Annotated in this window: 66 protein-coding genes and 1 pseudogene (2 of these 67 only partly in view); 16 read left to right on the plus strand and 51 right to left on the minus strand. The window is 39.6% G+C overall.

The window, feature by feature from the left end:
• Window positions 1–105, plus strand: partial view of a hypothetical protein gene (locus CZ382_RS12025; RefSeq protein ID WP_088051468.1) — the 3' portion only. Its footprint begins 87 nt before the window's first position; only the last 105 of its 192 coding nucleotides appear in the window; its start codon lies beyond the left edge, outside the window; the stop codon is at window positions 103–105.
• A gap of 136 nt (window positions 106–241) precedes the next feature.
• Here the strand turns inward: CZ382_RS12025 and CZ382_RS12030 are convergent, their stop codons facing one another.
• The 14 genes from CZ382_RS12030 to CZ382_RS12095 all read right to left on the minus strand — a co-directional run bounded on the left by CZ382_RS12030 (window position 242) and on the right by CZ382_RS12095 (window position 10,551).
• Complete coding sequence (locus tag CZ382_RS12030) at window positions 242–484, minus strand: ATP-binding protein (protein ID WP_200809525.1); 243 nt, start codon at window positions 482–484, stop codon at window positions 242–244.
• Between the two features lie 396 nt (window positions 485–880).
• The gene (locus CZ382_RS12035) at window positions 881–1,387 is read right to left on the minus strand and encodes a GNAT family N-acetyltransferase (RefSeq protein ID WP_407701322.1); all 507 of its coding nucleotides are present in this window, start codon (window positions 1,385–1,387) and stop codon (window positions 881–883) included.
• Window positions 1,388–1,762: 375 nt separating this feature from the next.
• Entirely contained in the window at window positions 1,763–2,221 is a 459-nt protein-coding gene (locus CZ382_RS12040) for an ASCH domain-containing protein (protein WP_088051471.1), read from the minus strand.
• Between the two features lie 146 nt (window positions 2,222–2,367).
• Window positions 2,368–2,574, minus strand: a complete 207-nt coding sequence (locus tag CZ382_RS12045; RefSeq protein WP_088053461.1) for a hypothetical protein — start codon at window positions 2,572–2,574, stop codon at window positions 2,368–2,370.
• Window positions 2,575–2,768: 194 nt separating this feature from the next.
• Complete coding sequence (locus CZ382_RS12050; protein WP_088051472.1) at window positions 2,769–3,062, minus strand: type II toxin-antitoxin system RelE family toxin; 294 nt, start codon at window positions 3,060–3,062, stop codon at window positions 2,769–2,771.
• Window positions 3,046–3,324, minus strand: a complete 279-nt coding sequence (locus CZ382_RS12055; protein ID WP_088053462.1) for a hypothetical protein — start codon at window positions 3,322–3,324, stop codon at window positions 3,046–3,048. Before CZ382_RS12055 ends, CZ382_RS12050 begins: the two co-directional genes overlap by 17 nt.
• Window positions 3,325–3,545: 221 nt before the next feature.
• The gene (locus tag CZ382_RS12060) at window positions 3,546–3,971 is read right to left on the minus strand and encodes a putative toxin-antitoxin system toxin component, PIN family (RefSeq protein WP_088051473.1); all 426 of its coding nucleotides are present in this window, start codon (window positions 3,969–3,971) and stop codon (window positions 3,546–3,548) included.
• Window positions 3,955–4,218 (minus strand): AbrB/MazE/SpoVT family DNA-binding domain-containing protein, encoded by a 264-nt coding sequence (locus tag CZ382_RS12065; protein ID WP_088051474.1) that lies wholly within the window; start codon window positions 4,216–4,218, stop codon window positions 3,955–3,957. Before CZ382_RS12065 ends, CZ382_RS12060 begins: the two co-directional genes overlap by 17 nt.
• A gap of 176 nt (window positions 4,219–4,394) precedes the next feature.
• On the minus strand, window positions 4,395–4,607 hold the full coding sequence (locus CZ382_RS12070) for a hypothetical protein (protein WP_088051475.1): 213 nt from the start codon (window positions 4,605–4,607) through the stop codon (window positions 4,395–4,397).
• 40 nt (window positions 4,608–4,647) lie between these two features.
• Window positions 4,648–5,409, minus strand: a complete 762-nt coding sequence (locus tag CZ382_RS12075) for an HAAS domain-containing protein (RefSeq protein ID WP_088051476.1) — start codon at window positions 5,407–5,409, stop codon at window positions 4,648–4,650.
• A 4-nt stretch (window positions 5,410–5,413) separates the two neighbouring features.
• On the minus strand, window positions 5,414–5,758 hold the full coding sequence (locus CZ382_RS12080; RefSeq protein ID WP_188724864.1) for a PadR family transcriptional regulator: 345 nt from the start codon (window positions 5,756–5,758) through the stop codon (window positions 5,414–5,416).
• 315 nt (window positions 5,759–6,073) lie between these two features.
• Window positions 6,074–7,267 (minus strand): MFS transporter, encoded by a 1,194-nt coding sequence (locus CZ382_RS12085; RefSeq protein WP_088051478.1) that lies wholly within the window; start codon window positions 7,265–7,267, stop codon window positions 6,074–6,076.
• A gap of 204 nt (window positions 7,268–7,471) precedes the next feature.
• Window positions 7,472–9,151 carry a dihydroxy-acid dehydratase gene (gene ilvD, locus CZ382_RS12090; protein ID WP_268811325.1) on the minus strand — a complete coding sequence of 560 codons (1,680 nt, stop codon included), beginning with the start codon at window positions 9,149–9,151 and terminating at the stop codon, window positions 7,472–7,474.
• Between the two features lie 545 nt (window positions 9,152–9,696).
• Complete coding sequence (locus CZ382_RS12095) at window positions 9,697–10,551, minus strand: MurR/RpiR family transcriptional regulator (protein WP_088051479.1); 855 nt, start codon at window positions 10,549–10,551, stop codon at window positions 9,697–9,699.
• A 133-nt stretch (window positions 10,552–10,684) separates the two neighbouring features.
• Here CZ382_RS12095 and gnd point away from each other — a divergent pair, with 133 nt between their 5' ends.
• The 3 genes from gnd (at window position 10,685) to CZ382_RS12110 (ending at window position 13,485) form a co-directional block, all read left to right on the plus strand.
• Entirely contained in the window at window positions 10,685–11,581 is an 897-nt protein-coding gene (gene gnd, locus CZ382_RS12100; RefSeq protein WP_088051480.1) for a phosphogluconate dehydrogenase (NAD(+)-dependent, decarboxylating), read from the plus strand.
• An 86-nt stretch (window positions 11,582–11,667) separates the two neighbouring features.
• Complete coding sequence (locus CZ382_RS12105) at window positions 11,668–13,011, plus strand: GntP family permease (protein WP_088051481.1); 1,344 nt, start codon at window positions 11,668–11,670, stop codon at window positions 13,009–13,011.
• 87 nt (window positions 13,012–13,098) lie between these two features.
• A complete protein-coding gene (locus CZ382_RS12110) occupies window positions 13,099–13,485 on the plus strand; it encodes an FGGY family carbohydrate kinase (RefSeq protein ID WP_088051482.1) in 387 nt (128 codons plus the stop codon).
• A gap of 9 nt (window positions 13,486–13,494) precedes the next feature.
• Here CZ382_RS12110 and CZ382_RS12115 read toward each other — a convergent pair whose 3' ends face one another.
• Both CZ382_RS12115 and CZ382_RS12120 read right to left on the minus strand, forming a co-directional pair.
• A complete protein-coding gene (locus CZ382_RS12115; RefSeq protein WP_088051483.1) occupies window positions 13,495–14,007 on the minus strand; it encodes a DoxX family protein in 513 nt (170 codons plus the stop codon).
• 202 nt (window positions 14,008–14,209) lie between these two features.
• Entirely contained in the window at window positions 14,210–15,640 is a 1,431-nt protein-coding gene (locus tag CZ382_RS12120; protein WP_088051484.1) for an amidase, read from the minus strand.
• Window positions 15,641–16,101: 461 nt separating this feature from the next.
• On the opposite strand from CZ382_RS12120, the gene gdhA reads away from it, so the two are divergent.
• From gdhA to CZ382_RS12160, 7 genes are all read left to right on the plus strand, one after another.
• Entirely contained in the window at window positions 16,102–17,484 is a 1,383-nt protein-coding gene (gene gdhA / locus CZ382_RS12125; protein ID WP_088051485.1) for an NADP-specific glutamate dehydrogenase, read from the plus strand.
• Window positions 17,485–17,874: 390 nt separating this feature from the next.
• Window positions 17,875–18,597 carry a hypothetical protein gene (locus tag CZ382_RS12135; RefSeq protein WP_088051487.1) on the plus strand — a complete coding sequence of 241 codons (723 nt, stop codon included), beginning with the start codon at window positions 17,875–17,877 and terminating at the stop codon, window positions 18,595–18,597.
• Between the two features lie 14 nt (window positions 18,598–18,611).
• A complete protein-coding gene (locus tag CZ382_RS12140; RefSeq protein WP_088051488.1) occupies window positions 18,612–19,340 on the plus strand; it encodes a hypothetical protein in 729 nt (242 codons plus the stop codon).
• Between the two features lie 16 nt (window positions 19,341–19,356).
• Window positions 19,357–19,752 carry a GntR family transcriptional regulator gene (locus CZ382_RS12145; protein WP_088051489.1) on the plus strand — a complete coding sequence of 132 codons (396 nt, stop codon included), beginning with the start codon at window positions 19,357–19,359 and terminating at the stop codon, window positions 19,750–19,752.
• 3 nt (window positions 19,753–19,755) lie between these two features.
• Window positions 19,756–20,652 carry an ATP-binding cassette domain-containing protein gene (locus tag CZ382_RS12150; protein WP_088051490.1) on the plus strand — a complete coding sequence of 299 codons (897 nt, stop codon included), beginning with the start codon at window positions 19,756–19,758 and terminating at the stop codon, window positions 20,650–20,652.
• Window positions 20,627–21,553, plus strand: coding sequence for an ABC transporter ATP-binding protein (locus CZ382_RS12155; RefSeq protein WP_088053464.1), 927 nt, complete (start codon window positions 20,627–20,629; stop codon window positions 21,551–21,553). The genes CZ382_RS12150 and CZ382_RS12155 overlap by 26 nt, the downstream gene beginning before the upstream one ends.
• A complete protein-coding gene (locus tag CZ382_RS12160; RefSeq protein ID WP_088051491.1) occupies window positions 21,546–22,775 on the plus strand; it encodes an ABC transporter permease in 1,230 nt (409 codons plus the stop codon). Before CZ382_RS12155 ends, CZ382_RS12160 begins: the two co-directional genes overlap by 8 nt.
• Before the next feature lie 219 nt (window positions 22,776–22,994).
• On the opposite strand, the gene lpdA is transcribed toward CZ382_RS12160, so the two are convergent.
• From lpdA to CZ382_RS24240, 9 genes are all read right to left on the minus strand, one after another.
• The gene (lpdA, locus tag CZ382_RS12165) at window positions 22,995–24,398 is read right to left on the minus strand and encodes a dihydrolipoyl dehydrogenase (protein ID WP_088051492.1); all 1,404 of its coding nucleotides are present in this window, start codon (window positions 24,396–24,398) and stop codon (window positions 22,995–22,997) included.
• A gap of 48 nt (window positions 24,399–24,446) precedes the next feature.
• A complete protein-coding gene (locus tag CZ382_RS12170) occupies window positions 24,447–25,682 on the minus strand; it encodes a dihydrolipoamide acetyltransferase family protein (RefSeq protein ID WP_088051493.1) in 1,236 nt (411 codons plus the stop codon).
• Between the two features lie 12 nt (window positions 25,683–25,694).
• The gene (locus tag CZ382_RS12175; RefSeq protein ID WP_088051494.1) at window positions 25,695–26,729 is read right to left on the minus strand and encodes an alpha-ketoacid dehydrogenase subunit beta; all 1,035 of its coding nucleotides are present in this window, start codon (window positions 26,727–26,729) and stop codon (window positions 25,695–25,697) included.
• A gap of 20 nt (window positions 26,730–26,749) precedes the next feature.
• The gene (locus CZ382_RS12180) at window positions 26,750–27,715 is read right to left on the minus strand and encodes a thiamine pyrophosphate-dependent dehydrogenase E1 component subunit alpha (RefSeq protein ID WP_088051495.1); all 966 of its coding nucleotides are present in this window, start codon (window positions 27,713–27,715) and stop codon (window positions 26,750–26,752) included.
• 183 nt (window positions 27,716–27,898) lie between these two features.
• On the minus strand, window positions 27,899–29,704 hold the full coding sequence (locus CZ382_RS12185) for a sigma-54-dependent Fis family transcriptional regulator (protein WP_088051496.1): 1,806 nt from the start codon (window positions 29,702–29,704) through the stop codon (window positions 27,899–27,901).
• A gap of 185 nt (window positions 29,705–29,889) precedes the next feature.
• Window positions 29,890–30,390: a YjdJ family protein gene (locus CZ382_RS12190; protein ID WP_230856125.1), complete on the minus strand. Its 501-nt coding sequence runs from the start codon at window positions 30,388–30,390 to the stop codon at window positions 29,890–29,892.
• Between the two features lie 42 nt (window positions 30,391–30,432).
• Window positions 30,433–30,675, minus strand: coding sequence for a hypothetical protein (locus CZ382_RS12195; RefSeq protein WP_088051498.1), 243 nt, complete (start codon window positions 30,673–30,675; stop codon window positions 30,433–30,435).
• 213 nt (window positions 30,676–30,888) lie between these two features.
• Entirely contained in the window at window positions 30,889–31,062 is a 174-nt protein-coding gene (locus CZ382_RS24235) for a hypothetical protein (protein ID WP_230856126.1), read from the minus strand.
• 41 nt (window positions 31,063–31,103) lie between these two features.
• Window positions 31,104–31,322: a hypothetical protein gene (locus CZ382_RS24240; RefSeq protein WP_235000423.1), complete on the minus strand. Its 219-nt coding sequence runs from the start codon at window positions 31,320–31,322 to the stop codon at window positions 31,104–31,106.
• Between the two features lie 195 nt (window positions 31,323–31,517).
• Here CZ382_RS24240 and CZ382_RS12205 point away from each other — a divergent pair, with 195 nt between their 5' ends.
• Window positions 31,518–32,624: an N-acetylmuramoyl-L-alanine amidase gene (locus tag CZ382_RS12205; protein ID WP_088051499.1), complete on the plus strand. Its 1,107-nt coding sequence runs from the start codon at window positions 31,518–31,520 to the stop codon at window positions 32,622–32,624.
• Window positions 32,625–32,692: 68 nt separating this feature from the next.
• On the opposite strand, the gene CZ382_RS12210 is transcribed toward CZ382_RS12205, so the two are convergent.
• From CZ382_RS12210 to CZ382_RS12250, 9 genes are all read right to left on the minus strand, one after another.
• Window positions 32,693–32,911 carry a hypothetical protein gene (locus CZ382_RS12210; RefSeq protein WP_088051500.1) on the minus strand — a complete coding sequence of 73 codons (219 nt, stop codon included), beginning with the start codon at window positions 32,909–32,911 and terminating at the stop codon, window positions 32,693–32,695.
• Between the two features lie 270 nt (window positions 32,912–33,181).
• On the minus strand, window positions 33,182–33,667 hold the full coding sequence (locus CZ382_RS12215; protein WP_088051501.1) for a DinB family protein: 486 nt from the start codon (window positions 33,665–33,667) through the stop codon (window positions 33,182–33,184).
• 196 nt (window positions 33,668–33,863) lie between these two features.
• Window positions 33,864–34,457, minus strand: a complete 594-nt coding sequence (locus tag CZ382_RS12220) for a GNAT family N-acetyltransferase (protein ID WP_088051502.1) — start codon at window positions 34,455–34,457, stop codon at window positions 33,864–33,866.
• A 52-nt stretch (window positions 34,458–34,509) separates the two neighbouring features.
• Window positions 34,510–34,986 carry a GNAT family N-acetyltransferase gene (locus CZ382_RS12225; protein WP_230856129.1) on the minus strand — a complete coding sequence of 159 codons (477 nt, stop codon included), beginning with the start codon at window positions 34,984–34,986 and terminating at the stop codon, window positions 34,510–34,512.
• The gene (locus CZ382_RS12230) at window positions 34,979–36,022 is read right to left on the minus strand and encodes a MerR family transcriptional regulator (RefSeq protein WP_088051504.1); all 1,044 of its coding nucleotides are present in this window, start codon (window positions 36,020–36,022) and stop codon (window positions 34,979–34,981) included. Before CZ382_RS12230 ends, CZ382_RS12225 begins: the two co-directional genes overlap by 8 nt.
• Before the next feature lie 304 nt (window positions 36,023–36,326).
• Complete coding sequence (locus CZ382_RS12235; protein ID WP_088051505.1) at window positions 36,327–36,800, minus strand: thioesterase family protein; 474 nt, start codon at window positions 36,798–36,800, stop codon at window positions 36,327–36,329.
• A gap of 13 nt (window positions 36,801–36,813) precedes the next feature.
• Entirely contained in the window at window positions 36,814–37,788 is a 975-nt protein-coding gene (locus CZ382_RS12240) for a 3-hydroxyacyl-CoA dehydrogenase NAD-binding domain-containing protein (protein ID WP_088051506.1), read from the minus strand.
• A gap of 1 nt (window position 37,789) precedes the next feature.
• Window positions 37,790–38,683, minus strand: coding sequence for a BKACE family enzyme (locus CZ382_RS12245; RefSeq protein WP_088051507.1), 894 nt, complete (start codon window positions 38,681–38,683; stop codon window positions 37,790–37,792).
• Window positions 38,673–39,233, minus strand: coding sequence for a GbsR/MarR family transcriptional regulator (locus tag CZ382_RS12250; protein WP_088051508.1), 561 nt, complete (start codon window positions 39,231–39,233; stop codon window positions 38,673–38,675). The genes CZ382_RS12245 and CZ382_RS12250 overlap by 11 nt, the downstream gene beginning before the upstream one ends.
• A 252-nt stretch (window positions 39,234–39,485) precedes the next feature.
• Here CZ382_RS12250 and CZ382_RS12255 point away from each other — a divergent pair, with 252 nt between their 5' ends.
• Together CZ382_RS12255 and CZ382_RS12260 are read left to right on the plus strand one after the other, a co-directional pair.
• Window positions 39,486–41,126 (plus strand): BCCT family transporter, encoded by a 1,641-nt coding sequence (locus tag CZ382_RS12255; protein WP_088051509.1) that lies wholly within the window; start codon window positions 39,486–39,488, stop codon window positions 41,124–41,126.
• Between the two features lie 34 nt (window positions 41,127–41,160).
• On the plus strand, window positions 41,161–42,582 hold the full coding sequence (locus tag CZ382_RS12260; protein WP_088051510.1) for a Na+/H+ antiporter NhaC family protein: 1,422 nt from the start codon (window positions 41,161–41,163) through the stop codon (window positions 42,580–42,582).
• Window positions 42,583–42,637: 55 nt separating this feature from the next.
• Here CZ382_RS12260 and CZ382_RS12265 read toward each other — a convergent pair whose 3' ends face one another.
• The 11 genes and pseudogenes from CZ382_RS12265 to rlmN all read right to left on the minus strand — a co-directional run bounded on the left by CZ382_RS12265 (window position 42,638) and on the right by rlmN (window position 52,225).
• Window positions 42,638–43,216: a hypothetical protein gene (locus CZ382_RS12265; RefSeq protein ID WP_088051511.1), complete on the minus strand. Its 579-nt coding sequence runs from the start codon at window positions 43,214–43,216 to the stop codon at window positions 42,638–42,640.
• Between the two features lie 9 nt (window positions 43,217–43,225).
• Complete coding sequence (locus tag CZ382_RS12270) at window positions 43,226–44,398, minus strand: ParM/StbA family protein (protein WP_088051512.1); 1,173 nt, start codon at window positions 44,396–44,398, stop codon at window positions 43,226–43,228.
• A gap of 361 nt (window positions 44,399–44,759) precedes the next feature.
• The gene (locus CZ382_RS12275; RefSeq protein ID WP_088051513.1) at window positions 44,760–45,281 is read right to left on the minus strand and encodes a GNAT family N-acetyltransferase; all 522 of its coding nucleotides are present in this window, start codon (window positions 45,279–45,281) and stop codon (window positions 44,760–44,762) included.
• Between the two features lie 278 nt (window positions 45,282–45,559).
• Entirely contained in the window at window positions 45,560–47,614 is a 2,055-nt protein-coding gene (locus tag CZ382_RS12280) for a catalase (protein WP_088051514.1), read from the minus strand.
• Between the two features lie 432 nt (window positions 47,615–48,046).
• Window positions 48,047–48,340, minus strand: coding sequence for a YrhK family protein (locus CZ382_RS12285; RefSeq protein WP_088051515.1), 294 nt, complete (start codon window positions 48,338–48,340; stop codon window positions 48,047–48,049).
• An 87-nt stretch (window positions 48,341–48,427) separates the two neighbouring features.
• Window positions 48,428–48,607 carry a YjzC family protein gene (locus CZ382_RS12290; RefSeq protein ID WP_088051516.1) on the minus strand — a complete coding sequence of 60 codons (180 nt, stop codon included), beginning with the start codon at window positions 48,605–48,607 and terminating at the stop codon, window positions 48,428–48,430.
• A 44-nt stretch (window positions 48,608–48,651) separates the two neighbouring features.
• Window positions 48,652–48,948 carry a KGG domain-containing protein gene (locus CZ382_RS12295; protein ID WP_088051517.1) on the minus strand — a complete coding sequence of 99 codons (297 nt, stop codon included), beginning with the start codon at window positions 48,946–48,948 and terminating at the stop codon, window positions 48,652–48,654.
• Window positions 48,949–49,073: 125 nt separating this feature from the next.
• A pseudogene (locus CZ382_RS12300) lies at window positions 49,074–49,265 on the minus strand (glucose starvation-inducible protein B); the annotation flags it as partial.
• 144 nt (window positions 49,266–49,409) lie between these two features.
• The gene (locus tag CZ382_RS23760) at window positions 49,410–49,565 is read right to left on the minus strand and encodes a hypothetical protein (protein ID WP_155554812.1); all 156 of its coding nucleotides are present in this window, start codon (window positions 49,563–49,565) and stop codon (window positions 49,410–49,412) included.
• Between the two features lie 26 nt (window positions 49,566–49,591).
• Window positions 49,592–50,875 (minus strand): hypothetical protein, encoded by a 1,284-nt coding sequence (locus tag CZ382_RS12305; RefSeq protein ID WP_230856094.1) that lies wholly within the window; start codon window positions 50,873–50,875, stop codon window positions 49,592–49,594.
• Window positions 50,876–51,160: 285 nt separating this feature from the next.
• Complete coding sequence (gene rlmN / locus CZ382_RS12310) at window positions 51,161–52,225, minus strand: 23S rRNA (adenine(2503)-C(2))-methyltransferase RlmN (RefSeq protein WP_088051519.1); 1,065 nt, start codon at window positions 52,223–52,225, stop codon at window positions 51,161–51,163.
• 185 nt (window positions 52,226–52,410) lie between these two features.
• Between rlmN and CZ382_RS12315 the strand changes: the two genes are divergently transcribed.
• Window positions 52,411–53,418 carry an LLM class flavin-dependent oxidoreductase gene (locus tag CZ382_RS12315; RefSeq protein ID WP_407701307.1) on the plus strand — a complete coding sequence of 336 codons (1,008 nt, stop codon included), beginning with the start codon at window positions 52,411–52,413 and terminating at the stop codon, window positions 53,416–53,418.
• A gap of 85 nt (window positions 53,419–53,503) precedes the next feature.
• Here CZ382_RS12315 and CZ382_RS12320 read toward each other — a convergent pair whose 3' ends face one another.
• From CZ382_RS12320 to CZ382_RS12330, 3 genes are read right to left on the minus strand one after another with little or no spacing between them, the layout of a single operon-like run.
• Window positions 53,504–53,818: a DMT family transporter gene (locus CZ382_RS12320; protein ID WP_088051521.1), complete on the minus strand. Its 315-nt coding sequence runs from the start codon at window positions 53,816–53,818 to the stop codon at window positions 53,504–53,506.
• 2 nt (window positions 53,819–53,820) lie between these two features.
• The gene (locus tag CZ382_RS12325; protein WP_200809558.1) at window positions 53,821–54,159 is read right to left on the minus strand and encodes a DMT family transporter; all 339 of its coding nucleotides are present in this window, start codon (window positions 54,157–54,159) and stop codon (window positions 53,821–53,823) included.
• A 53-nt stretch (window positions 54,160–54,212) separates the two neighbouring features.
• Entirely contained in the window at window positions 54,213–54,791 is a 579-nt protein-coding gene (locus tag CZ382_RS12330; RefSeq protein ID WP_088051523.1) for a TetR family transcriptional regulator, read from the minus strand.
• 166 nt (window positions 54,792–54,957) lie between these two features.
• Between CZ382_RS12330 and CZ382_RS12335 the strand changes: the two genes are divergently transcribed.
• Window positions 54,958–55,413, plus strand: coding sequence for a YndM family protein (locus CZ382_RS12335; RefSeq protein ID WP_088051524.1), 456 nt, complete (start codon window positions 54,958–54,960; stop codon window positions 55,411–55,413).
• Window positions 55,414–55,519: 106 nt separating this feature from the next.
• On the opposite strand, the gene wrbA is transcribed toward CZ382_RS12335, so the two are convergent.
• The 3 genes from wrbA to CZ382_RS12350 form a co-directional block, all read right to left on the minus strand.
• A complete protein-coding gene (gene wrbA, locus CZ382_RS12340; RefSeq protein ID WP_235000424.1) occupies window positions 55,520–56,128 on the minus strand; it encodes an NAD(P)H:quinone oxidoreductase in 609 nt (202 codons plus the stop codon).
• Window positions 56,129–56,435: 307 nt separating this feature from the next.
• Entirely contained in the window at window positions 56,436–57,035 is a 600-nt protein-coding gene (locus tag CZ382_RS12345; RefSeq protein WP_088051526.1) for a response regulator transcription factor, read from the minus strand.
• Between the two features lie 14 nt (window positions 57,036–57,049).
• Window positions 57,050–57,671 carry the 3' portion of a sensor histidine kinase gene (locus CZ382_RS12350; RefSeq protein WP_088051527.1) on the minus strand. 518 nt of this gene lie beyond the right edge of the window, so only the last 622 of its 1,140 coding nucleotides appear in the window; its start codon lies off the right edge, out of view — the gene reads right to left on this strand; it ends in the stop codon at window positions 57,050–57,052.

The following is a 57,671-nucleotide window of genomic DNA, read 5'->3' on the forward strand; positions in this document are numbered from 1 at the left end:
GGCAAAGCATTTAATACAAAAAGTAAATCATCAAAAGTAATGTTCATTTGTTTCCTGGTCTATGTGATAAGTTTTGTTTTTTATATTTTTATCGGCAATAATTAGCACTAGAGAAACAAGTGCAATGGTATTTAGTTAAACCATTGCACTTGTTTTGTCTCGGCTTAGTTTCGCTCTAAGTTCCCCCTTTGTTCTGTGAGCGCTTCTTTCGTTCCAAGCTCCCTTCCTTCGTTCCGCAATATTATTTTTCAACGTCAAATTTGGGGTTTCTTGAATAACGTGTTTCCTTAATGTTTTTAACATTAATGACACTTGGCAGCTTACCAGGACTATGAACTTCCAGACGATCATTGAACATTTTTATCTTAATATCATCTCCATGGATATTATAGGCACGATGTGTTAAAGCATTAATTTCGCCTTCTTGCCAAGCAAATGGCGGGTACTCAGGGACCTCGACAAACCTGCCTGACTCTCCATCCAACGCTGTAAATTCTCGCTCGTCGGTAGTCTTCGGTGGGAAAGTTCCCGGGGAGGGAGGTGTAGCCAATGGACATTGTTAGTGCACTAACGCTTAAGATTTCCTTCGGGATGTTAATAGCATTTATCGTTTCTGATAAAAACCATAAAAAATAATCCCTCATGCACTCTAGCAGGTATGTGAGGGATTATTTTTATCTCGCTGCCTACCCCTCTTGACGGGGTTTTCAGTCTATTGCGACCGCTCCATGTAGCAGCATGGGCGGTCTTTATTAGTGTATGCACTTATTATCTTTCTATGTTAATTAGACCACTACATCAATGTTTGTACACATTTTATTTATTTTTACCTTTTTGTTATCAAAAAATCTTTCTTTTAGCGCGTTCGTTTGCGAAATAATCATATTTGTCGAGAATATCTCAATGAAATGAAATTCTCTCCTTCTTCATTTCCATACCCTTCTTTTTCATATTGAAATTCAAAGCCTTTAGCTTCATAGAAAGGAATTCCTTTTTGATTTCCTTTCTGAACAGATACCCACTGTTCAGTAGCTCCAAATCCTTTTTGCTGATTTGTAATTGCATCCAATATTTTTGTGCCTATACCTTCATTTCTTCTTTCAGGGTCCAAATATAATACAAATATTTCACCTTTATCTTCTTCAATCATACCGCCACCACCAGCACCAAGTACCTTTTTATTCTCCACAGCCACAAAGTAACCACCCCAATATTTGTTTGAGACAGTCACTTCCTTTGAAATTCGATAGGTGTTATAAAACTCTTTAATGATCCTATTTATATATTCTTGCGGATGTGAAACACCATATGTTGCCCAATATCCATCCGTACACACTTTTACTATTCCGTCTATGTGTCGTTCGTCTGCTTTTATAACCCGTATCACTGACTGCATAATTTTACCTCCAACCCGCGGAGTGTTTATTTTTTTAAACTTGTGGTATTCAGCAATTTAGTCCGTTAATGGAATGCTTATTGTAAATGAAACTAATTTATTGTGACGAAACAACTTATGTTATAACCCAACAGTTGCACCTATTTCAGGTTAAATTTGCCCTGGATGTTTATAAGCTACTTGTCCCGTAAACCTTATTCACCTATCCACAACCTCTTCACATGATCTAAAAGCTTTTCTATGTCTAAGATAATCCACCATGAAGAGTCCAGCCCCCATGACAAAGGATTTCTTAAGTGGATCATTTTTGGCATTGCCCACGGAGCACTATTCCGGAAAGATACCCAACACCTGAGAAAGAGCTTTTCACATATTCTTCACATCCACTAGTTCAAAACGTTCACAAACCAAGAGCATATCTTCCGTAAATTCACGTCCAATTGCATTTAATTCACTTCTAAAAAATGTTTCATGTGCTTTCCACCAGTATTGGTAAGTTCTATCTCCTTCACCTTCTGCAATAGCGAACTCTTCCGTAACTTCATTCATAGGAGTTAGCGTAACCTCTACCGTCTTAATAATTGCTACAGGTTTGTTGTAGCTGTTTAAAATAATACCGTAATCCTCTGTTGTTGGCAGCGATTCATTCTCCAGTTTGTAAAAAATATATCCTGAACATGTTGCAGTTTTAATGCCATCTATCACCAACTGTGCAAGATAATCAGGATCCTCTCCGAATTGCCATGCACTAACAGACTGGGGATGATCATGATGATCATGATCCTTCCAAAATTCATTCCAGTACACCTGAGCCGCTTGATTCATAGTCTTTCATACACATCCTTTATTTTAGTAACATATATCAGATTTAGTTTAAGCAATCTAAAATCTTATTAAAGTGAATGTACTAATAATACATTTATAGGCTCCGTCCCTTATTCCCTTTTTGTGCTCATTTGGGAAGATACATGCTAATAATTTCTATTTTCAATGTCCATTTGAACTTTTTGAACCCAAGCGTGCAGCATTAGACCTATTGCACTCCAAATATTAAAAACTGCGGCAATGATTAACAAAACCCAATGTAATAGCTCTGGTAACGGTGTAGTCAGGCTTATTATTAAGGCACTATTCCCAATTAATAACATTGATAACAGTAAAGGAAAGTTCTTTACCATTATTTTACTCCCTTGTCGTTTTCCGCAATATATTTCCATAATCTGGACCAAAAAACCAAGAAAGTACACAATCTTATTCCATTCTTGCACTCGTTTACAGATTTTAACAACATAAAAAGGGCGCATTAAGAATCTGTCCTCGGATTTTTATCCCGCTTACCCATTCTAATGGAGGTTCAATTTCTACTATCTTATTATTTTCTTTTCCAATAAACATTTTCTCTCTTATGTTTAATGCCATCAATCCTAACAACAGATTCTTCTTCATTAACCTCAAATACTAGAATTACTTGATATAAACCAAGTCTTACCCAATAACCCTTTAAAGTCCCATTAGGTATTTGTTTTGCAGTCAAAGTGGGCACATATGATAATCGTTTATAAGCATCCGAATATATCCGTTCCTTAACTTCTGGAGGATAAGCAAGTATATTACTCAATTCATCGAGGGCGGTTTGTGACCAATAGACATTATAAGTTTTGTTCACTTTCAAACTCCTTGATTTTGTTTTTGAGATACTTCAGTCCCTTTTCTTGATCATAGATGCGTCCATTAGCACGATCTTCCCGACTTTTCTGTACTTGACGAATAAGTTCTTTGTCCTTAGAAAAAAGTTCTAAATCCATTTGATCAATGGCTTCTCTTTCCCGTTTCATATTCAGATAACCGATAAAATCATATACCTCAGCCGTATCTTCTTCGTGAATAAAGTCAATTAGCCGTTTTAGTTCTTCACGATTAACACTCATTTTAAACACCGCCTTGTTATTTGCTAAAACCATTATACCACCTGAATTAATTATTTCTAGAACCCGTCCTTACGTCAAACCCGTTTATGGAAAATCTTTGTTATAACTAAGCATTTGAAATTAATAAATACTGCTGTTTTCTATGTATTGCTCTTCTTATTTTCAGGCATAGGGATCCTTATTAAAATAATTTGCCTTTCTGGAGAAAATAAATTCTTTGTTTATGTAAAATCACGAAGAAAGTCAGATGGTGAATAGAGGGTGAAATATTCCTTAATTTCATCAGTATGGAAGTCTTTATCTCCAGTTATCAAAATATCAGGTTCAGCAATTACAAGTGAAACAAGAATAGGAATATCCTTTTCATCACGAATATCAGGAATTGAATATGGCCTATGATCAGAAGGAGTATAAGTTAATTCAAATTCAAGTGTTGTTAAAAATTGATCCCATATATTCACCTTATTTGGAAACTTTTTATTAATCACCCTCGATACTTCAGTAATGGAATAACTACAAATAACTAATTGATGATACTCAATTATATATTCAAGTAACTGGCTTGATATAGATTTTTCGGAAAGGACAGCGGAAATGAGAATATTTGAATAAACAAATACTCTCATGGTTTCATTTTTTACGCTCATTCCACATGTCCTCCCTGACCTTTTCCAATTCAGCTTGTAAATCTTCTTCTGTAATGCCTTGATTCTCAGCTTCTTGACCAATTTCTTTTTGTAATTCACGCAAAGCCAAAATACTGGCCTTTGTAATAACGATCCTACCATTATCCTCAATAAAAGCTACACGATCTCCTACATCCAGCTTTAATTTTTGTCTAATCGTTTTTGGTACTGTTACCTGCCCTTTAGAACTAATTCTTGATACTTCCACAATTATCACCTCTTTATATTCCTTACATTCTTTACTTCTTTACATTCATTATATCACAAATAGACGTTTCAAAACATATTTGTCACATTCTTAAGGCTTTCCTAAGGATATTCCCTATCATAGGAGAATCCATATAATGTCCACCGATTTTGTAATTTAGTTTTTTCCTCTCAGAATTATGATACTAATACAGTTACTACAAAAACCAATACCCATCCAAAAATATATTGCCGTTTGATTTGTTCCATACTTGGCGCAGCAAAATGTATATAAAACAATTGAAAGATAAAACCGATTAATATAAAAATGAATGCAATCTGGCTTGATTTCCCAATTTTTGCTTGCCCTCTTTCATCTTTTCCTTCCATCACTACAAAACTAAAGATCATTGGTTGGTCTTTCTAAACAAAAAAACCAAGCCTTCTTTCATTATCCTGATGTTTTATTCATCTTGCCTACAATGAACAGATAAATACCGATACCGCCAAAGCTGACAACTGTACTTAAAACTAGAGCCAGCTCCTTGTCCATCGAGGTCTGACTAAACAGATAATCCGGCAGTAGTAATAATAAAAGAAAAATCGGCAGCACCCATGTTTTTGCCCACCAAGACACGGCGATCAAAAAAATAGCGGTAACAACAGCTGTCAAAATCGTACCTGTTGTGTCGAAGTGAATTATCGGAGTTTCAACGGACCGATCTAAATGAATCAATCCGACAAACAAGGCTATTGGAACGAACCCTAACACAGACAGCACAGCAATCTCTTTCCACCTTGAAAGCTGATTTCCAGCGATATACTTAAACGCAGTATAGAGACCAACTATAAGAAGGCCAGCTATAATAACATGACCTATCAATTCAAGTAATGAATAGGAAAGTGTACCCTCCAACAAATCTTTAGCTAGTGTAAAGGAAAATGCTCCAAAAATGATAATTACCGCATACATTATCCACGATTTGTAATCAACGGGCATTTCATCTGATAGCTGTTCCATATATTCCTTTGGCGAATGTCCGACTATTTTTTCAGTCGATTTTCCGTTTTTCTCCGCTTCCATCAAGTGGACTTCCAATTCCTCCACAATTTCTGCAATTTCATCTGAATCCTTTCCACTGGAAAATAAATATACCCGTAAGTCTTCCAAGAATTTTCTGCTCTTAGAGGACAGTTGTGGTTTTTTATTCACCCCATCACTCCCTTTCCTGATTGGTTACTGTTTCATGTTTCAGTACTCGATTAACGTTCGTCTGTAAATAATTCCACCGTTCAAGGAACTTTTCCAGCTCCTGTTCTCCTTTTTTTGTAAGTGAATAATATTTTCGCTTTGGACCGGCTGTTGATTTTTTCCGAGTGGATGTCACAAATTCTTCTTTCTGCATCCGCAACAAGAGAGGATAGATTGTTCCTTCACTAAGTGAGTCAAAACCGTACAGTTCAAGCTGTTCTGCCAGCTCATAGCCATATACCTCTCTATCCTTAATAATTGCCAACAGACAACCATCCAAAATTCCTTTCATCATTTGCGTTGTTGACAAAGATTTTCTCACCTCACATATACCTTGCATTACAAGTTATATATGTATTATATATCTGCATAACTTGTAATGCAAGGTATTTTTTATAATAATTTACAGACCCGTGTTAAGCCCCTTTTATCACCCACTTTTGCAGGGATTTTGAATAAATTGGAGGTCACCGGTGCATTAGGGCTGTCCGTTCTGGAATTATTTTCGTCTTTATCATCGACCTCCATTTTCTGCATGCCGTTATCCTGCAGTCAATTATACTTAATTTAGTATAATAAAAAACCCGGTAACCGTAATTAAACCTGTCCCCGGGCTATTGCAAGATCATTTGATCGCTCGTTTCCGCGATTTAATTAATAAGAACATATACAGTAACATCGACAGCATAACCGATCCTGCTGCGGTTGCGTAAATTGTTCCATATCCAAACATAAATGCTAACTGTCCAAATACCATTGCACCAAGCCCGACTCCCAGGTCAAAAAAGGAGAAGAACGTTGCATTGGCCATCCCTTTACGGTTATCAGGTGCTTTGTCCACAGACCATGCTTGAAGTGCCGGCTGAACACTGCCAAAGCCAAGTCCATATATTGCACCAGCAATGAGCATAACCGTTAGATTTGGTAGCCAGCATAACAAAATCATGGCAATAAAAATGAGAACAGTACCTGGCAGAAATACAAATTGATGACCTTTTGTATCATAAATCTTGCCAGCAAATGTTCGAGAAATCATCAGGAAAAGTGCATACATCAGGAAGTACAATTCAATTCCCTCGATACCCTTTTGTGCTGCATATAACGGAAGAAATGAGGCAATCCCGCCAAATGTTACCGTAATGAAGAATAACAGTACCGATGGCTGTAAGGCTGTTTTTTCAAAAATGTCAAACTTGACCGTTGTCGATTTATCTGGTGATTGTTCCACTTTTTTGTAGCGGATCCTTGATGATAATAAAAACGCTACTAACCCTAACGAGGAACAGATCAGGAACAATTCTTTAAACGACATGACACCGACAAGCGTCAAACCAAGTGATGGGCCAAAAGCAAGTGCCAGATTTCCGGATAACCCGAAATAGCCCATCCCCTCCCCACGGCGCTTCGGTGGAATAATGTCAGTGGCAATTGTACCTGTCGCCGTTGTGGAAAATCCCCAGCCGATTCCCTGTACCATTCGCATGATAAATAAAAATACAATACTGCCAATAAAAGCAAAGGAACCAACAGATAGTACAAAAATAGCCAGCCCCAGCATATATACAAATTGTCTGCCTTTTGATTCCAATGCATGCCCGGCGTACGGCCGAAGCAGCAGTGCCGAAAATGTAAAAATACCGGTAATAATACCAATTAATTGATCACTGCCCCCCAATTCCTTTACAAATAACGGGATCGTAGGCAGTGTCATTTGAAATCCTAAAAATATAAAAAAATTAGCCAGACAAACAAGGACAAAGTCGCGCGTCCAAATTTTATCTGGAATAGTAGCTGTTTGCGTATTTGCTTGTGTACTCATGTAAGCCGTCCTTTCTTCGATACTCGAAGTATATTATACATGAGCAGATGGACAAATGGAATGGTTAATGCTTAAAATAATGCTTTTTCACGAGGAGTTCGAATTAAGGCTAGCGGCATCAAGTAAATGCCGCTACACTACACTAATGAAAAACAGAATAAGCACACTAGCCGCTAAACGGGCGCTTGCGCCTTTGTTCTTTCATTATATTTTCATAACCCCACCTGTATTTGCGGAAGTTACAAGTTTGGAATAACGGCCAAGCCATCCTTTTTTCACTTTTGGCTCGAATCCTTTCCAATTTACTTTACGTTTTTCAAACTCTTCATCAGAAATTTCTAGATTAATAGTACGATTATTTAAATCAAGTTCGATAATATCGCCATCTTCTACAAATGCAATTGGTCCACCTTCTGCCGCTTCTGGTGAGATATGACCAATGGAAATACCTCTTGATGCACCAGAGAAACGTCCATCGGTAATTAAACCAACTTTCGCACCTAAACCACGACCAACGATCTGTGAAGTTGGAGCAAGCATCTCTGGCATTCCAGGCCCACCTTTAGGACCTTCATAGCGGATGACAACAACATGTCCTTCTTTTACTTTACCAGATTCAATTCCCTCTAGCGCTTCCTCTTGGGAATCAAAGCAGATTGCTGGACCACGGTGATATCCACCAACTTCCGGATCTACTGCACCTACTTTAATGATAGCACCATCTGGAGCAAGATTTCCAAACAATACGGAAAGTCCTCCACGTTCAGAGTGTGGATTATCTAAGGCATGGATAACATCTGTATCCAAAATTTCTGCCCCCGCAACCGTTTCACGAATTGTTTTGCCAGAAACACTTAGACAATCCCCATTAAATGCATATGGTTTTTTAAGTAGTTCATTCACAATGGCACTGATTCCACCTGCCCGATGAACATCTTCTATATGGTAATCGGATGCTGGAGCAACCTTAGCTAGATGTGGAACACGATTAGCTACCTCATTGATTCGTTCAATTGGATAGTCCACTTCTGCTTCCTGAGCTAAAGCTAGTGTATGTAATACCGTATTCGTTGAACCACCCATTGCCATATCTAACGCGAAAGCATTATCGATTGCCTCTTTTGTAATGATATCACGTGGTTTAATATCCTTTTTAATTAATTCCACCAGTTGTTTTGCAGATTTTTTAACAAATTCTTTACGTTCTTCAGCAACAGCCAGGATCGTACCATTTCCAGGAAGTGCAAGCCCAATTCCTTCTGCCAAACAGTTCATAGAATTCGCAGTAAACATTCCAGAACAAGACCCACATGTTGGGCAAGCATTTTGCTCTAATTCTAGCAATCTAGCTTCATCAATTTTACCAGCTTGATAGGCTCCAACACCTTCAAATACAGATGATAGAGAAAGTGGGTTACCTGCACTGTCAGTACCCGCCTTCATTGGCCCGCCACTAACAAAAATGGACGGTATATTTACTCGTAAAGCTCCCATTAACATTCCTGGTGTAATTTTGTCACAGTTAGGTATACAAACCATACCATCAAACCAATGTGCATTTGCCACGGTTTCGACCGAATCGGCAATAATTTCACGGCTCGGTAAAGAGTATCTCATTCCGATATGTCCCATTGCGATCCCATCATCAACACCAATCGTGTTCATTTCAAATGGAATACCACCGGCTTCGCGAATTGCTTCCTTCACAATTTTACCGAATTCTTGTAAATGTACATGTCCAGGTACAATATCTATATACGAATTTACCACTAAAATAAACGGCTTATCCAAATCTCTCGTTTTTACCCCTGCGGCATGTAGCAGGCTGCGATGTGGTGCACGCTCGACTCCTTTTTTGATCATATCACTACGTAATTGTACCAATTTGAATCCTTCTTTCTAAAACCTTTATTTCTATTCATAAAGGTTTTTAAACTTTTTCTTATTTTAACACTTTTATTAGCACCAGTGTAGACCAAGTGCAAAATTTTCGGTAGATTTGCGAATTTTGTCGAAAAGCAGTTAATAGGGCGGGGCAATGAGGACAGGTACCTTGGCTCATTTAAAAAGACAAGATTAGGCCAGTGCGTCTGTCTCTTTGTCCCCTTAATTATATAAGGCTAAAATTCAGGTAATTTCTCACTAACCTCTACCAGTGTTTTAATTATGAATTCCAATTAGGTTACTTTACATTTTTTTAACACGGAGGGACGGGTAGCGGGGATTCTGAGCTATTAAAATGAGGCTTTTTCAATCGCTTTTTCGAAACAACGTCCAACTTTTTAAATGACTTTTGAAATTGTTTCGATGTATCAATCAGGTACATTATTCATCCTCATTTAGCCACTTCAATGGGATTCTTGGGGGTTCCCTGGTGATTGCTATTGCAAAACCCTTTTTAGGTTTTGTTTGCAGCATTTAACTTCCACCTACAACCGCTTCAACGAAATCGCCTTCCGCATATTTTGCAATGCTTCCTTCCCCTTTTCCTTTGTTGCAATCATTACATTCGTATAAAGCGCATCAATAATACTGAGCTGGGCAATTCGTGACGATAACGCTTCCGAACGGAAATCTGTTTCCTCAGCGACCGTGTATAGTGAAATATCCGCTTCTTTCGTTAACGGTGATTTCGCGAAGTTGGTAATACTGACTGTTTTAACTCCCTTTTCTTTTAAAACCTGCAAAACATCAAGCATATCCTTTGTGGAGCCCGAGTGGGAAACTAGTACAGCAACATCTCTATCCGTTAATTGCGACGCCGACATAAGCTGCATGTGGGAATCAAGGTTTGCATTTACCTGAAGACCACTGCGGATAAATTTATGATAGGCATCAAGTGCTACTAGTGCCGACCCCCCATTTCCAAAAAACTCCACCTTCTCCGCTGCCAAGATCAGGCCAACAGCCTGTTCGATAGCATGACCATCCAATATGTACAATGTATCTTCCAGTGTTTTGATATTGGAACGAAAAACCTTTTCAGAAACCGTTGCAATACTATCTCCGTTGTTAATTTTTTCATGAATATCCTTCATTGGTGTTACAATTTCCGCTGCCAGAGCAATCTTTAGTGCCTGATATCCCTTAAAACCGATTCGCTGACAAAAGCGAAATACCGTTGATTCCGCTACATCTAATTCATCTGAAACCTGATTGATCGTATGATGAATAATATTTTGGGGATTATCTAAGATGTAGTCAGCGATTTTCTTTTCCTTATCTGTAAATTTGGCATAGTTGCTTCTAATACTTGCTAAACCGTGCTGATGTGCGTTATCCATTAACCGTTCCCCTTACTTTTATAATCTAGGTCTATTATAAGGGAAATAAACATTTTTTAAAGTATTGCTTACGGAAAAATATTTGATATAATTGATCTAATACGAAAAAATATTCTTCCAAGAGGAGGACATCATGAAATTAGGAATGGTTGGCCTTGGCAAGATGGGCCTTAACTTAGCATTAAATTTAGCCGACCATGGCCATGAAATTGTTGGCTATGATACCAATTCAACTGCAGCAGATAATATCGAACAAAAGAACTTTCAATTTCAAGGATCACTAGAAAAGCTTGTGAAAGTGCTTCCGTCACCTAAAAAGATTTGGCTGATGGTTCCTGCTGGTGATATCACAGAGTCAGTAATTAATCAACTTACGCCACTGCTAAATGCTGGTGACATATTGATTGATGGTGGAAACTCAAACTATAAAGACACGCTCCGTCGCGGAAAACTGCTTCAGGAAAAAGGAATTTTTTTCTTTGATTGTGGTACGAGTGGTGGTACAGATGGTGCAAGGCAAGGGGCATGTACGATGATTGGTGGTGATGCTGAAAAGTTTCCTGAAATCGAGCAGCTCTTTAAGGACGTATCTATTGAGAATGGTTACCTTTATACGGGGAAATCTGGAAGCGGCCACTTTTTGAAAATGGTTCATAACGGTATCGAGTATGGGATGATGCAATCGATTGCCGAGGGATTTGAAGTTTTGAACAAAAGCGATTTCGATTATGATTATCAAAAGATCGCAAATGTCTGGAATCATGGATCCGTTATTCGTTCGTGGCTGATGGAATTAATGGAACATGCTTTTTCCAAAGATGCAAAACTTGCTGATTTACGTGGTGTGATGAATTCATCCGGGGAAGGAAAATGGACGGTCGAATCCGCACTTGATTTCCAAGTTGCAGCTCCAGTTATTGCATTATCCTTAATGATGCGTTATCGGTCTCAAGAGGATGATACATTTTCCGGTAAAGTCGTTGCAGCGCTCCGGAATGAATTCGGCGGTCATGAGGTAGTGAAGAAGTAGCAACTAGCCGGATAACTATTTATACATACATCCGGCTTCCTATAAAAAGCTAAATGAAAGCGTTTAAGACAGAGGGGGAAAATGAAATGTCAGGTCCAACATTAATTATTGTGGCACTTGCAAGTATATTCTTGTTATTATTCTTGGTTATCCGTACAAAGTTGCACGCATTTGTTGCTTTACTGCTTGTAAGCTTATTAGTCGGCATTGCTGCTGGAATGCCACTAAGCGGCGTTATTGAGTCAATTGAAAGCGGGATGGGCGGAACACTTGGATTCGTGGCCGTTGTTGTCGGTCTTGGTGCAATGTTTGGTAAAATGCTTGAAATTTCCGGGGGAGCCGAACGATTAGCGCAAACGTTAATCAACAAATTTGGGGAAGATAAATCACAATGGGCTTTAGGTATTACTGGATTTATTGTTGCCATTCCTGTGTTTTTCGATGTCGGTTTTATTATTTTAGTACCAATTATTTATGGTTTGGCTAAAAAAACGGGGAAATCCTTACTTTATTATGGGATTCCTTTATTGGCAGGGCTAGCCGTAACCCATAGCTTTATTCCGCCAACGCCGGGGCCGATAGCTGTAGCCAAATTAATTCATGCAGATTTGGGTTGGGTTATTTTATTCGGAGCTATTGCAGGGATTCCCTCAATGATCATTGCCGGGCCAATTTTCGGTAAATATATTGCAAAAAAGATTCATGCTGATATCCCTGACTATCAAAAAATTGAAGAACAGGAATTTGATCAGGAATTACCGAGCTTCGCAATGATTGCATCTTTAATTTTTATTCCACTAGTTTTAATCTTGGCAAATACATTATCAGGCGTTATCCTTGACGAAGGAAATACAATCAGAAGCATTTTTACCTTTTTGGGACATCCGTTTGTCGCTCTAACCATTGCAACACTATTAACATTCTACTTCCTGGGAGTAAAACGCGGTTATTCAAGAGAATCCGTTCAGGATATCGCAACAAAAGCATTGGAGCCAGCTGGTATTATCATTTTAGTAACCGGTGCTGGTGGTGTATTTAAACAAGTATTAATTGATTCAGGTGTTGGTGATGTGATTGGCGATATGATGGTAGGTTCTGCATTACCGCCAATCCTGCTAGCATTCCTGATTACCGCATTTGTACGGATTGCTCAAGGTTCCGCAACCGTGGCGATGGTAACCGGAGCCGGCTTAATGTCGCCATTATTCGATACACTTGGCTTATCAGGGCCTGTCCTTGGCTTAATGGTAATTGCAATTGCAGCAGGGGCAACGATTGCTTCCCATGTGAATGATTCCGGATTCTGGCTTGTTAACCGGTACTTTGGACTAGATGTAAAAGACACATTAAAGTCATGGACGATAATGGAAACGTTAATTGCTTTAGTAGGCTTTGCGGTAGTATTTATATTAAGTTTATTTATTGGCTAATATAAGGAGAAGAAGGAGCCGCTTTATTGTTCCTTTTTTTTCTGTTACAAATTAGGAGGCACATCAATGAAACAATAATCTCTCTATTTGGGAGTAGACATTGGTACGACGAGTACGAAAACTGTTTTATACACGAAACAAGGGGAGGTTGTATCAACTAACACGATAAATTACCCATTACACACACCAAACCCATTAGTTGCCGAGCAAAATTCGGATGAGATAGTTAATGCCGTTGCGGGAACGATAAGGGAAACAATTAAAAGTATTTCAAAAGATGAATTGGCATTTGTTTCCTTTAGCGCTGTCATGCATTGTCTAATCGCGGTTGACCGGACCGGAGAACTATTTACAAACAGAAAGTTAAGAGGAACCACGTTAGCATTTTACTTGTTTATTTATTCGGTGAGCTTAATTGTTCAAGTGATATTTGCAAAAAAAAGCCGGGTCAGGACTATATCCCGAACCAGCTAATTTAAAGCTTCAAACAGGTAAAACATGTTTTTTGCCTTTATCCTTTTTTACTCTGTTGTGGTTTTTCAGGAAAGGAATGACCCATCGATCCAGCCCGTATCTTCCTGCATTATGCCCGGCAACGAGGATGAAGATGGTCAGGAGAATCATTAATCCATTGGTGCTCACTGTACCACTGAAGAGAAACGCGAAATTCATTGTAATGCCCATCAATGCTGCAAAGTTCGTAAATATTCCAAGGATTAACGCAATCCCTACTAAGAGTTCTCCCCACATAACCAAAAAACTAAAGAATCCGGCATTTGGCAGTGCAACACCTTCCAGAAATGCTGCCCACCATCCTTGCACAGCTGGGTGTTCCCCACCAGCACTGGCAATTGCGCCTTGGAGAAAGCCGCTTGCATCAAACCCGCCAGTAATTTTTTCCAACCCTCCGATTATCCAATGATACCCCAGATATACCCGAAGAAATACCAACACTCCTGCAACAACTTTATTATGACGAATGAAGTCCATAAACATGATACCATCTCCTTTATACTTGTTCAATGATTCACATGAATAATTAAACTATATCTTTACTACGTCTATATCATAACATAAAATTTAAATATGATAATTATTTTGTTCAATACTTCACAAATTGGCAATAAAGTTGTGACAAATAATCGAATAATGAAAAGACACCCTTGTAAAGGCGTCTTTTCATTCCCCTTAACATGTTTTAAGCCTTTACCTCACTCAGATCCGGTACACGAAATCCGCCGACAATCTCTTCATATCCGCGACTTGCCCTTAGTACCAGCCCGTCCGCAAACCGGTTTGCAGCAATCTGCATACCGACTGGCAAGCCATCTTTCGTAAATCCTGCCGGTATCGATGCTGCTGGCAATCCCGTCATATTATAAATATGCGTCATCATCCAATCTGAATCTGCTTCGATTTGTTTCCCTTGAATCGTTTCAGGCCCAAGCAACTGATAATCAAAAGCAGGTGTTGCAAGTGTCGGTGACATAATCAGGTCATAATCGTTAAAATAGCTTTGCAATACGTTCCAAACGGTTGACCGTTTCGTCTGATAATGAATGTAATCACTCGTTGTTACAGAAAATCCGCGTTCAATCATTGTCTGATAGGACGGGGTGATTAATTCCGGTGTTTTCTCAAGGATTTCCTTTCCACCAGCTGCTGCGGCGGCATACCACATATTTTTGAAAAAGCCGAGAAATTCATGTAGCGTCATACCAAAGTCCAGTGAAACCTCTTCTACCTCACAACCTAATGCACGCCATTTCGCCAGCTGCTCGTCCATTATCTCCAAAACTTCCGGTTCAACTGTATACATCCCAAAATCTTTTGTATACGCTATTTTCATCCCATCTAAAGGGCCTTTCATCTGCTCAAGGAGATTTTCATCGAATACAGGCAACGAGAATGGATCAGTGGTTGATGGCCCCTGTGTTACGTCAACAAACAATGCTGCATCCTTAACCGACCTAGTCAATGGTCCATGATTAACGAATGGATTAGTTGAACCAAACACATTAGTTAAGTTGTTGTCCATGGGAATCCGTCCATACGTTGGTTTAAATCCATATATACCGCAAAAGCTAGCCGGAATCCGGATCGAACCGCCACCATCACTGCCTTCCGCGAGCGGTACCATGGCAGCTGCAACCGCTGCTGCGGAACCGCCACTTGACCCGCCAGCAGTTTTCGTTATGTTCCAGGGGTTTTTCGTTGCCCCAAATAAGGTGTTATCCGTCGTACCTTTGTGGCCAAAGTCAGGCGTATTTGTTTTACCAACAATGATTGCACCTGCAGCTTTTAGACGACTGACAATAGTTGCATCCCGTTCTGGAATATTTTTTGCATAAAGCTTTGTACCAAAAGATGTTCGAATACCTTTTGTCGGTGTTAAATCCTTAATTGCCACTGGAACGCCGTGGAGCGGCCCTAATTCTCTCTGATTAAAAACCGCTTTTTCCTTCCTGACCGCCTCCTCCCGTGCCTCTTGGTTCAGAGTGACAATTGCATTTATGTCGAGGTTGTATGTATCTATTCGTTGCAGATAATAATCCATCACTTCGACTGGGGAAAGGCTTTTATCCCTGATTTGTTTAGCTAACGAATAAGCTGTTGTGTTTTTTAACACGTCGATCCCTCCATTGTTCGTACATATTTCTATTGTTAGCTTAGCACTTTTATCAATTTTTCTCTAACTATTCAAAGCTATAACAACCATATTTCCTAAATTGTGTAACTATTTGATCTATTATTCTTGCAATTATTATAAAAATGCTGTAAAATGTATACTTATAATAAAAATATTCCATTGATTTCTCAATTATAGCTCCGTAAAAGCCATTGCTGAGCTATGATCCCGCTACTATACCAAGTCATACCAGCGAAAAGTTTTATAAGAAAATGTCAGAAAGTCTTCAAATGAGCACGGCAGACTTTTTGCACACCATTTTCAGCATTACTCATTGACACACCATCTTTTACGATTAGTTTAGACTTATCTTCACATGTATGTTCAGCTTTGAACGTGTTCCATCATTTGTACGGATGGATACACTATTTTTTTACGTTATGAATGAAAGGGGAAACGATATGATAACCACTCAAAAAGTCAAGGATGATGCCGTACAACATGCATCTGATTATGTTAATACCGTATTTCAAAAGATTGAAGAAAGGAATCCTGGTGAAATTGAATTCCATCAGGCTGCCAAGCACATATTTTCAGCATTGATTCCGGTATTCGCAAAAAATCCCAAATACATAAAAAACGGGGTATTAGAGCGTATTTCTGAACCGGAAAGATTCATTACCTTTCGTGTGCCGTGGGTTGATGATAACGGGAACGTTCAAGTAAATAGAGGATTTCGGGTTCAATTCAATTCGAGTATCGGTCCTTATAAGGGCGGCACTCGGTTTCATCCGACGGTAAATGCAAGTATTATAAAATTTCTCGGCTTTGAACAGATTTTCAAAAACGCCTTAACCGGTCAGCCGATCGGCGGAGGAAAAGGTGGAGCGGACTTTAATCCAAAAGGAAAATCAAACAATGAAATTATGCGTTTTTGTCAAAGCTATATGACCGAGCTTGCCAATTATATTGGTCCGAATGTTGATATTCCTGCAGGCGATATCGGTGTAGGTGCAAGAGAAATCGGTTTTATGTTTGGCCAGTACAAACGAATGCGTGGAACATACGAACCTGGTGTGCTTACCGGAAAAGATGTTCGTTTCGGTGGAAGTTTAGTCAGACCCGAGGCAACAGGTTATGGTTTAATCTATTTTGTCGATGACATGATGCAGGATCATGGGCTTCACTTAAAAGGAAGCAAGGTGGTGGTCTCCGGTGCCGGCAATGTAGCGATTTATGCGATGGAAAAGGCAATGGAATTAGGTGCCAAGGTAATAGCATGCAGTGATTCCACAGGCTATATTTATGACGAGAAGGGCATACACATTGAGACGATAAAACGGCTTAAATTGGATGAGGATGGCGTTATCTCTACATATATTGATATCCATCCGCATGCATCATTCCATCAAAATGGCGAGGAAATATGGACGGTTCCATGCGACATCGCCTTACCTTGTGCAACCCAAAATGAAATTGATGCCGATGCTGCACGTGTTTTAATCAAAAATGGGATAAAGGTAGTTGCAGAAGGGGCAAATATGCCGTCCAATCAGGAAGCTATCGATTTGTTTAATGAAAGCCATATACTTTTCGGGCCAGCAAAGGCTGCCAACGCTGGCGGAGTAGCTGTATCGGCACTGGAAATGGCACAGAACAGTATGAAGTTGTCCTGGCCATTTGAAAAAGTTGATGCCAAATTGCACGAAATTATGCTAAATATCTACCGTAATAGTGTTAGTGCTGCCGAAGAATATGGACATCCCGGCAATTTGGATGTCGGTGCCAATATTGCCGGATTTCTTAAAGTAGGCGATGCGATGATTCGTGAAGGTGTTGTCTAAGCTGACGTTATAATTTCCTGTATGATATATAACTGATAAGCTATTTTGGGAGTGGACCACATGAAAAGTTGGCGTGAAAAGCGTAAGGGGAGGAGACGAAGACACAAAGAAAAGTCCAATTTCTGGTTTTCGCTTTTGGACCTGATAACTGATATCTTATTTTGGGTGCCTGAGCTGCTCCTTTTCCTGTTACGGATGATGATGTTGTTGTTTAGAGGAGTTTCAAGGGCGTTGAAACATTTATTTGATTGGTAGAGTTTAGAGGTGCAAAAACACTGTTTTTGCTTCCTCTATTTATTTTTTTTAAAATCACTTGACTTTATCACCGTCCATACATAAACTGTATATAAACACATACACAGTATAACAGTTAAAAAAGGGGGATTCCTCATGCAAGATTGGAAACAGGCATTTCGTTTGGCAATGTTTGAGTTAAAAGCATCTAAGGGAAGTTTTTTAGCCTTATTCTTATTTTTCCTTTTAATGTTGTTTTTTTTCAAAACTGTATTGGACTATGATTTGGATAAAAAGACGGGAATTTTTGATATCTTTGTCTTCTACATCTTCTCGTCTTTCATGATGTTGGTCGTGAAGAGAAAAGGTTTTCAAATTGCCAAAATCAATGAAGATGTAATAGCTTCTCCTTCATTCGTCATGCTGAGCCAGCTGGCGATTAAGAAGGATACGATTATCAAAAGCAGATTCATTATCCATTTTGTTTATTCATTTCCATTCCAGCTCGTTTTCTTAATTTGCCTGTATCCTTTAACACCAGGGATTCAGCATGCACTACCGGTTAGTTCCTACATTGGTTTGGCGGTGATTTGGCTGTCATTTAGTTTTTACTTTGGATACGGCTTTCCTGCAAGTGAAGCTGGTATCAAGGGAACAGTAAAGGCAACCATTTTGAGTTACGCGATGATCATGGCAGGATTACTTATCATTATTTTCATTCCGATTTTATCGGGATACAGCATTTTTTACTGGACCATTATCCTCTCCCGGAATTGGCCGTTGGCATCAAGTCTGGTATCGATCATTCTGGCAATTTTAGGGGTTATCTATTGGATGCACTATGCACGTAAATCAATAGAAAAATTTGATTATTTATAGAAAGGAGGATTCCTATGCAAGACTGGAAACAGGCTTTGCGATTGGCAATGTTTGAGTTACATGCGTCAAAATACGTGATTTTCTTTTTAGCAGTTATTTTATGCTTGGCACTTTCGTCTATTGTGACGGGTTTCAGCTCCTATTTGGAAAAGAATTATGCGGGAATCGAATTTACTTTTTTCATTATATTTTCAGCAATAATTTTGATCTGGGTAAAACCAAAAGATTTTCAACTTAATCAAGTTAACGAGGATGTCATGGCTTCCCCTTCATTAATCATGTTACATCAACTTGCCGTTAAAAAGGATGTCATGATAAAAAGCCGATTCATTGTTCATTTTTGCTATTCATTTCCTTTTCAACTGCTGTTTTTGATTTTTTTCTATGCTTTATCACAAGAGCTGCAACATGTACTGCCGGTCGGTTCCTATCTTGCTTTTTCCATCATTTGGCTTTCATTTAGTTTTTATGCAGGATATTTTTTTATGGCAACGGATGCAGGTACAAGAAATGTGAACAAGATTACAGCAGCTCTGTTTACATTTATATTTGCTATCGGAGTGATGTTTCTCTCCGCTACCATCCAGACCATTTCCGGTCACGGTATTGTCAATTGGACGATCATTTTCGCACAAGAATGGCCGCTTTTGTCGAGCATCATCTCCGTCATCCTAGCAGTACTTGGATTCAGCTACTGGCTCCATTACATGCGGAAAACAATGGATTTGGTCGATTACCTATGAAAAGGAGGAGTGTGCCGTGGAACTGCCGATTCGTCTGTCAAAGGATTCAAGAGAGCCGATTTACCATCAAATTGAGAACCAGTTAAAAGCATTAATCGCCGGTGGTCATTTAGTTGCGGGTACACCATTGCCTTCGATCCGGGCACTTTCCAACGATCTGGAAATAAGCATTATCACGACGAGAAGGGCTTATCAGGATCTGGAGCAGCAAGGCTTTATCCGAACAACCCAGGGAAAGGGTACATTTGTCGCGGAAATTGCGGATGAAAAAAGGCAGCAGGTGAAGATTTCCTCCGTATATCAGACGATTGAAAATGCTGTCGATACCGCCATTCAGTATGACTACTCATTGGATCAAATTAAAGAAATTTTTCTCGAAATTATCGACACTTATAGGAAGAAAGGAGAATAATTGATGAACAGCTGGTTAGAGATCACACAATTACAGAAAAAAATAGATGATTTCCATCTCGGCCCGATAAACTTGCAGATCGAACCCGGGACAATTACTGCTTTAGTTGGCAACAATGGCTCAGGTAAAAGTACATTACTCAAATTAATCATGAATCTGGCAAACCCGGATATGGGCAATATTAAAGTTTTCAACAAATTTGTCTATGGACAGGATGAATCATGGAAGGACAAGATCGCGTATCAGGCACAAACACCGATCGGTTACAATCCTTACACTGGCAATCAATTAAAGTCGTTAATTGCCCCTTTGTATCCAAACTGGGATGACACATTATTTGTGGACATGGTCCATTCATTTGATATCCCATTGCATAAACGATATGGGAAGCTGTCTCAAGGTGTCCAGCAAAAGTTAAATCTAGCCTTGACAATTGCCCGAAACACCCCATTATTACTGCTTGACGAGCCAACATCCTTTATGGATATTCCATCAAAGAAACGGCTGGTGGATATCTTGGTTGATTGGATGGATCGCGGTGATCACGCGATTATCTTTGCCGGTCATCAGGCTGAAGATATCATGAAACTCGCGGACTACTTAACCGTATTACGCAACGGAACGATGGTTGGCACATTTGAAAAAGAAGAACTGACTGCAACTTATATGCATTATTGGCTGAAGGAACCACTTGGAAAAATGTCGATTCCTGGAGAAATTTCCCGGGAAATAAAACAGCTTGTTTCCAATCAACCCGCAGCAACCGAGCAATTTTTCCATGAAAATAACGTTGCATGGACGGATCGCAAAGCACTTGATTTGGATGAAATCATTACGTATTTATTACAAGAGGGGAAGGACGGATATATTAATGATGGAAACGATGTTATCGGTTCATGATTTAGGCAAGTCCTTTAAAAACAAACAGATTATCAGCAACATCTCCTTCGATGTAAAAAAAGGAGAAATCATGGCGATTTTGGGTCCAAATGGTGCAGGGAAATCAACTACGATACGCAATATTATGGGGATCATGTATCCCGATGAAGGAACGATTTCCTTTCAAGGGCACAAAAGTATTCCACGCCACAAAATCGGTTATTTACCGGAGGAACGTGGATTATATAAAAATGTAAAGATTATGGATATCTTGCTTTACCTGGCAGAACTAAAAGATTACCCATTAAAAAAAGCGAAAGAACGCGCACTTCGTTATTTGAAAAAATTCAACCTGGAGGGGAAAGAGAATACCTCAGTTGAAGAACTTTCAAAGGGGATGGGACAAAAAGTACAATTTATCGCTTCAATCATTCACGAACCCGAGCTGCTTATCTTGGATGAACCATTTTCAGGACTGGATCCAGTCAGTCAGGAGCTATTTAAAAATGAAATTCGCAATCTTGCTGAAGATGGTACAGCCATTCTATTATCCTCCCATCAGATGAATTTAGTCGAGGAAATGTGCGATCGGCTGTTTATGATTCATCACGGGCAAAAAATCATTTATGGCAATATGGACGAGGTTAAAGAAGAATATGCGAATTTCAAATGCACCATTCGTGGGAAAAATGATCACACTATATTGGAACAATTGCCTGAAGTCCAGCGCGTAGAACAGCAAGATGATACATCCATTCTTTATTTAACCAAAGATGTTCACGTGACGAGCTGGCTAAAGCAGCTGCCGGACGATTTGAATATCCTGGAACTGGCTATTGACCGGATTTCGTTACATGAAATTTTCATTGATATTGCGACAGACAAGAACTTACTGCAGGAAGAAGGTGCCCTTTATGCGTAATACACTCAAAGTTGCCAAGTGGGAAATCAAACGGAATATGAAAAATAAATCATTTATCATCTCGTTGTTCTTGACACCAGTTCTTTTTCTATTCTTCTTTATGCTGCCAAGTTTTTTTGATGATTCAGATGAGGATGCTGGAACACAGGTATTTGTGAAAGATGAGTTAGGGGTATTTGATCATGTAAAGAAAATGGTGGAGCAAAACGATCTGTTGACCTGGGATTTGCACAAGACAGATTTGGATCAGGCGGGAATAGAAAAACAGCTTGATTCTGAGGAAAATGCCGCTTATATTTCATTAACACAGTCAGCGCTCGAAAATGGGAAAGTTAGTGTTCTTACTAGTGAAGATGTAGATGAAAATTTTATGAATGAGGTTCGTTTTTTAGAGGAGCCGCTAAATCAATTGCGGATCCAGCAACTCGGGCTTTCCGCTGAAGAAATGGAAGTCATATCCCGCGGTGTTGTCTTTCAAACAGTAGATGTTAATACGGCTGTAAAGGAACACGCAACTTCTGATGAAGGTGGAATCGTGCTTAAACGTATTATCCCAGGTGCATTTGCCGGAATTATTCTGCTATCGATCATGTTTACGGGTATGATGATTTTCCAAAGCGCTTCACAGGAAAAGAAAGATAAAATTGCAGAAATCGTGTTATCGTCATTAACACCGGAAGAATTAATGCAAGGGAAGATTCTTGGTTATTTCGTACTTGGGATCACGCAGGCTGTCGTCTTTATTGCATTTGCATTACCTGCTGTTATTTGGAAAACGGATATCCCGGTTATGGACTATTTACTCGTTCCGGAAATTCTCCTTTTAGTTGGTATCGCCATTTTAGGCTATCTATTGTTTGCCTCCCTTTTTGTCGGGATCGGTGCTACAATAGAAGACATTTCGACATCAGGAAATTTTCAGGGAATCGTACTCATGCTGCCATTTCTGCCATTTATCTTTATTGGACCTATTTTAAATGATCCAAGCGGGCTGATCGCGCAAATTGGTTCCTATATCCCATTTACCTCACCTGGTGTATTGCTCTTGCGTCTTTCGCTTCTTGAGGAATGGCCATGGACGGAAATTGTGATTGCTGTAGCGATTTTAATAATAAGTGTCTGGTTATTTATGAAACTGGCAGGGAAAATATTTAAGACTGGTATTTTAATGTATGGCAAGAATGCTACACCGAAAGAAATTTGGAAGTGGATTCGGGCATAAAAGTAAAAGCGGGGGGGGAATCGCTTCCATTGAAACTGATTCCATCATTCAACCAAAATAGGACCACTCATTTTTTCAACAAGTTGATGTATTTCAATTTATCATTATATCGGGTTGAATTACTATTTAAATTGCGTATTCTTAAAAATGATAGTACACAAAATGACTCTGGCAGGAACCAGAGTCATTTAATTCAGACTCATTATTCAGCTGTACCGTTTACATATGAATAGCTTCACCATTTACCGCCAATACTGCCTCTCCAATTACTTCCGATAATGTTGGATGTGGATGGATTGTGTGTCCGAGTTCCCATGGTGTAGCTTCAAGAAATTGCCCAAGTGCTACCTCTGAAATCATGTCTGTTGCGTGTGGTCCGATCATAAATATTCCTAGGATATCATCAGTATCTGCATCGGCAATTATTTTAACAAAACCTTCTGTTGCACCATATACTAATGCTTTGCCGATTCCGCTAAACGGGAATTGACCGACTTTAATTGTGTACCCCCGTTCTTTCGCAACCGCTTCTGTTATACCTATACTTGCAATTTCGGGCGATGTATACGTACAACGGGCAATCTGTTCGTAATTAATTCGGCTTACCTCCTTCTTAAGTATTGTATCCACTGCTGTTATCGCTTCATGTATGGCTACATGTGCCAGCTGTAATGATCCAATACAATCCCCAATGGCATAAATGTTCTTCTCGTCCGTTTGAAATTTGTCATTCACTTTAATGACACGGTTATCCAATTTTATGTTTGTATTGCTCAAACCAATACCATTAGTTACAGCATCTCTGCCTACTGATACCAAGATTTTTTCGGCTTTAAACGTTTTCCCTTCGCCGTCGATATTTGCGGCAATTTCAACCCCACTTGCCGTTGTTTTGTAACTGGTTGCATCTACTTGGGCAGAGGTAACGATCTTTACTTTTTTACTTTTATATAGTTTTAACAACTCGTTTGAGATCGCTTCATCCTCTGTTGGCAATATCCTTGGACTATATTCCAAAACGGTTACATCAACGCCAAAATCATGAAGCATGGAGGCCCATTCCATACCTATAACACCACCGCCGACAATTAGTATCGATTTCGGTAATGTTGTTAGCGATAGTATCCCATTAGAAGATAGTACATTTTGTTCATCAAATGCCAAACCAGGTAAAGCCCTGGGTTGCGAACCAGTTGCAATAATCACATTTTTTGCTTGAAGTACTTTTTGCTTTCCATCGGATAAATTTACAGTTAGTCTCTTATTCGATTTTAAATAGCCTGTCCCTTCATATACATCTATTTTCCCTTTAGCCATCAGACCCTTTATCCCAGCTTCCAGTTGGCTGACTATTTGTGTTTTGCGCTTTTGAGCCTTTTGAAAATTTAAGGATATGCTACTTTCGACATCTATTCCAAAACTGTCTGCCTTTTTAAATGTTGCTAGTACTTCAGCAGTTCTAAGCAGTGCTTTACTAGGTATACAGCCTCTATGAAGACAGGTTCCACCAAGTTTGTCCTTTTCAATGACGGCTACTGTCTGTTTGTTTTGTGCTGATTTAATAGCAGCTACATATCCTCCCGTGCCACCGCCAAGAATAACTACATCATATCTTTCAACCATTTGATTATTTCCTCCTATTTGCCTGCTTTAGCGAATAAAATACACGATTTACAATACTAACAAATAAGGATTTTCGAGATAATATACGATCCTGCTTAAAAACGCTGCAGCAGGTGCGCCATCTAAAACTCGGTGATCGAATGTCAAGCTTAAAGGTAATTTTTTGACAGAAATGACTTTTTCCTCTTCTAATTTAAGTTCGTCCACAAAAGTACCCACGCCAAGAATACCGCTTTCTGGCGTATTTAAAATTGGTGTAAAATACTCGACACCTTGGTTTCCCAGGTTTGTAATGGTAAATGTAGAACCCGATAGTTCATTATTCGTACCGTTTCTGGCTTTCTCTGTTACAGTTTGGATGGACTTTGCTAAATCGCCCAGGGGCAGACGCTCTGCATGTTTAACAACAGGTACAACGAGACCTTCTTCCAAAGCAGTCGCAATACCTAAATCTACTTCATCGTATTGGTGTAATTTATTATCAATAAGGTGTGTATTCATTAAAGGATTATCTTTTAAGCTTAGTGTGACTGCTCTGGCTAGTAATACCGTTAATGTTAACTTTAGATCCAAATCGTTTTCACGAGCTTCTTGCCGCAACTTTTTCTGAAAGTCCAGTAATCGATTAATATCTGCTTTACGATGTAATGTAAGCTGTGCTGTAGCAGTTAGACTTTCATGCATTCTATTTGCTATGGTACTTCGCATTTGTGACATGTTCGCTATATTCGCATCACTAGCTGTGCTTTGTTTTTGATCTGTTTGTTCGATTGGTTGTACGGCTGCTTTTTTAGCGGCTTGTTCAATATCACGTCTTGTAATACGGCTATTTGGACCTGTTCCTGTAACTTGAAGCGTGTCCACCCCAAGCGCTTTTGCTTTTTTACGCGCAGCAGGTGAAATACGCAGCCTTTTTTTCGAACTGTCACCCACCTGTTGATCAGGTTGACCCGCGGCAGATGCTGGTGTCTTTTGTTGTTTAACTTGTTCCCCGTCGTCTTCATGTATCTGTTCGGAAGCGGAAGTAATAGTATCAACCTTTTCTCCCTTTTCACCAATAATACCAATAACTTCACCAACAGATGCTTCGTCGTCAACCTCTTTTTTAATCTCTAGTAAGATGCCGCTTGCCGGTGCCTCCACTTCATTTGTCAATTTTTCCGAACTGATTGTGACAACCCCTTCACCTTCCGTAATAGGATCACCGGGGTTTTTTAACCATTCGACAACTGTTCCTTCTGTCATCGTCATACCCAATTTAGGCATTACAATTGATGTCGCCATGTTTTTACCCTCCTAATATCTTGCTAACGTTAATTCGCCAACTACTTCTTCAGCAACTTTTACAACTTTATTAGCAGTTGGGATGTATAATTTTTCCAAATTTGCTGCAAATGGTACTGGTGAATGTGGAGCCGTAATCATTTTTATCGGTGCATCCAAGGAGTCGAAACCTTTATTAGCAACTAATGATGAAATATCAGTTGCAATACTGCAGCGCGGGTTGGCTTCATCAACAATTAGTAAACGTCCGGTTTTATCTACTGATTGTAAAATCGTTTTTTCATCAAGCGGGGATAAAGATCTTGGGTCAATAATCTCTGCTTCGAGACCCTGTTCAGCTAATTTGCTTGCTGCATCCATTGCCACATGCACCATTTTACCAATAGCTACAATGGTTAAATCCTCTCCATTGCGCTTTATATCAGCTTTTCCAAGCGAAATTGTATAATGACCTTCCGGGACTTCACCTTTCATGCTATATAAGGTCTTATCTTCAAAAAATACAACAATGTCATCGTCCTCAATCGCAGATAATAATAGTCCTTTTGCGTCGTACGGGTTTGACGGTACAACTACCTTAAGACCCGGCATAGCGGTAAACATTCCATATAATGATTGTGAATGTTGGGCGGCAGCTCCGGCACCTGCTCCGTGATTGGTGCGAATCGTTAATGGTACTTTTGCTTTGCCTCCAAACATATATCGAATTTTTGCTCCTTGGTTCATTACTTCATCTAAACAGCTTCCAATAAAGTCATTAAACATTAATTCAGAAATTGGCCGTAATCCCGTTACCGCTGCAGTCACTGCTGCACCCATATAACCAGCTTCAGCGATAGGCATGTCGATTACTCGTTTGCGTCCGTATTTATTACCTAATCCTTGTGTTACGCCAAAAACTCCACCCCAAGCTTCCTCATCTTGCAAATGATCCACGGTCGCTCCGCCCGCAACATCTTCCCCGATAAGAACTACTTTATCGTCTTTTTCCATAGCGATATCCATCGCTTCATTGATTGCTTGTGAAAACGTGATTTTTCGTGCCATTGTATACCACCCCATTTAAATTATTTGTACTGAACATAAACATTTTCCGTTAACGTGTCTGGTGAAGGCTCGTTACTGTTTTCAGCAAATGCAACTGCAGCTTCAACCGCTTTATGAGCGTTATCTTTAATTTCTGAGATATCCGTTTTCGTTAATAAGCTTTTTTTCAAAGCGTATTGTTCAAATTTATCAATACAATCAACTTCAACCGGCCAATTTTCACTGTCTGACTCAGACTTATAAGCTTGATTGTCACCTTCAAAGTGACCATAAGTTCGATAAGTAATCGCTTCAATTAAAGTGGGCCCTTCACCGTTGCGGGCTCTTTCAACTGCTTCCTCGGCTGCTTGATATACATCAACTAAATTGCTTCCATCTACTCGAATGCCTGGAATATCATAGCTGGCAGCACGATCAGCAATTGTCTTCGCTGAAGTTGCATATTCGAATGGTGTGGCTTCACCAAAACCATTATTTTCTGCTACAAAAATGACGGGTAGTTTTAAGGCAGCGGCGATATTTATCCCTTCATGAAACGTGCCATGGTTATTCGCACCATCACCGAAGAAACATACGGCAACTCCTCCAGTTTCCCGGACATAAGCGGTTAGTCCAGCCCCTGCTGCTAATGGGAATCCACCACCTACAATACCATTGGCTCCCAACATGCCCACCCCCAAATCGGCAATGTGCATGGAACCGCCTTTTCCATTGCACAGACCTGTCTCTTTGCCGAAAATTTCAGCCATCATTCCATTTAGATCACAGCCTTTGGCGATACAATGGCCATGACCGCGATGCGTACTAGTAATATAATCGTTGTCACTTAGATGTGCACATACTCCCACTGCAATCGCTTCCTCACCTGCATACAAATGAACAAATCCTGGTATAGACCCAGTTGAAAAAATTTTACGAACTTTTTCTTCAAAGTTTCTAATTTCGTTCATTTTGGTATAGATCCAGTACGCTTTTTGCTTATCCATTTCATAATCCTCCTTGAAATTTTAATTTATTTTCCACTCACTAAACATATTTGCAAGTAATATGCCAACTTTTAGAAACACCAAAATAATAGCGCTTTCAGTTGAGTAGATATTTTTAACAGCAAAAAAAGAGAAACAATATTCTCAAATTGTCTCTCTTTGTTTCAAATTGTATCAATTATATTAAAGGTTATATCTTTTCATTTTTCGGTATAATGTACTGCGAGAAATTCTTAATTCTTTAGCAGCTTGGGGGACGTTTCCATTGTTGTTTGTTAATGCTTGCTGGATGTTATTATATTCCAATTGTTCTCGAAAATCTGCAAACGTTTCACCGGAATCACTTTGATTAAATTGATCCCAAGAACTCATGAGCTCATGAAGGTCTTTATCTGTAGGTGTTATATCTGAGAATAAAATATTGCATCGTTCAAGTGCGTTATGCAGTTCGCGAATGTTACCTGACCATGATCCTTTTGTGAAAATAGTTTCCAGTTTGTTTAGCCAGCCCGGATACCAATTTGTCCTGCGACAATAATCCTTTATTAGTGCTTTTATATCTTCCTTTCTTTCTCTTAATGGAGGGACAGTAATTGGAAAAACATATATTCTGTAAAATAAATCTTCTCGCATTTTTCCTTGCTGTACAAGTTTTCTAATATCAACATTCGCTGCAGAAATGATACGTACATTAACCTTAATTGAATGATCTCCGCCAATACGTGTAAGTTCTTTTTGTTGAAGAACCCGAAGTAATGCAACTTGCATGGATTCGGACATATCCCCAATTTCATCTAAAAACAATGTACCGCCATCAGCCATTTCCAGTTTTCCTTTATACCCTTTTTTACTTGCACCAGTGAATGCGCCTGGTTCGTAGCCAAATAATTCGCTTTCCAGAAGTTGTTCAGGAATTGCTCCACAATTAAGCGAAACATACGGTCCATCAGCTCTGCTACTATTTTCATGTATTGCTTGCGCTACAAGTTCTTTTCCTGTTCCTGTTTCACCGTAAATGTGGACAGCTGCATTTGTAGGAGCAACTTTTCTCACAGCTTCCAGCACTTTTTGAAATGATTTACTGGTTCCTGTTACACCTTGAAAATAGACAGACGATGCTTCTTCCTCCTCTGCCATATCGATTGGAATACGATAGCCAATGACCCTGTTACCAGTTGTAATGGGAATATCTATTTCACATAACTTTACTTCTTCCCTAAATTTTTTTAAGGGCTCACCAATATATTTGTGGTAGCTCGGGAGCAATTCTCTAGGTAATGAATAAACAATGTGATCAGAAGTACAAACAACGGAATGGGGGTCTAAGCTATATTTATTTTTCATTAAAAGTTCAATATCTTCTTGAATTTTATTTCTCCAATTAAGCGAAATAGAGTCTGCTGCTAACTTTACTGAAGCCAAAACGTAATTATGGTTAATAGAAGGGTACAAGCTGGAAATATTTAATATGCCAAGTAGATTTTTATTATGATCCAAAATAGGTGAGGCTGAACAATTCCACATTTGGGAAGCGACAGCAAAATGTTCAAATCCCCTAATTGCAAATGACTTTATAAATCGTTGTGCTAGACCGATTGCATTGGAACCAACTTCTGCTTCATCCCATTTAGCTCCTTCATAAAACTGTATTCCGTTTGCTTCCTGTTTAACAGAGCGGTCTCCATTGCTTCGTAAAATATAACCATCTTTGTCCGTTAATACGGTTATAAATTTCCAACCTCTTAAAAATCGACCCAATTTATTGATGTGTGGTTCTGCTAAATCGATTAATAATTGGTTTTTCTTTAACCTTTGTTTCAAGTCATTTTCATCTAAAATACGGTCCGCTACACCATTGAAGGGATTAACACCCTGTTGTCTGCAAAGTTTCCATGAATCAATAAGCTCATTTGGCATATTATTTTCTTCTATGCAGCCATCGTTAATAAAGGATCGCCAATTTTCTTTTGATACAGGTTTAATTGCCAATATTATCACTACCCTCCATTTATGATTAAAGAAATATATTCAACATAGAAAGGTCCAAGGTATCATTTGGTTTTAGACTTAAATGCAGGCTGATAATGTTAGTTTTGTAAAATATTTGCATTTTCTGTTTTATCACAAACAAGGTATACGAATTCCCTTAACAGCAAAATTAAATCAGAACATATTCATAGATTAATTAATGATTTTTGTACAAAGTTTTTTAACCTCCTAAACACCCGAAATTGAAAAACAAATGCAAATACGAGACATACAATTCCACTTGTTACCAAAAGCATCGTAAAAATATAACCGCCTGTTGTAGGTGAATTCGAAATCAAACTGCCTGATAACAACAACAAAACCCCTATTATTGATATAAAAAGAACAATTTTTTTACGGCTACGTTTTAACAGCATATACCCTGATAAAAGGACTAAGTAAAGAAAACTGACCATCATTAGAACTGGAAATAAAGGCTGGAATTTCCCTGCATAGACAAAGAAATCGAGCTGTGAAATATCATTTTGCTGTTCGACTTCACCATGTAACAGTTGTGAAAATGGTGTGGAGTATTTCCACTCCCAAGGATTACTCAGGATTCCGCTTCCTTCATACCAAGCGGCACCTGTGGAAAACAAGAGAAACATAACGGCAATACATAACTGTATACTGTATCTAACTCGCAATTTCATCACCTCATTAAAAAGTCACGAATGAGCCGCCAAAAATTATCCCCTTTTTCTCCACGGAAATTTTTGCGACAGTAAATATGCTATTGTTGCCGCTAAAAATATGGTCACCCAATGTATCACAGAAAATGTGCCAAATTCCACCTTATCACCGCTTAGTCTATCCTGGGCTGTCAAAGACAAATCAGGAGTATATGCTGCTGTAATTACCATTCCTGACACAATCTCAAAAATAACATATAACAATGCAAAACTAATGATGAACACAACGTATTTTTTCATGTATATCCCCTTTCTTACAGAAAAAAGAGTCTTCGTTCATATTTGGGAATTATTTCCATTTATAATCACCTTTTTTGTAAAGAAGGAGGAGGAACATCACATCCCTAAAACTATTGTAACAAGTCTGAAAAGTTTTAGCACCATTTATCTAATCGTTTAGAAAAGGTTCAACGGCAGTTTTTTCCACAGTACAATAATTATCTTAATGTAGATCTACATACCCCAATCCCGAATCCACATGTCCGGCAGCCTCCTCCCAATCTGCTTTAATGCAACAAAGTATTGTCCCTGGTGAATACCTTCATGCTGAATCGCAGCACCTATTACTTCATCAACTGACAAAAATTCTGAACCCATCCTTATTTTTGCAATCGATACTGTTTCCATTGCTTTGGCCAGATCCTCCTTACTTCGAATTAACTCCCCTGCTAAATCTGATTCATAAGCTTGATATTGCCTGGGAAATGGATAACACCATTCTGTATTCCATCAGTATATACACCTCTTATTCGCACTAAATGCCTAAATAGTTTTCGTAATGTACCCAATTCATCGATAAGCTTTACATCCCACTTATCTTCCGGGATATCCAGTGCTAGCTGATTCGACATACCGGCGGCGTAAACAAAACCATTAGCATTCATCATTCCACCCCCATGTATAAAAAATTTCACCAACTCTATTCAATACTATTCGTTAACAATCTAGCAAATTCCTGCAAAATCGAATGTTCGTTCTCTAGTACATTTGGATGATTTTGGGTAAAATGGGTTTACTGCTTGATCATATAGGTTATTATTAATTACTAATCTATAAAAATTCATCAAGAAGGAGGACACATATTGAAGAACATTCGTTTTTTTACTTTTACATTAGGTACTAGTATCTTGCTATTTTTATTCTTGTTTATCCCTGTTGGTCATGCAGAAAGTGGACAAACATATGAAATTGGTGCATCATCATTAAATCTAAGGTCGAGTCCTTCACACAGCTCCGAAATTATTGGTCAGCTAGCGGAAGGTGAACAAATTGTTGCTTTCCAGGAGGCTTTTGGCTGGGTACAAACCTATTTTGATGGAGAGGAAGCTTGGGTAGCTTCACAATTTTTAGTCCCGGTTGATAAGGAAAGCCAAACACAGGCTACTGCCTCATCCGAAATGATAACCGTAACCTCAACAGATGTCCGGGTTCGTACAGGCCCAGGGACAGAATACAGTGTAATTGGTTATACAACAAAAGACGATACATACACGTTACTGGAAACTACCAATAACTGGCATAAGGTAGCACTTGATAATGGAAAAACTGGATGGATTGCAGCCTGGTTGACGAATCCGGTATCATCCCAGGCTGCACCACAAACAGAAACGAACAATTCAGCAGTTGCTGCCGAAGAAACAACCAATGGCTCTTTGGCAGGTTACAATATCGCCATTGACCCAGGGCATGGCGGAAAAGACCCTGGTTCCACTGCTTTTGACGGGTCTTTAGAAAAAGATTACACGTTATCAATTGCATCAACAATTGCCAAAAAGCTGCAAAATGCCGGTGCAACCGTTATTCAAACAAGAACAAGTGATTACTTCGTTTCATTGAAAGACCGGGTTAATCTTAGTGAAAGCCATAATACAAATGCTTTTATCAGCCTTCACTACAATGCCTATCCTATTATGACGGTAAACGGATTTAGCACACATTTTTATTCCAACGGCAACGATCGGATACTGGCACAGGACATTCAAGCAGCTTTAGCAAAATATCTGCCTCTTAAAAGTCGCGGAGTAATGAGAGGCGACTACCATGTCCTACGGGAAAATAGTGATCTGGCTGTGTTAGTAGAGTTAGGCTTTTTAACGAATCCAAACGATTTAGCCGCTATTCAAACAGCTGATTACAAAAACGCAGTCGCTGATGGGATTGTAGAGGGATTAATGGATTATTTTCATTAATTGTAAAAAAGCTGTCCATGAGTGGGCAGCTTTTTTGGTTGTCTTTCATCAAGTTTTCCGGCTCACTTTCATAAAGGTTCCCTTCGGATATTAATGATAAAATTTTCGTTTGACGTATGATATACCATCTCTCCGGGGTTTACACTAAAAAAGGCTTGATTAGCGTCTTCTTTTGCGACCGCTCTTATTGGTGCAACCTCATCAACAATTTTGGGGTTACCTTCTTCATGATAAACCAAGATGGGGACTAATATTAATAAATCCGAATAAGACTTCAAACTTGTCATTGCATAAGGCGCCTCTCCCTATCCATTTCATCGTACTGCGTTTTTATTGTTGGTTTGAAATAAGGTTTGATCAAAAAGCACCTCATAGCGCTCTGTTTTACAGTAATTAAGAAGAATCCATTTTGAAAAAAGTTTGATCAAAATGGATTCAACAACGGCAAATTTCAGTTTGTGTTTATAAAAAAGTTTGATCATTTTCTACGTATGTTGTTCCGCATTCAGCATTCGCGCCTTGATAATGAAACAAAAAATGTCAGTTGTCTTACTATCTCATTTAATGTTAGTTTTCCAGCCTTTTTGTAGTTGTTTTCGGATGTAAACAATTTGTCCAATATGGTAAGCGTTATGCGTGGAGATATTTCCTAATATCCCCCACCACTTTGCAGTCTCTGGGAAACCATTTACTTCACTTTCTACCTTTTCTTCAGTTAATAGATTTTGCCACTGGAGCAGAACCTCTAGGAGGCACTCTTTTAAGTCAGCAAATCTTTTATTTTCCAAGACAATAAAGCTTTTATTATTATCTATTGGTGCAACAGCATTCACATGTGATTTTTCGTACCTCTTTTGCCATGTCTCATTCCAATAAAGTAGATGTTGCACAATTTCAGCGATACTGTTACTATCATCATTGGGTTTCCAAAATGCTTCTTCCTCTGACAAGTTTGCTACTGATTCCGAAAACGGAACGTAAAAGCTAGGGTCGTTCGCATTTGCTAACAACTGATCGGTTAAAACATCTTTAGCATGGGACATATCAGTTACACTCCCTTTTAATTATATATTTTCTATTTCGACGCTCTTCTGAATTCCCCTGCTTTATCCCGATCGCTGAATTTATGGAATCTAGAGTATCAGCATAATTTTATCAAACCTTATTATAAATTATCGATCTTTATTTCAAATTATCAATCTATATTATAAATTATCAAACTTTATTTAAAAGCAACATTTATTTATCCAGCCTTTTCTCAAAACAATTACAGTCATGAACCCGGCTAAATTTCCCTTTCACCATTTCTTTCTCTTTTCCAGTATAATGGGCAAATGCCTGTACCGGATATAGGCCTGGAACATTACTCGTCAATATTCCGTCTACTTCCTCTCCACCAACAAATACATGCAGGTAGGAGTCCACGTGCTGAAAGTCATTTTTTTCATACCAAGTGTTTACCCAGACATCATCACGTGTCCAAGCCTCCAGATGATTTAAGCCCTTTTCTCTCGCTATTTTCTGAGCTTCTGCTAAAAGCATGTTGCCAATTCCTTTTCGCTGATAGTCCGGGTGTACGGCGATATGCCAGATCATCCCGCCAAGCCCTGTCCCTCGTGAACAAACGGTACCTTCTTTTTGCTCGTATTCAATATCGATTAATCCAATGATTTTGCCATGCTCCACTGCTACAAGTTCAATGGATGGGTTTTCGTATGTCTCCTTTTCTGTTAATACATTATCAAAATAGGCGGTATCAAGAAATGACAGAATTCTACAACGTACCCATCCCTGTTCATCATTGGAGGTATATTCTCTGATCTCCATTGTTATCCCCTTTTGTGTTTTTGATTTATATAACTAATCACAATAGTGAAGCTCAATACTATATCCTCCTACCAAAAACAAACTGTTCTCCCTTCCTCCCCATTACTCGACTACTACGATCGATAAATCCGCTCTTTTTATATACCATTTGCGCGTTTATATTGTTATGATTGACAGCAAGAATAATTTCATCTTTTCCCGGGAAATATTTTTTGACGAAAGCTGGCAGCAACCGCAACGATTGTGTTGCAATACCCCTTCCCTGATAGCGGCTGTCAACCGAATAGGCTCTTAGTAAAATAGCTTTTCGATTATCGCTATAATGCTGCACACCATTCCACCCATGCAATACGAAAAATCCAACCGGAAGATGCTGCGATAGAATAACTACAGGATACATCTCCCCATCATGACCGCATTTTTCGATTGCGTCTATTGGATGTGCAGTATAATTTAAATGGTCCTTTAGCAAGCTATAACGCGCTAAATCTGCTTCATATTTTTGATTATAAAAATCTAAACTAATATCATTCACTATCAATTTTATTCTCCTTATCTTTCACAGCATAAACCATACTTAAAATATTGTTGAATTGATAGGTTTCCACACAATAATTGTTCATCTGAAACCAATCGAGCAGCTTTGATCGATCCGCATAAAACTCATCTTCTATAGCCCCTATTGCCTCGCTGTTTTTCGCCAAATGAAAAGCTTTTATTACCTGCTCACGATGCTGTTTATTTAAAAACATCAAATCAATAATACATAGCTGCCCATTATCTTTCATCACACGATCCATTTCCGCTAAGGCAAGCAGCTTTTCCTCATCCGGGATGTGATGCAGGGCGTAGCTTGTAACTACTCCATCCACCTGATTGTCCAATAATGGGAGTGCGAGAAAATGCCCTTTGCGTGTTTCTATTTCCGGATATTTCTCACTGCACTTTTTCAGCATCTCCTCCGATTGGTCAACGCCAATAACATGGACACCATGTTGCAGAAAACGCGAGCCGAGATTTCCTGTGCCAATCCCAATATCTAAACAGCTTCCCCCATGTTTTAGTTGAACAGTTTTGGCTGCTTTTGCCAATGCACGCTCGTAATCCTGATGAACGTTAAACCGATAACCGTGCATCTTGATGTTTTGATCATAATCAGCTGCCTGATGATCAAAGTTCCATTTATCATTCCAACCTTTTCGGATACTCTTCATGGCTTTTAAATGTTGGGATAACGCATAAATGTTTCCATCATCTGTTTCCAGCATGTTATCAATGGTCTCTATCATATCCTTCATCTCAATCCATTTCTCAAACAAGGCTGAACGCTGCACATTTAAATATTGCCGCATGCTCATATCCGGTTTTTCTAAAATTTTTCGAATATCTTTAACAGGTACGCCAATTTCTCTTAATGCCAAAATCGTACTCAGCCGCATTACATCATGTTCCGTGAATGAACGATAATCGTTTTCCGTAGCTTTTACCGGTGAAATCAAGCCCTTTTCTTCATAAAAACGAATTGTTCTTGGTGTTGTATTCAGTCTTTTTGCAACCTCTTTAATCTGCATGTCAGCAACTCCCTTCCCTTATACTATAAACGTTAACGTTACGGAAAGGTAAAGGGTTTTTTGAACCAAAATTATTAAACTAGATGCAAATTGCAAAAAGTGAGGTTTTACGTCAGGAGGTAACAGCTTGCGGAATTGAATGATACACGAAGGAAATTCTGTTTAACATTATTACATAAATATCATATTTTTACAGTTTAAATAATTTCTCAAACAACTTATCTATTTCAGGCCCTGCCCGATCGATTTGTGTACGACTCTACCCTAAAAGAGACGCTGCCACGAGGCAGCGTCTCCATAATTGTTATTTCTTCCGCCGTATTCCAATTACACGCCCGGCTTCCTTTGGCTTTTCTTTAGGTGTATACGAATCTGCCAGCTCCTTCACTTTAGCAAAAACTTCATCCGGAAATGGTGCTGGTCTTCCTGATGTTTGATCCATTCCCATCAGCATTTGTTCGCTTGTTGCAGCACGTTTTCCGCCCTCTCCGTACAGTTCAAAAAAGACATGGGCGCGTTTTGCATCATAATCAAGCATTTGCAACTGAACTTCAAACGGTTCGTCCAGTTTCATTTCTGCCAAATAACAGACATGACTTTCGAGTGTGAACATCGTGTAGTTTTGCTCTTCACGAAATATATCCTCAATACCAATTAATTTCATGAAACGATCAACACCCCAGCTGAACGCTCGGACATACTCCGCATCGTTCATATGCCCATTATAATCAATCCATTCTTTTCGAACGTGATCCTCAATAATTACTTTCCCTGTCATCCCAATAGCTCCTTTAAAGTTTACCGTTCAAATTTGCGGCAGGCCAGTATTTTTCCAGTAGCTCCTGCAATTCAATTAAAAATTGATCACGTCGCTTTTCCAGATCTTCCATACGAACACCTTCCGTTTGTGCTTCGCAGCCGGTAATGACTTTCTCCGCAAGTTCGTCTGTTAATTCCGGTGCTACAAGCTTTGTCCACGGAAGTTTTAACGCAGGGCCAAATTGTTCAAGCAGGTGTTTCATTCCTGCTTTCCCGCCACCCATATGCAGTGTCAGGAATGGTCCCATCAAAGCCCAGCGCAATCCTGGACCATATACAATCGAAGCATCAACTTCTTCTGTTGTTGCCACACCATCGTTGATAATGTGCAGTGCTTCACGCCAAATTGCTTCCATCAGGCGGTCGGCAATATGTCCTTCAATTTCTTGGCGGACGATCAGTGGCTTCATTCGGCAGGCCGTGTAAAATTCCTCCGCCTTTTTAACAAACGAATTATCTGTAGCCTTTCCTCCGACTAATTCAACTAACGGCATTAAGTAAACCGGGTTAAATGGATGGGCTACAATAACACGTTCAGGGTAAGCCGTACAGTCAGCCTGTAGTGTGCTTGGTAAGATCCCTGAGGTACTGGAGGCGATGACCGCATATTCCGGTGCATATTGATCTATATCGGCAATTACTTTACGCTTCAGCGGCTCACGTTCCGGGACATTTTCTTGAACAAAATCTGCCTGATGTAAGGCTGTCCGAAGATCCTTTTCAAAATGTAAATTGTCCTGCGATGCCTTAGGGGCCAATCCGTACTTTTCCAGCGCCGGCCATGCATGTGCTACCGCTTCCCGCATCCGCATTTCCGCCGACTCATCAGGATCAGTTGCGGTAACGTGATATCCGTTAGCGAGGAAACGAGTAATCCAACCATTGCCGATTACCCCGGTGCCGACGACTGTAATATTTTTTATTGCTGTTGAATCTTGTGCTGTCATATTATTCCTTCTTTCCGTTTGGGTCCTTTAAGTTTAAAAACGCTCGTGCATCTGTCGGTGACATGACGTCTGCACCTAAGCTTTGGATAATACCAACAGCTTTATCGACAAGCTGTTCATTCGTTGCTAATGTACCCTTCTTCAAATAAAGGTTATCTTCTAATCCGACACGGACATTTCCGCCTTGCAAAACAGACTCCGCTACCATTGGCATTTGCATACGGCCAATACCGAATGCGGCCCAAGTGGCATTTTCAGGAACTCTGCTTTTCATATAGGCAAGCGTTTCAGCATCAGCTTCAGCACCCCATGGGATCCCTAAGCAAAATTGAAACATTGGGTCACCATCGATAAGACCTTCCTTTACTAGCTGGTTGGCAAACCGGATATGTCCGGTGTCAAAACATTCCAACTCAGGCTTTACACCTGCCGCTTGAATCAATTTAGCCTGTTCCCGCAGCCAATTGGCAGGACTTATATACACCTGACCCCCAAAATTGACGCTGCCGCAATCCAATGTACAAATCTCTGGAAATAATAGTCCAACCGGTTCATGGCGTTCTTCCGGTGTCTGCATATCTGTTCCGTCCCCGCCCTTAGTCGGATCAGCTTCACTCGGTATCCAGTCACCACCGCCACCTGCTGTAATATTAATAATAACATCGGTATCGGCTTCACGAATGCGCTCTACAGTTTCTTTAAACAGATTTACGTCGTGGCTCAATTTACCTGTTTTCGGATCACGCACATGTAGATGAGCTATTGTTGCACCTGCCTTTGCAGCCTTGATAGCTGAATCGGCAATTTCTTTCGGTGTTACCGGTACGTATGGGCTTTTTTCGGTTGTTTCCCCTGCACCAGTAATGGCACAGGATAGAATAACGTTATTGTTCATGAAGATTTCCTCCTTGATTATTCTTTGGTACATGGTTGAATATTTCGCCGCTTTCGAAAAACGCGGTTAATCGACGAATCCAGTCATAATAATCCATCCATTCACGTATTTCGGCTAAAATTTCGTTTACTTCCTGTTCCTCTTCCTCTGTTAAATCACGCTTATCCTGCAAATACATGAGTTTTGTCTGCAGCTTCTTTTCAAAATGTTTACTCTTATTTATCGCTTTATGCCATGTAGCGGTAAATAAGGATACAAACGTTTGATAGTAATCCTGTTCGACTTGATATAAATCTTTCCTTACCCCTTTTCGGAAAACCCGTTCTGCAATATTCAAATCAATCATTTCACGGACAACCTGACTCATGCGAGTTTTACTCATACCGGTTTCAGCGGACAGTTCATCAAGCGTCATTGGGGCACGCTGCATATAGATAATCCCTAAAACCCGGCCAACACTTGTAGAAACACCGAATGAATTCATATTATCAGCAATTTTATCGATAAACTGCGTCTTAACATCCATTATCTTATCCTGATGATTATCCATAACCCAGACACCCTTTCCTAATGGCAATGTAACATAAGAAAAGTATTTTCCAAAACCCCACATTGAGCAGTATTTTTGAGCAATACCAAGTAAATCAAAGCAAATCTATTGTAAACTTCATAAATAAAAAACTTCACAAACTTTATAAATGACCTTTTATAGTACACGGCTCATTCTTTACCTATTTCCCATTATCATTGTATAACTTAAGCAGATCAAGAAAAGCTATCTAATAAAAGGTGGAAATCTTATATGAAAGCAAAATTAATTGACTGGCCTACTTTTATAGGAGCATTACTATTAATTCTTCTTGTATCCATTCCACTTGTGCTTTTCCCAGAAGAGGGTGGTAAGGTCGTCAATGCTGCCAATGAATTTATGACCGGCAACTTTGGTATTTTATATTTGCTGGTTGGCCTAGCCGCTTTTGCCTTCCTTATATTCGTAGCCTTCAGTAAAAATGGCCATGTTAAGCTTGGAAGCGAAGAGGCAAAAAAGGAATTTGGCACTTTTTCCTGGGCTGCCATGTTATTTGCCGCCGGAATCGGTTCCAGCATACTTTATTGGGGTATGATCGAGTGGGCTTATTATTATCAAGGTCCGCCTTTTGGCATTACTCCCGGATCAAAAGACGCAATTGAATGGGCTTCCTCTTACGGAATGTTTCATTGGGGGCCAATTGCCTGGGCTATCTACACATTACCAGCATTGCCAATCGCTTATTTTTATTATGTGCGAAAAAAGCCGGTACTTAAAATTAGTGAATCGGTCAGACCGGTTCTCGGACGCTATGTAGATGGTCCACTCGGCGTTGTGATCGATGTACTTTTTATGTTCGGATTAATGGGTGGTGCCGGTACAACACTTGCGCTTGGTGCTCCCATGATAGCAGAAGGTGTCCATGATTTAACAGGCGTCCCCATAACGATGGGGTTAAAAGCCGCAATCATCTTTCTCTGTACCATCATCTTTGCTATAAGTGCCTATTCCGGTCTAAACAGAGGAATAAAAGTGTTAAGCGATGTCAATTTGTGGCTGGCCATCTTTATATTGGTGTTTATTTTCCTCTTCGGTCCGACCTTATTTATTAGTGAAACAACCTTTACGAGCATTGGAATGATTGTCGATAATTTTTTCCATATGGCAACATGGCTGGAGCCGTTCGGCAATCTGGCAGGTTTTACGGAGACAGGTTTCCCAGAGTCATGGACCATTTTTTATTGGGCATGGTGGGTGGTTTATGCACCGTTTGTTGGACTGTTTGTTGCCCGAATATCGCGAGGTAGGACGATCAGGGAGATGGTTCTTGGAACGATGATCTATGGAACGTTAGGTTGTATCCTTTTCTTCGGTATTATGGGAAATCTCGGCCTTTATTTACAATTAACCGGGAACTTTGATGTCATCGGTTTTATGAATGAGTATGGTGCCCCTTCAGCCATTATTCAAATTTTGCATCAGCTGCCGATGCCAAACATTATCGTCGCATTGTTCACCATCCTGGCGATTATCTTTTTGGCAACTACTTTCGATTCATCTTCTTATATTCTTGCAGCTGTTGTGCAAAAGGAAGTACAGTCGGAACCATTACGCTGGAACCGGCTATTTTGGGCTTTTACCTTATGCTTGCTTCCGCTCGTATTAATGCTTGTCGGAGGATTAAAAACACTGCAGACAGCGAGTATCGTGGCCGGATTTCCAGTCATTTTTATCATGTTCCTGCTTGCTTGGTCATTCATGAAGGCATCAAACAGCGACATCCAAGAGTCATGCGATTACGAGGAACCGACCATTCATATCAACAGGCGAGAGATTTTGGAACGGATCCGCAAGCGTAATAAAAGACGCTCGGCATTGGAGGCGCTACAGGATAAAAATCTTGATAAAGAATAGTTCGGTAAGATAAAAACAGGAGGAGGGTAGCCGTATGGAACATGCATGGCTATCATTATTACCTTTTCTAATCGTAATTGCAATGTCGATTTGGTTAAAGGAAATTTTGCCTGGTCTTGTACTGGGCATTGTTGTCGGCGCATATTTTGTTGAAGCAAATCTGCTTGGTGGAACGCAGCAATCCGTAAATTATGTCGTAACCACGCTAACCGACGAATCCAATATTAAAATTATTGCCTTTTTGTATTTATTTGGCGGTTTGGTTGGCATGATGAGAATCTCCGGAGGAATAAAAGGTTTTTCCAAATGGGTTGGCGAGAAAATTCATTCGGAGCGGGGACTAATAGGCCTAATTTGGCTAACCCTTCCTTTCACCTTTATGATGCCAATGTTTCGTACAATGATGATCGGCCCTGTAATTAAATCGATTTTAGAAAAAATGAAACTGTCCAAGTCAAAAATCGGGTTTGTTTTGGATGTTTCCACGGAATCCGTTATTGTGCTTTTACCAGTGGCAACAGCCTTTGTTGGTTTCATGATTTCATTAGTTGCTGGCGGCATTCAAAAACATGATTTATCTTTGTCCCCCTATCACATTTTCCTGCAAAGTATCCCATTCAACTTTTTTGCAATTGTGATGCTCGTCATCGGATTAATCGGCATATTTTGGTCCCCCTCCAGAAAGAAAATGGAGGAGAAAAAGGACACGATAACGGAGGACTCTGGACATGATTTTCACGGGATTGGCTTGAAAAAGGAATTATCCATGGTTAAAGCACAGCCCTGGAATTTGATTATACCTCTATTCTTATTGCTCGGTTTAACGTTATTTCTGTTATGGCAAGATGGTACAGCAAAAGGGGCCAAAACCATGTTCAAGGCCTTTTCTATGGCTGACGCTACATTTGTGATGCTCTTAGCGGTCTTTATAACACTTGTTTTAACATTCATTTTTTACATGCTCCGCAGATTAGCACTAGACGAGATTCTTTATCACTTTATTGCTGGAGGAAATCAGCTTATGCAAGCCATCATTCTGCTTATCCTTGTTTGGTCATTATCGTTGGTTGCCGAGGATCTTGGTTTTTCCTATTTTATCAGTTCGACATTAGGCTCGTTTTTACCAGCATTTACGGTTCCGGCAATTTTATTTCTAGTTGGAGCGGTTGTTGCCTATTTCATTGGGTCATCTTGGGGTACATGGGGGTTGTTTATGCCGCTCGGATTTTCCTTGGCCACCGCAACGGGTGCGTCCATCCCTTTAACGGTTGGTGCTGTCTTTGCGAGCGGGGCATTTGGGGCGTTCACCTCACCGCTTGGTGATACAACAATCACAACTGCATCCATTCTTGAGTTACCGCTTGTTGATTATGCCCAGTATAAATTAAAAATGGCCGCAGTTGGAGCTGGGATAGCATGTGCAGGTTATCTTGTGGTTGGGTTGTTTTTTGTTTAACTCTGTACTAACCTTTTAAAAATTCAGGAGCTCTATAAACAGAGCTCCTTGATTGTCATCTATTCATTCGGGAAAAGAAGTCACCGAGCGGATTATCCTCCTCTTCGTCCTCTTTTTCCTCGGATTGTTCGAGAATTGTATGATCGAGGCTATCCATCGTCAAATCACCAAGGTCGTCTTCGTCAAGCTCCATTTGCGGATCAGCTGTTTTACCCACCTCAGGCTCGGAAGCTTCCGAAATGGTAGCCGCGGTCATTTCTTCCTGCAGATATAACGCCTCATCAATATTCGGACTGTTACTGTTCAATGCAGCAAGTATCGATGTTGCTCGCATCGGGTCATTTAATAATTGATACAAAATGCTGCCGATGAGCGCCTCGGAATGTTCGTGCTTGAGCCAGCTTTTTTGCTCTTTTGTTAGCTGTTTAGGGAGCGGGATTGTGATGGTTTCCCGTTCCTTTGCAATTGTTTCATTAACCCCTTTTAACACAAATTGCGCAATCCTGCTGGAAAAATTCCTGCGTTCCGTTTCCTTTAGTCTTTGTAATTGTTTTAATAGATAATCAGGTGTATCAGAAGGGACTCGAAAGGTAATCGATTGTCCCCGTTCTATGCTTTTTTTCGTATCACCCATCATATCACCCTATTTTTCTTTCGTCGCTGCCGCTTCTTCCTTCGCTTTCTGGTTTTCCCTATTGACATAGTCCATAATTAATTTGTAATAAGCATTTGCCATCATCCAGATACTCTCATTTTCATCTTCAAAAAACTCAATATTAAAGCCATCGAGCTTATTGTTTAATGCTTTCAGGTAATCCTTTAATACTGCAGATCCACCGCCGACAAAATAACAAATCTCGGATTGCGAGTTTTTCGCCCAGACATTTCTTAAGAAACGATATTCCTTTTTCGCCAGCTCCAAAAGGATGTGATCGGTAATATCATGTACATTCGTTCTGCTACCCTTGACCATAATGTGGTGCCGATCATTCTTTCTCGTAATAATATCCACAACATCACGACGGCTGTCCAATTCAATGCCATGCTTTTTCCTGATTTCTTCACGGATTGCTTCCAATGACTCTGCAACGCCAAGGTTGAATCCTTGCGCTTTATCATCATCTACGTTGCGATTTCGGATAACAGCGACATCTGTCGATAGCCCACCAATATCTTGAATAAGTATCTGTTTATCAATCAGTTCTTTATTAATCACCTTTAAATCATTATCCATGATCAGATTTACGTAGGCCGCAAAACCTTCTGGATATACTTTTACCTCATCAAATTTAATATTTACCTTCTTCCCTTGATAGCGTGGTGTCACTAGAAACTCCACTTGATGGACAGATCCTAATAATTGTGAACGGTAGCCGACATCTTTCCCTTCTTTTACCTCGCGAAGTGGCAAACCGGTTCCTAATGTATAGGTGGCATCCACTACACTATCCTTCGATTCTTTAAAGGTACCGCTCTCCACTGCGTCAAGTGCGATTGCTGCAAATAGCATTACCAATGTCTGATCCTCTTCCGATTTGCTGCTGCCCGGGTCGAGTTCTGTTGAGTTATCTGTTTTTGTTGCCAGATTTCCTACACGGTATACGACATTATTTTCTTCAAGTGCAGGGGAGTGTACGCGAATATGTAGATTATCAACCGGATCCTTTTCATCCAATTCTTCGATCCCGATAACAGGGCGATCTTCCATGTCCTGTGCAACAACATTTGGAATATATAGCTCATTCTCCAGTTTTCCGAAATTGGCCTTCAATGCATCATTTCCAACATCAACTGCCGCAATTCTCGTTTTTGTCATTTGATTCCCTCCAATATGAAAATGACTTACTCTTACTAGATTAATAGATTTGATAAAAATAATCAATAAGACTTTTAGCTTGTTTTCTTTTTCGTCTACATGTATACAAACATGCACACGTTGATAAAACAACTTTTACACAGAATTGTATACATGCACACGCATTTGCAAACATAAAGAAAACATTTTGTGTACATGCATACAATATTGTGTGCAATATAATTAAATGACAATTCCGGTTACGTGAATTTTTTAAATTCAGCCAAAATAATAATAGAAATCAGTATATACCCACTTTTTGAATAATACTACCGAAATTGTACTCACCAGAAACGAATGAGGTGTAAAGGAGGTAAGATGCTTACATATTTATCCAAAACCGATTGATGACATTGCCAGCTTTATCCGTATAATTTGCAGCTTGTTTCCCGCCATTATTTACTATTGTCTTCCTTGATGCGGTATTCGTTTCATTACAAACAACTAACACCTCATTGATTCCAAGACGCTTTGCTTCCTCTAATGCTAGTGCTAAAAGTCTGGTGGCGTACCCTTTTCGCCGTTCGGACGGGCGTATTCCATACCCTATATGTCCACCTTCATTTCTTAATTTTTCCGTTAATGCATGCCTAATATTTACCGCCCCGATGAGATTATCGTCTTTCACAAGCCAGTAAGTAGAATCAGGAACCCAGCCGTCTGGAAGTCCGATTCCTAATGCAGCTTCTAATAACGATTGAACCATGGCAGCAAAGTCAGTCGGATCCTTTTCAATTACCCAAGGGATCATCGTTTCACCACTTTTAACCCACTCATCATGGAAATCCAAATAAGCCGCTTTAAAATCAACTGTCGGCTGAATCAATCGTACGCCATTAGTCATCAGAATCACTCCATTTTACTAAATTTTAATCAGTTTACCAGCCTTTATAACAAAAATAAAGCCCTCCCCCCGCTACGGGGAAGACTTTTATTCAACAACAATTATTACTTTTTTCTACATCGTTCGTCAACCATCTGCAGGACATCATGGATACTCATCAACCGGAACCCCTCCTTTTTTAGAATCTACCTTTAGTATAAGAAGGGGAGCAACGTTTCTTAACGGCCAACAGCACGATTTTCATTCATGCTTAAGCCTGAAATTTTGCGAAGCGTCTATCACCGTTCATCCACTTCCCGATCCCAATGTCGATGCGCTGCAACCGCAGCAACAAAACGAGCAGTAAAACTACGCATATCCTCATCAACCACAATACCAGGACTATCTGTCATCCCAAATTCCTTCATCCACTGCTTACCTTCCTGAGAAGCAGCAATAGGCTTAAAGTGGGAGAAGGCTTCACGAACAAAGTATTCTGCATTATGTTTAAATTTTTTACCAGAATTGATTCCACCTGCCAAATAAGCTGCATCAAACAGGACTGAATCACCAGTTAAAAAGGTTTCATCTGCATTTATTTCTGTATTGTCCGTTCCTTTAACTATCCCCAGTTTTTCACTAACAACTACTGGATGAGCACCATTTTCTTTCAAAGCAGCCAATACTGCCTGAACAAACGTACCATCAAATCCGTCTGCTAGTAATACAGCAATCTTTCTTGTATCCGGTTTTTTCGTCATATTTTCCTGGCTTAAAGCTTTCGATGTTTTCGTTATAACGGAACCACCACTTTCAGGTGGTACTACGCCAATATTTTCAGCTACGTTTTGTGCCAGCTCCAAATTTACATTTGCAAACATATCAACAACCTGCTGCTGAACAGATTTACTTTTTACCATCCCTAATTCAAAGCTAAACGCATCCTTGATATGCTCCTTTTCCACATTACTCATGCTGTTCCAGAACAAAACCGCCTGGGAAAAGTGGTCTTTAAAACTGTCACTTCGGGCTCTTACTTTATTTCCATCCACTTTCTCCTGATAATGGGCAAAGCCACCCTCTTGTTCATTTGCTGGTTTTGGTGTATTCTTTGCTAACGAATTGTTGTGATAGCTTACCTGCCCATAATTGATGGTTTGCCTGCCATACCCGTCACGCTGGTTATTATGGAAAGGACACACAGGGCGATTGATCGGCAGTTCATGAAAATTTGGACCGCCAAGTCTGATTAACTGTGTATCCGTATAGGAAAATAACCGTCCCTGTAGCAGTGGATCATTTGTAAAATCAATTCCAGGGACAACATTTCCTGGATGAAAGGCGACTTGCTCTGTTTCGGCAAACACATTATCAACATTGCGATTAAGTGTCATTTTACCAATAATTTTTACTGGGACATCCTCCTCCGGCCATAGCTTCGTAGGATCCAAAATATCAAAATCAAATTTAAACTCGTCTGCTTCCTCTATTATCTGTACACCTAATTCAAATTCCGGATAATCACCATTTTCAATCGACTCGTATAAATCAGTACGATGAAAGTCCGGATTCTTGCCATTCAGTTTTTGTGCCTCATCCCAAACAACAGAATGAGCACCAAGCGTTGGCTTCCAATGGAATTTGACAAAATACGCGTTGCCCGTTTCATTCACAAATCGGAATGTATGCACACCAAACCCTTCCATCATACGAAAATTTCTTGGGATAGCACGATCCGACATTGCCCACATAATCATGTGTGCTGACTCCTGATTGTTGGCAACAAAATCCCAAAATGTGTCGTGAGCTGTAGCCGCCTGTGGAATTTCATTATGGGGTTCCGGCTTTACTGCATGTATTAGATCAGGAAATTTTATCGCATCTTGAATAAAGAATACTGGCATATTATTACCTACAAGATCGTAATTCCCTTCTTCCGTATAAAACTTCGTCGCGAAACCGCGTACGTCACGAGCAAGTTCTCCGGAGCCGCGCGAACCGGCCACCGTAGAAAAACGCACAAATACAGGGGTTGTCACGCCCGGTTCCTGTAAAAATTTCGCCTTCGTATACTGCTTCATCGATTCGTAAAGCTTAAACTCCCCATGAGCAGCATAACCACGTGCATGGACAACTCGTTCTGGGATTCGCTCATGGTCAAAATGAGTCATCTTTTCCCGAAAATGAAAGTCCTCCATCAGCGTTGGCCCTCGCTCTCCTGCTTTAAGCGAAAACTCATCCCCCGACACCTTTAAACCCTGATTCGTCGTCATTTTCTTATCTGTATCATCCACACGGAACTGATCGAGCTGCTTTTGCTTACTATTACCGTTAACTCTATCTTCGTTACTCATCTAAGGTACCTCCTTAAAGTTATCGTATACTTGTCCCCTTCCCGGTCAACAGAATGAACAAACTAGTAAAGTAACAGTCATTCTACAAACAATGCAAAAAAATTCACCCAAGTTTTCATTATCCATTATTAAAGGCATGACTTTATCCTTAAAAGGATGCCCCTTTCAAAATGTATTACCTAATTAAGTTAATACTTACCAAACGTTCTTCTTAATTTACTTATCTTTAAAGCTTCTCTATAAGATATTGTACAGCAGAAAATATTCCTTCATCTGCTGCTACCTTAATTGATCATAAGCGGGGTATATAATTGGAAACACTTCATGTAGGCCATCTAATATAATTGTTGTTAAGTGATGAACAAAAATTGTAATAACAATCGTTTAGCTCCAGGCGGAATTAAACATAGTCATAAACATTCAAAGGAGAGGTTACGTATCATTTTCATCATTATTATAAATCCATGTTCTTCGGATAATTTTTATCGTAGGTCGAACTATTAGAGAGAGGCTCCCAATTAAATAAAATCCATTTCCATAAACAGACGGGGTGCCAATTAAATTTAAAATACTTCCGGTTAAAAAAGATATGCCAACAAGGATATCACCCATTAATTGAATGGTTGCGTATTTTTCCATGAAGTATAGCTTAAATTTCCTGCAATTTACCTCAATATCATGTCGATCCCCTTGCTCTTTTGTTTCTATTTTAAATTTTAAAGGCACGATCTCCCTCCTCAGTTTTGTTGTCTCCTTTAAAATACAATGGATACCCACTTGCACAAGCTCATTCAAGAGGGTACCCGAAATCTTTTATGCCTTTACCCAATAGGCTGCTTCATTACTTGAAGGTGAGGGAGGAAACTGTTCCCCTTTCTCCATATCAATTTTTGTATTATCGTCGATTGAAGATCCACTATTGACTAAACTATCAACTTTAAACTTACCACTTTCCGGTGCTGTTTCACCTGTTTTATATTTGTTATCTGCCATATTACCACCTCCAAATTTTTTTGTTAAAGCTCCTTTACTTGCAATTAAGAATTATTGTTGTTATTATTTTGCTGTTGGCGGCCACGTTTTTTTCCGCCTTTTTGACCTATTTCTTCGTAGAATTCTTGATCATGGTTTCGTGAAGTAGTTTTGCCACCCTTTTGGCCTATTTCTTCGTAGAACTCTTGATCATGATTCTGCGAAGTTGTTTCGCCACCTTTTTGACCTATTTCTTGGTAGAATTCACGATCGTGATTCCGTGCTGTTTTATTTCCACCTTTTTGTCCTGCTTCTTCTACCGTCATCTTATTGTTGTTATTTTCTTTATTGTTCTTAGCCATCCTTAACAGCTCCTTTTTAAAGTAGTTTATTAGCTTACTTCGACACACTTTCCTTCCCGTATGGTTATATGACCTGTGATCCAATTCTTCCCTTTTTATGAACTGCTGTTATTACTTTTCCGTTGCCGGGCGCGTTTTTTTCCGCCCCTTTCACCGATTTCTTGAAAGAATTCCTGATCATGGTTTCTGGAGGTTGTTTTACCACCCTTCTGACCAATTTCCTCAAAGAATTCCTGATCGTGGTTTCGTGCGGTCTGGTTACCGCCTTTTTTACCAGCTTGTTCGCGTGACATCTTGCCATTACTGTTCTTGGCCATCTTTCACAGCTCCTTTCCCTTATTATTGGCGTTTTGTCATCGCCTATTATTTTCATTCCACGTATACTTTCCCTTAAACGTAAAAAAACAACTTTTTCGGAAAAATAATGTAATGATTTTAATACAGGCCTGTCTGAAGCCTTTCTATTTTGGATACTTTTTATCTAATTTGGCAAATACCTTTTCTGCTGCTATCATCTTTTGCTCTTTTTCTTCAACTTCTAATTCGAATTCTCGGCGGTCTTCTACCGGCAGATGAAAATATTTCTTTTTTCTGGATTTCTTCTTTTTTACAGCCATAACCATCTCCCTCTTTTTTCTGGCCCTTAAAATCGGGTGTTTATTTGTGGATCTATATAATTCTTTCGTTTCATCCAGATAAAACCATCTCCTTTTGTAATAATCGCTACATCAATTGGAAGACCGACAGATTGAGTTGCTCTTGTTACCTTTCGTTTGAACGAAGTAAGATTGATCAGTGCCTCTGCCATTTCGGCAAGTTCTTCCTTTGGCAATGACCTTACAATCCCCAATAAAGGATCAATATAATTGTTTTGCTGATATTCTTCTAAAGCATCCTCAATAGATTCATATATTTTATTACCCAGATTTTGCAGCGCTTTAACCTGTTCATCTGTAAAATGAATATTTATATTGTTTTGGATTTGCTTATGATAGTTAGTTAACACCTGGTCAATAATTCCAAAAATCGCATCCTTCATGTCCGGCTCGATCCCGCCAATAAACGATTGTACCATCTCCTTTTGGGCAAATGCCGTAATAGAGGCGGTACCGTTATCTTTGTTTGTTGTATAACTGATCTTTTTTTCTTTTAATTTTTTGTATTTTAGCTGGCCGAAGACAAAACCTTCTAGGCGGTAATTTAATAAATGCGGAAAAATCTCATTTTCGCCATATCCAGCGATTACCAGGCCTGTACTTCCTGAACTGAAATAATCATTTGCAGTTGCTTCAAAAGCCAACACATGCAGTTTCTCTACCAATTGATCAGGAATTTCATACGTAATTAATTCATCTTTTATTTCTCTAACTTCCGAACCAAACGTCGCTTTGAACGTTTCATATTTCATCTTTAGAAATGTCTTTTGGTCTCTATAGTTTTCAATATTTCTATCAACACATTTTGTAAGCCAATCCGTCACTTTTTGCTGCATTACTCCTTCTTCTTTATCTTTTTCCATCATTTCCTCTACTTCCTTGACAATCCGCTTTAAACAGTCGGAAAACGTCCGATAGACGATTATTCTTTCTGTATCCTCATTTGTAAAGCTACCATCATGGCGTAAAAACTCAAGGAAGTCCTCCATATAATAAGTTAAGTCGGCAAATTTTTTATTACCTAAATAATCCCTATAGGACTTTATAATAACTTCCCACGGAACCTCCATAAAGGACGCCGCGCCGTATACCATGATGCCAATGGGATGCTCTCTTGATAGAGAGAACAGTTTATGTGCCGAATTATAAACCTTTTGTACCCCATCCCTTCCGCTCGTAATCGCACTATCTGCCGCAAGGGACATACCGAGTTTATTCATAATCACCACTTCTGCCGTCACGAAATCCCGCCTTTCTCTGATAGTTTTCATGTTTCCCTTTCCGAACCACATAAAACCTTTATACCCTTTTGCAAACCTGAAATATAGGTCTTGAGGATTTCAATTGCAAGAAAAGAGCTTCAGGGGTTCTTTACCCAGAGGAAAATGGTTAGATTAACAAAAAAAGAACCATGGCTTAATCGTCATAATTCTAACACAATGTTTTCAATCCAAATCTAAACCACTGATAACAGCTACCAACTCACTTTAGATAAACTTAAATTTTAATTCATAACAAAAAACGTATCTAGTTGAATAGATACGTTTCTTGTTATTTTACCCGACATTCTTCTTAATCTGCTTACTCCGCAGCTGTCCGCATGCTGCATCAATATCAGCACCATTCTCCCAGCGTACCCCACAGTTAATACCGTGCTTCTTTAATGTTTCAAAAAATGTTTGAATTGTCTCAGGTTCACTGCGCTGATATTGATTATGCTCGTCTACGGGGTTATATGGAATCAAATTCACATATGTTAGATGACGCTTATCGCCAAGCAATTTTGCTAGCTGCTCCGCTTCTTCCTTATGATCATTCACATCCCGCAACATAATATATTCGTATGTTATGCGGCGATTCACCTTCTCCAAATAATAATCCACAGCTTTCATTAGCTTTTCGATTGGAAATGCTTTATTAATCTTCATGATCTGCGTACGTAATTCATTGTTTGGTGCGTGCAAGGAAATGGCCAGATTCACTTGCAAGCCCGTATCCGCAAATTCATAAATTTTATGGGCCAACCCACTAGTAGACACGGTTATGTGTCTGGCTCCAATGCAAAGCCCTTTATCATCATTTACTACACGTAAAAAGTCGATTAAATTAGTAAAGTTATCGAATGGCTCACCAATACCCATAACAACAATATGGCTGACACGTTCTTCATTGCCAGCTTCGTCCAAGTGTTTTTGCACATTCATGATTTGTTCTACGATCTCACCACTTGTCAGATCACGACTTTTCCTTAACAGACCACTTGCACAAAATGTACAGCCAATATTGCAGCCTACTTGAGTCGTCACACAGACAGACAAACCATAGTTAAAGCGCATTAAGACCGTCTCAATCAAATTTCCATCCTGTAATTTAAACAGGAATTTTTTCGTTCCGTCAGCAGATTCCTGTCTGATTTCTTCCTCTAACGTATGAAGAACAAAATTTTCTTCCAATAAAGCAATGCAATCCTTGTTCACATTCTTCATCTCGGAAAATCTTGTCACACGCTTCTTATATAACCAGTTCCACACCTGTTGTGCGCGGAATTTCCGTTGTCCTTTTTCCACCAGCCAGTCTGTCAGCTGCTCAAACGTTAATCCGTATATGGATGTTTTATTCATTGTGTACCCTCATTTCAATCTCGCATAGCATTCCTTTACTATACTACTGAAAATATGTGAATGTAGCAACCTAATTCGCTCATCCCTCTCGTCTGTGAGGCATATTACCACAAGCAATATAGTAGACCCCACCAATTAAAAGTCGTATCATTTCTTACTAAGCAATATACAAGGAGGGAATAAATTTGTCGACAACAATAAAAAAATTTCATGATATCCCGTTATCGGTTTTGGATTTATCACCAGTTAACGAGGGGAGTAATCCAGGGCAATCGTTAAAAAATAGTACTGATTTGGCACAGCATGTAGAGAAATGGGGATTTAACCGCTATTGGTTAGCAGAGCATCATAACATGCCCGGTATTGCCAGTTCCGCTACCTCGCTATTAATCGGACATATTGCAGGTTCAACAAACCATATGCGTGTTGGATCTGGCGGGATAATGCTGCCCAACCATGCAACACTGGTGATTGCAGAACAATTCGGTACACTTGAAACACTTTATCCAGGTCGAATTGATTTAGGACTCGGCCGTGCACCTGGTAGTGATCAGGCAACAGCTTATGCCTTACGCCGTACATTAAATATGGGGCCTGAGGATTTTCCATTACAATTGGAAGAACTCCAAGGGTATTTTGCAGGTACGGAGCGCGTACATGCTATTCCAGGTGAAGGACTTACGATTCCGATTTGGCTGCTCGGTTCCAGTGACTTTAGCGCACAGCTATCTGCCCAAAAAGGGTTGCCATTTTCCTTTGCAAGCCATTTTTCACCTGATTACACCATTCCAGCTTTACATCTTTACCGCAGCAGGTTTCAACCTTCAGACATGCTGGAAAAACCATATGCCATGCTTGGAGTCAATGTAATCGCAGCAGATACCGATGAAGAAGCACATTATTTGGCTACATCACAGCAACAGCAAACCTTAAACATACGTAGCGGCCGTCCGGCAAAATTACAGCCACCAATCAAAAATATTGATGAAGCGTGGTCGGAAATGGAACGTGCTGTAGTCGAAAAATCATTAGAAACACCCGCGACTATAGTCGGTAGCCCGGAAACCGTTAAACAAGGTCTTGAGCGCTTTTTAGCAGAAACAGAGGCAGACGAGTTCATTATTAACTCACAAATTTTTGATCATAAAGCCAGATTGCGTTCATACGAAATTGTTGGCGCATTGATGGAATAATCCAACGGGAATATCGTTGACAGACGAAGATTCCGTGAAACAAGTAAATAGAGCCAGAATTTGCAGAATCCTGGCTCTGTTTATATTAAGATAATGCCTTCAGTCCAACCACACCGATGATAATAGCAACTAAACTTAAGATCCGGAATATATTTCTGGATTCCCCGAAAAAAATCATGTTTAAAAGCACCGCACCCGCTGTACCGATACCAATGAAAACGGCATAGGCTACACTAACCTGCAATCTTAAAAACGAGGCATAAAGAAACGCAAACGATCCACCTAAACCGCCCAAATAAATGACGCCATGTTTCATTGTCCTTTCCTGACTGAATAACTTTAGGCCCAACACACCAATTACTTCAAAAACCGCTGCTAAGAAAATATAGAACCAGCCCATTACTATACCGCTCCTTCCGTCTGTTTATCATCCGAAAGTTTTAATCCAATAACACCAGCGACTAAAATAATCATAAACAAAATTTTTCCCGTATTTAAGTGTCCATCAAATAGAAATACATCCATTAATGCCGTTCCAACTGTACCGGCTGCAGCAAAAATTGCATAAACCGTACCAGTCGGCAAATCTTCACATGCCTTTGCAAGAAAATGTAAATCTAGCGGAATAACAGCAATAATCAATAGCCAATGCCACCATTCTGATGCTGTATTAAATCCAAACACCCATAATAATTCAAACAGGCTGGTTAACATGACATAGATCCATGATTTATTCATAATATAATAATACCTCCCATGACTGACATTCAGTCATTTTATAGTACGAAGAAGCACTAGTCCTCTAACCCTAGCGCAAACCCGGCAAACTTTAATACTTCCTGCTTTTTCGTATCAACCGTTTTGAGATCAACCTCGGAATACAAATAAGATTGCTCGGCAACGGATTCAATCAAACCTATCAATAACTCCGCCGTTCGCTCTGGATGCAGTGTTTCCCGAATTGTTCCCGCTTTTTTCGCATTATCCAGAAATTCACTCATCCAAGCATAATACGGCGCATAGATTGTCTCCCATTCCTTTAAGTAATCAGTTGCTGCAAGGCCTGAATAAATGAGGGCAAAAACTTCCCGGTACTCACTCGTCAAATCGAATACAACGTCAATCACCTTTTCTAGCTGATCCGAAAAGGAAAACTCCCCGCTCATCTTTTCCTTAATCCGGTCAAGCGTTTTTTCGACCATCACCTCAGCTATTGAAGGCATTACTGCCAACTTGGAAGAAAAATATAAATAAAATGTCCCTTGAGCAATTCCGGCTCCTTTGACAATATCCGATACTTTTGCTTTTTCGATGCCCTTTTCCCGAAAAACATCAATGGCCGATTGAATAATGAGTTCTTTTTTATTATCCATAAAAACCTCCATTATCATGTAGTGACTGATCGTCATTCATTATACCTTTTTTTCTCGTTCAGATCAAATAAAGGGTTTATACCGGTAACTTAAGTGTGTTTTCATATTTTACGTCATCTTGTCAAATACTAAACAAAATGATGCAAGAGAGGGTGTGTTCAGATTTATGGAACATGTAAAGGAATTAGGGATTAAATTTTTAGCTATAGCCGTTTCTATATATGCGATATTCGGCATTTTTTCAAATGCCAATTGGGTTAATTTATTGTGGATCAGTTTACTTGTTACTGGAATTTCTTATCTTGTAGGTGACATGGTGGTACTACCAAGGTTTGGAAATATTACTGCTACAATTGCTGATTTTGGTCTAGCCTTTCTTTCACTCCTTATCTTGGGAGGTCTATTTCTCGGTGCCGAGGTCCCGATTATCACTACTTCTTTACTGACAGCTTTCTTTATTACGTGCTGCGAGCCGTTCATTCACGGCTATATTGCCAATCATTTTTCACCTGATTCATACGAACGGAAAGACTTGCGAACCCAAAACCAGTTACAAACTGAATTTGCAGAAGAGACGAATGAACATACGATTACTAAAAACAAGCACCACAGTGATGAGTGATTTGATTATTAACCTTGTAATGCAAAAACGCTTGGATACTTGTGTCCAAGCGTTTGTTCTTAAACGACCAACCGGAACGCATTCCGAACAGATCTTTAAATTCTAATTAGTTACCTGCAATAACACGTCCAGCAATATCAATTGTGCGTTTTGCCTGATGCTTTACTGCTTCTTCAACATCTTCGACCATTTTTCCGTCTTGGCCTTGTGTTACACTAGTTCCGTATGGGTTACCGCCAGCGCCGAATAGAACTTGGTTAGTGTAACCTGGCGCTGCAATGATTGCACCCCAATGCATCATGGAAGTATATAGTGCTAATAATGTAGCCTCTTGACCACCGTGCGGATTTTGCGCAGATGTCATTCCGCTAACTACTTTGTTTACTGTCTTACCAGCTCCCCATAGTCCACCCTGCACGTCAAGAAATTGTTTCATTTGCGAAGGTAAATTACCAAACCGAGTAGGTACACTAAAGATAATCGCATCTGCCCATTCAATGTCGTCTGATGTTGCTTCTGGTACATCTTTTGTAGCCTCAAAATGAGCCTTCCATGCCGGGTTGGATTCGATTGCAGCTGCTGGTGCAAGTTCAGGAACCTTTAATACCTTTACTTCAGCACCTGCCTCCTTGCCTGATTCCTCAGCCCATTTAGCCATTTGGTAGTTCGTTCCTGTTGAACTGTAATAGATTACTGCCAATTTAACATTTGCCATGTGATTTGTCTCCTTCTTTGGTGAATTTTTTCTAAAGAATTTATTTAAAAATTCCATTGTATCACCTGCTTATATTATCCAAACCTAATATAAAGTCCACTGAAAAACTCTTTTGCTTTGCTTATTCTTTGCCAGAACCTCCTTCTTTATTATTTATTTTTTAAAGGTAATCATTGCTATTGTTTAGCAAGTTTATTACTTTATGTAAGTATAATAGATGAATTAGCAACTTATGTCAAGTCATTAACTTATTATTAATAACTACATTATCAAAACAAGACCGCCATTATTTTTTTAAAAAGTAAAATCACTTAAACCAGCCCTTTTCCTTAAATCGGGATATAGCTTCAATCCGGTTACTCACCTCTAACTTATCTAAAATTACAGAAACATAATTGCGCACTGTGCCATTCGTAAGATACAGCTGCTTGGCAATTTCTTTTGTTGTTTTCCCCTCAGCAATCAATTTTAACACCTGCTCTTCCCGTTCCGTCAGCGGATTCTCATTTTCATATGCCATATCAACCAATTCGGGAGCATATACCCTTCTGCCGTCCATAATAATGCGGATAGAGTTTGCCAATTCTTCACTAGGGCTATCCTTTAAAAGATAGCCACTGACCTCCGCTTTTCGTGCACGTTCAAAATATCCTGACCGGGCAAATGTAGTTAAAATGATCACTTTACAAGGGTGACCTTTTAATTCCTCCGCTGCTTCCAGCCCGCTTTTCAACGGCATTTCAATGTCCATGATACAAATATCAGGATTTTGTTGCTTCACTAACGCTAACGCCTCTTCCCCGTTCCTTGCTTTGCCAACAACCTCCATATCTTCCTCCAAATCAAGCAAAGACCCCAGTGCTCCCAGCAGCATACGCTGGTCTTCAGCAATTATAATTCGTATCACGCTACCCACCCTTTTTACGTTTGTTGAATAACCGTTGGTACCCGAATAGTCAGCATCGTTCCATTCGAAGTCTTAATGTCAAGGTATCCATTGACGAAGTCTAAGCGCTCTTTCATCCCTAGAAGCCCATTTTCATGGAAGGAATTTGTTTTATCAGGTATTCCAACCCCATCATCCTGTACGATCATAACTAATTCTTTTGGTGTATTGTTTATGATGACACTACAGGAAGAGGCATGGCTATGTTTGACAACATTTGTAACAGCTTCTTTCAAACACATGCTCAGGACATTTTCGATTAGTGGCGGAATATTTTTAAGCACCGGATTACCTTCCATATGGAAATCGATTTGCGCCGCTTGTAAAATCTCCTGAACCCGGATTATTTCATCCGCCAGTTTTGCCCCCTTCATATTCGAAACCATATCACGCACTTCTTTTAGTGCCGTTCTTGCAGTTTGATGAATATCATTTATTTCATTCTTTGCCGATTCCGGACTTTTATATAGTAATCTGCTGGCCAAATCACTTTTTAACCCGATAAGGGAAAGCTTTTGCCCCAATGTATCATGCAGATCACGCGCAATCCGCTGACGTTCCTCCAAAACCACCAATTGGGAAAGCTTTTTATTCGCG

This window comes from Virgibacillus dakarensis, from assembly GCF_900155625.1.
GTDB classification, from domain to species: domain Bacteria; phylum Bacillota; class Bacilli; order Bacillales; family Amphibacillaceae; genus Lentibacillus_C; species Lentibacillus_C populi.

Coding starts and splice junctions, on each gene's coding strand:
- CZ382_RS12180 (WP_088051495.1), bottom strand. CDS start 27,715: ATGGATAAGCAAAAAGCGTACTGGATCTATACCAAAATGAACGAAATT.
- CZ382_RS12105 (WP_088051481.1), top strand. CDS start 11,668: ATGTCAGGTCCAACATTAATTATTGTGGCACTTGCAAGTATATTCTTG.
- CZ382_RS12255 (WP_088051509.1), top strand. CDS start 39,486: ATGAAAGCAAAATTAATTGACTGGCCTACTTTTATAGGAGCATTACTA.
- CZ382_RS12305 (WP_230856094.1), bottom strand. CDS start 50,875: ATGAAAACTATCAGAGAAAGGCGGGATTTCGTGACGGCAGAAGTGGTG.
- CZ382_RS12175 (WP_088051494.1), bottom strand. CDS start 26,729: ATGGCACGAAAAATCACGTTTTCACAAGCAATCAATGAAGCGATGGAT.
- CZ382_RS24240 (WP_235000423.1), bottom strand. CDS start 31,322: ATGATGAATGCTAATGGTTTTGTTTACGCCGCCGGTATGTCGAATCAG.
- CZ382_RS12085 (WP_088051478.1), bottom strand. CDS start 7,267: ATGAGTACACAAGCAAATACGCAAACAGCTACTATTCCAGATAAAATT.
- CZ382_RS24235 (WP_230856126.1), bottom strand. CDS start 31,062: ATGGAAACAGTATCGATTGCAAAAATAAGGATGGGTTCAGAATTTTTG.
- gdhA (WP_088051485.1), top strand. CDS start 16,102: ATGATAACCACTCAAAAAGTCAAGGATGATGCCGTACAACATGCATCT.
- CZ382_RS12245 (WP_088051507.1), bottom strand. CDS start 38,683: ATGAACAATAACGTTATTCTATCCTGTGCCATTACTGGTGCAGGGGAA.
- CZ382_RS12140 (WP_088051488.1), top strand. CDS start 18,612: ATGCAAGACTGGAAACAGGCTTTGCGATTGGCAATGTTTGAGTTACAT.
- CZ382_RS12335 (WP_088051524.1), top strand. CDS start 54,958: ATGGAACATGTAAAGGAATTAGGGATTAAATTTTTAGCTATAGCCGTT.
- CZ382_RS12135 (WP_088051487.1), top strand. CDS start 17,875: ATGCAAGATTGGAAACAGGCATTTCGTTTGGCAATGTTTGAGTTAAAA.
- CZ382_RS12215 (WP_088051501.1), bottom strand. CDS start 33,667: ATGTCCCATGCTAAAGATGTTTTAACCGATCAGTTGTTAGCAAATGCG.
- lpdA (WP_088051492.1), bottom strand. CDS start 24,398: ATGGTTGAAAGATATGATGTAGTTATTCTTGGCGGTGGCACGGGAGGA.
- rlmN (WP_088051519.1), bottom strand. CDS start 52,225: ATGAATAAAACATCCATATACGGATTAACGTTTGAGCAGCTGACAGAC.
- CZ382_RS12265 (WP_088051511.1), bottom strand. CDS start 43,216: ATGGGTGATACGAAAAAAAGCATAGAACGGGGACAATCGATTACCTTT.
- gnd (WP_088051480.1), top strand. CDS start 10,685: ATGAAATTAGGAATGGTTGGCCTTGGCAAGATGGGCCTTAACTTAGCA.
- CZ382_RS12290 (WP_088051516.1), bottom strand. CDS start 48,607: ATGGCAGATAACAAATATAAAACAGGTGAAACAGCACCGGAAAGTGGT.
- CZ382_RS12070 (WP_088051475.1), bottom strand. CDS start 4,607: ATGATCTTTAGTTTTGTAGTGATGGAAGGAAAAGATGAAAGAGGGCAA.
- CZ382_RS12170 (WP_088051493.1), bottom strand. CDS start 25,682: ATGGCGACATCAATTGTAATGCCTAAATTGGGTATGACGATGACAGAA.
- CZ382_RS23760 (WP_155554812.1), bottom strand. CDS start 49,565: ATGGCTGTAAAAAAGAAGAAATCCAGAAAAAAGAAATATTTTCATCTG.
- CZ382_RS12195 (WP_088051498.1), bottom strand. CDS start 30,675: ATGAAAAAATACGTTGTGTTCATCATTAGTTTTGCATTGTTATATGTT.
- CZ382_RS12150 (WP_088051490.1), top strand. CDS start 19,756: ATGAACAGCTGGTTAGAGATCACACAATTACAGAAAAAAATAGATGAT.
- CZ382_RS12055 (WP_088053462.1), bottom strand. CDS start 3,324: ATGAGTGTTAATCGTGAAGAACTAAAACGGCTAATTGACTTTATTCAC.
- CZ382_RS12060 (WP_088051473.1), bottom strand. CDS start 3,971: ATGAGCGTAAAAAATGAAACCATGAGAGTATTTGTTTATTCAAATATT.
- CZ382_RS12280 (WP_088051514.1), bottom strand. CDS start 47,614: ATGAGTAACGAAGATAGAGTTAACGGTAATAGTAAGCAAAAGCAGCTC.
- CZ382_RS12115 (WP_088051483.1), bottom strand. CDS start 14,007: ATGTTTATGGACTTCATTCGTCATAATAAAGTTGTTGCAGGAGTGTTG.
- CZ382_RS12210 (WP_088051500.1), bottom strand. CDS start 32,911: ATGACAAGTTTGAAGTCTTATTCGGATTTATTAATATTAGTCCCCATC.
- CZ382_RS12040 (WP_088051471.1), bottom strand. CDS start 2,221: ATGAATCAAGCGGCTCAGGTGTACTGGAATGAATTTTGGAAGGATCAT.
- CZ382_RS12260 (WP_088051510.1), top strand. CDS start 41,161: ATGGAACATGCATGGCTATCATTATTACCTTTTCTAATCGTAATTGCA.
- wrbA (WP_235000424.1), bottom strand. CDS start 56,128: ATGGCAAATGTTAAATTGGCAGTAATCTATTACAGTTCAACAGGAACG.
- CZ382_RS12230 (WP_088051504.1), bottom strand. CDS start 36,022: ATGCAGATTAAAGAGGTTGCAAAAAGACTGAATACAACACCAAGAACA.
- CZ382_RS12330 (WP_088051523.1), bottom strand. CDS start 54,791: ATGGATAATAAAAAAGAACTCATTATTCAATCGGCCATTGATGTTTTT.
- CZ382_RS12295 (WP_088051517.1), bottom strand. CDS start 48,948: ATGGCTAAGAACAATAAAGAAAATAACAACAATAAGATGACGGTAGAA.
- CZ382_RS12095 (WP_088051479.1), bottom strand. CDS start 10,551: ATGGATAACGCACATCAGCACGGTTTAGCAAGTATTAGAAGCAACTAT.
- CZ382_RS12160 (WP_088051491.1), top strand. CDS start 21,546: ATGCGTAATACACTCAAAGTTGCCAAGTGGGAAATCAAACGGAATATG.
- CZ382_RS12045 (WP_088053461.1), bottom strand. CDS start 2,574: ATGGTAAAGAACTTTCCTTTACTGTTATCAATGTTATTAATTGGGAAT.
- CZ382_RS12240 (WP_088051506.1), bottom strand. CDS start 37,788: ATGACAGCACAAGATTCAACAGCAATAAAAAATATTACAGTCGTCGGC.
- CZ382_RS12270 (WP_088051512.1), bottom strand. CDS start 44,398: ATGACAAAAACGAGAATTGCGGCAGTTGATGTTGGAAATGATGCATTG.
- CZ382_RS12155 (WP_088053464.1), top strand. CDS start 20,627: ATGGAAACGATGTTATCGGTTCATGATTTAGGCAAGTCCTTTAAAAAC.
- CZ382_RS12235 (WP_088051505.1), bottom strand. CDS start 36,800: ATGACAGGGAAAGTAATTATTGAGGATCACGTTCGAAAAGAATGGATT.
- CZ382_RS12320 (WP_088051521.1), bottom strand. CDS start 53,818: ATGGGCTGGTTCTATATTTTCTTAGCAGCGGTTTTTGAAGTAATTGGT.
- CZ382_RS12275 (WP_088051513.1), bottom strand. CDS start 45,281: ATGACTAATGGCGTACGATTGATTCAGCCGACAGTTGATTTTAAAGCG.
- CZ382_RS12250 (WP_088051508.1), bottom strand. CDS start 39,233: ATGGATAATCATCAGGATAAGATAATGGATGTTAAGACGCAGTTTATC.